The 55,792-nt window shown below is 66.7% G+C and carries 53 protein-coding genes (1 of these 53 cut by a window edge); 25 read left to right on the top strand and 28 right to left on the bottom strand.

Going from position 1 to position 55,792, the window contains the following annotated elements:
* The first annotated feature begins 699 nt into the window (after positions 1–699).
* The 5 genes from R5H29_RS18000 to lpdA all read left to right on the top strand — a co-directional run bounded on the left by R5H29_RS18000 (position 700) and on the right by lpdA (position 8,783).
* Positions 700–2,115 carry a cupin domain-containing protein gene (locus tag R5H29_RS18000; RefSeq protein ID WP_019660408.1) on the top strand — a complete coding sequence of 472 codons (1,416 nt, stop codon included), beginning with the start codon at positions 700–702 and terminating at the stop codon, positions 2,113–2,115.
* An 11-nt stretch (positions 2,116–2,126) separates the two neighbouring features.
* Positions 2,127–3,023: a GNAT family N-acetyltransferase gene (locus R5H29_RS18005; protein WP_111099283.1), complete on the top strand. Its 897-nt coding sequence runs from the start codon at positions 2,127–2,129 to the stop codon at positions 3,021–3,023.
* Positions 3,024–3,210: 187 nt separating this feature from the next.
* Positions 3,211–6,042, top strand: coding sequence for a 2-oxoglutarate dehydrogenase E1 component (locus R5H29_RS18010; RefSeq protein WP_332329567.1), 2,832 nt, complete (start codon positions 3,211–3,213; stop codon positions 6,040–6,042).
* Between the two features lie 41 nt (positions 6,043–6,083).
* Positions 6,084–7,283 (top strand): dihydrolipoyllysine-residue succinyltransferase, encoded by a 1,200-nt coding sequence (gene sucB / locus R5H29_RS18015; RefSeq protein ID WP_019660411.1) that lies wholly within the window; start codon positions 6,084–6,086, stop codon positions 7,281–7,283.
* A 63-nt stretch (positions 7,284–7,346) separates the two neighbouring features.
* On the top strand, positions 7,347–8,783 hold the full coding sequence (gene lpdA / locus R5H29_RS18020) for a dihydrolipoyl dehydrogenase (protein WP_019660412.1): 1,437 nt from the start codon (positions 7,347–7,349) through the stop codon (positions 8,781–8,783).
* Positions 8,784–8,928: 145 nt separating this feature from the next.
* Here the strand turns inward: lpdA and R5H29_RS18025 are convergent, their stop codons facing one another.
* The 9 genes from R5H29_RS18025 to R5H29_RS18065 form a co-directional block, all read right to left on the bottom strand.
* Positions 8,929–9,177: a hypothetical protein gene (locus tag R5H29_RS18025; protein ID WP_134735836.1), complete on the bottom strand. Its 249-nt coding sequence runs from the start codon at positions 9,175–9,177 to the stop codon at positions 8,929–8,931.
* Positions 9,174–9,386 (bottom strand): hypothetical protein, encoded by a 213-nt coding sequence (locus tag R5H29_RS18030; protein ID WP_021203037.1) that lies wholly within the window; start codon positions 9,384–9,386, stop codon positions 9,174–9,176. The genes R5H29_RS18025 and R5H29_RS18030 overlap by 4 nt, the downstream gene beginning before the upstream one ends.
* A gap of 263 nt (positions 9,387–9,649) precedes the next feature.
* Positions 9,650–11,080 carry a replicative DNA helicase gene (locus tag R5H29_RS18035; protein WP_021203036.1) on the bottom strand — a complete coding sequence of 477 codons (1,431 nt, stop codon included), beginning with the start codon at positions 11,078–11,080 and terminating at the stop codon, positions 9,650–9,652.
* Positions 11,081–11,292: 212 nt separating this feature from the next.
* The gene (locus R5H29_RS18040) at positions 11,293–11,853 is read right to left on the bottom strand and encodes an NADPH-dependent FMN reductase (protein WP_021203035.1); all 561 of its coding nucleotides are present in this window, start codon (positions 11,851–11,853) and stop codon (positions 11,293–11,295) included.
* Positions 11,854–11,919: 66 nt separating this feature from the next.
* On the bottom strand, positions 11,920–13,863 hold the full coding sequence (asnB, locus tag R5H29_RS18045) for an asparagine synthase (glutamine-hydrolyzing) (RefSeq protein ID WP_332329568.1): 1,944 nt from the start codon (positions 13,861–13,863) through the stop codon (positions 11,920–11,922).
* Between the two features lie 3 nt (positions 13,864–13,866).
* Complete coding sequence (locus tag R5H29_RS18050) at positions 13,867–16,146, bottom strand: thiamine pyrophosphate-dependent enzyme (RefSeq protein ID WP_155029826.1); 2,280 nt, start codon at positions 16,144–16,146, stop codon at positions 13,867–13,869.
* A 62-nt stretch (positions 16,147–16,208) separates the two neighbouring features.
* Positions 16,209–16,865: a glutathione S-transferase family protein gene (locus tag R5H29_RS18055; protein ID WP_332329569.1), complete on the bottom strand. Its 657-nt coding sequence runs from the start codon at positions 16,863–16,865 to the stop codon at positions 16,209–16,211.
* A 176-nt stretch (positions 16,866–17,041) separates the two neighbouring features.
* Positions 17,042–17,584 carry a GNAT family N-acetyltransferase gene (locus R5H29_RS18060; RefSeq protein WP_019660420.1) on the bottom strand — a complete coding sequence of 181 codons (543 nt, stop codon included), beginning with the start codon at positions 17,582–17,584 and terminating at the stop codon, positions 17,042–17,044.
* 122 nt (positions 17,585–17,706) lie between these two features.
* Positions 17,707–18,549, bottom strand: coding sequence for a glycine zipper 2TM domain-containing protein (locus tag R5H29_RS18065; protein WP_026347069.1), 843 nt, complete (start codon positions 18,547–18,549; stop codon positions 17,707–17,709).
* A gap of 169 nt (positions 18,550–18,718) precedes the next feature.
* Here R5H29_RS18065 and R5H29_RS18070 point away from each other — a divergent pair, with 169 nt between their 5' ends.
* The gene (locus R5H29_RS18070; RefSeq protein ID WP_019660422.1) at positions 18,719–18,937 is read left to right on the top strand and encodes a DUF6116 family protein; all 219 of its coding nucleotides are present in this window, start codon (positions 18,719–18,721) and stop codon (positions 18,935–18,937) included.
* Complete coding sequence (locus tag R5H29_RS18075) at positions 18,934–19,707, top strand: TatD family hydrolase (protein ID WP_019660423.1); 774 nt, start codon at positions 18,934–18,936, stop codon at positions 19,705–19,707. The genes R5H29_RS18070 and R5H29_RS18075 overlap by 4 nt, the downstream gene beginning before the upstream one ends.
* 110 nt (positions 19,708–19,817) lie before the next feature.
* Here R5H29_RS18075 and R5H29_RS18080 read toward each other — a convergent pair whose 3' ends face one another.
* Positions 19,818–20,645: a ThiF family adenylyltransferase gene (locus tag R5H29_RS18080; RefSeq protein WP_019660424.1), complete on the bottom strand. Its 828-nt coding sequence runs from the start codon at positions 20,643–20,645 to the stop codon at positions 19,818–19,820.
* Positions 20,646–20,724: 79 nt separating this feature from the next.
* On the opposite strand from R5H29_RS18080, the gene R5H29_RS18085 reads away from it, so the two are divergent.
* Both R5H29_RS18085 and R5H29_RS18090 read left to right on the top strand, forming a co-directional pair.
* Complete coding sequence (locus R5H29_RS18085; RefSeq protein WP_332329570.1) at positions 20,725–21,159, top strand: hypothetical protein; 435 nt, start codon at positions 20,725–20,727, stop codon at positions 21,157–21,159.
* Between the two features lie 136 nt (positions 21,160–21,295).
* Positions 21,296–21,778, top strand: coding sequence for a glycine zipper 2TM domain-containing protein (locus tag R5H29_RS18090; protein WP_332329571.1), 483 nt, complete (start codon positions 21,296–21,298; stop codon positions 21,776–21,778).
* A gap of 73 nt (positions 21,779–21,851) precedes the next feature.
* On the opposite strand, the gene R5H29_RS18095 is transcribed toward R5H29_RS18090, so the two are convergent.
* Complete coding sequence (locus R5H29_RS18095) at positions 21,852–22,061, bottom strand: cold-shock protein (protein ID WP_005410290.1); 210 nt, start codon at positions 22,059–22,061, stop codon at positions 21,852–21,854.
* Between the two features lie 236 nt (positions 22,062–22,297).
* Here R5H29_RS18095 and R5H29_RS18100 point away from each other — a divergent pair, with 236 nt between their 5' ends.
* The 3 genes from R5H29_RS18100 to arsC all read left to right on the top strand — a co-directional run bounded on the left by R5H29_RS18100 (position 22,298) and on the right by arsC (position 24,398).
* A complete protein-coding gene (locus R5H29_RS18100) occupies positions 22,298–22,783 on the top strand; it encodes a DUF456 domain-containing protein (RefSeq protein WP_019660426.1) in 486 nt (161 codons plus the stop codon).
* Positions 22,784–22,902: 119 nt separating this feature from the next.
* Positions 22,903–24,057 carry a phospholipase A gene (locus tag R5H29_RS18105; protein WP_019660427.1) on the top strand — a complete coding sequence of 385 codons (1,155 nt, stop codon included), beginning with the start codon at positions 22,903–22,905 and terminating at the stop codon, positions 24,055–24,057.
* Entirely contained in the window at positions 24,057–24,398 is a 342-nt protein-coding gene (arsC, locus tag R5H29_RS18110) for an arsenate reductase (glutaredoxin) (RefSeq protein WP_019660428.1), read from the top strand. Before R5H29_RS18105 ends, arsC begins: the two co-directional genes overlap by 1 nt.
* Positions 24,399–24,498: 100 nt before the next feature.
* Here the strand turns inward: arsC and R5H29_RS18115 are convergent, their stop codons facing one another.
* The 4 genes from R5H29_RS18115 to R5H29_RS18130 all read right to left on the bottom strand — a co-directional run bounded on the left by R5H29_RS18115 (position 24,499) and on the right by R5H29_RS18130 (position 27,631).
* Complete coding sequence (locus tag R5H29_RS18115; RefSeq protein ID WP_019660429.1) at positions 24,499–25,134, bottom strand: glutathione S-transferase family protein; 636 nt, start codon at positions 25,132–25,134, stop codon at positions 24,499–24,501.
* A 56-nt stretch (positions 25,135–25,190) separates the two neighbouring features.
* Entirely contained in the window at positions 25,191–25,526 is a 336-nt protein-coding gene (locus R5H29_RS18120; RefSeq protein WP_019660430.1) for a hypothetical protein, read from the bottom strand.
* Positions 25,527–25,600: 74 nt separating this feature from the next.
* Positions 25,601–25,996: a hypothetical protein gene (locus tag R5H29_RS18125; protein ID WP_021203025.1), complete on the bottom strand. Its 396-nt coding sequence runs from the start codon at positions 25,994–25,996 to the stop codon at positions 25,601–25,603.
* Between the two features lie 117 nt (positions 25,997–26,113).
* Positions 26,114–27,631: a fumarate hydratase gene (locus R5H29_RS18130; RefSeq protein WP_019660432.1), complete on the bottom strand. Its 1,518-nt coding sequence runs from the start codon at positions 27,629–27,631 to the stop codon at positions 26,114–26,116.
* Between the two features lie 148 nt (positions 27,632–27,779).
* On the opposite strand from R5H29_RS18130, the gene R5H29_RS18135 reads away from it, so the two are divergent.
* The 4 genes from R5H29_RS18135 (at position 27,780) to R5H29_RS18150 (ending at position 32,168) form a co-directional block, all read left to right on the top strand.
* Entirely contained in the window at positions 27,780–28,676 is an 897-nt protein-coding gene (locus tag R5H29_RS18135) for an RNA polymerase sigma-70 factor (RefSeq protein WP_134735842.1), read from the top strand.
* A 36-nt stretch (positions 28,677–28,712) separates the two neighbouring features.
* Positions 28,713–29,162: a carboxymuconolactone decarboxylase family protein gene (locus R5H29_RS18140; RefSeq protein ID WP_171952827.1), complete on the top strand. Its 450-nt coding sequence runs from the start codon at positions 28,713–28,715 to the stop codon at positions 29,160–29,162.
* A gap of 274 nt (positions 29,163–29,436) precedes the next feature.
* Positions 29,437–31,308, top strand: coding sequence for an ABC transporter ATP-binding protein (locus R5H29_RS18145; RefSeq protein ID WP_021203023.1), 1,872 nt, complete (start codon positions 29,437–29,439; stop codon positions 31,306–31,308).
* Positions 31,309–31,388: 80 nt separating this feature from the next.
* Positions 31,389–32,168 carry a ferredoxin--NADP reductase gene (locus tag R5H29_RS18150; protein WP_019660436.1) on the top strand — a complete coding sequence of 260 codons (780 nt, stop codon included), beginning with the start codon at positions 31,389–31,391 and terminating at the stop codon, positions 32,166–32,168.
* Between the two features lie 94 nt (positions 32,169–32,262).
* Here the strand turns inward: R5H29_RS18150 and R5H29_RS18155 are convergent, their stop codons facing one another.
* Positions 32,263–32,742 (bottom strand): glutathione peroxidase, encoded by a 480-nt coding sequence (locus R5H29_RS18155; RefSeq protein ID WP_332329572.1) that lies wholly within the window; start codon positions 32,740–32,742, stop codon positions 32,263–32,265.
* A 130-nt stretch (positions 32,743–32,872) separates the two neighbouring features.
* On the opposite strand from R5H29_RS18155, the gene R5H29_RS18160 reads away from it, so the two are divergent.
* Positions 32,873–35,038, top strand: a complete 2,166-nt coding sequence (locus R5H29_RS18160) for a M3 family metallopeptidase (protein WP_155029833.1) — start codon at positions 32,873–32,875, stop codon at positions 35,036–35,038.
* A 63-nt stretch (positions 35,039–35,101) separates the two neighbouring features.
* Here R5H29_RS18160 and R5H29_RS18165 read toward each other — a convergent pair whose 3' ends face one another.
* The 4 genes from R5H29_RS18165 to R5H29_RS18180 form a co-directional block, all read right to left on the bottom strand.
* Complete coding sequence (locus R5H29_RS18165; protein WP_332329573.1) at positions 35,102–35,728, bottom strand: hypothetical protein; 627 nt, start codon at positions 35,726–35,728, stop codon at positions 35,102–35,104.
* A 276-nt stretch (positions 35,729–36,004) separates the two neighbouring features.
* Positions 36,005–37,120 carry a cyclopropane fatty acyl phospholipid synthase gene (gene cfa, locus R5H29_RS18170; protein WP_332329574.1) on the bottom strand — a complete coding sequence of 372 codons (1,116 nt, stop codon included), beginning with the start codon at positions 37,118–37,120 and terminating at the stop codon, positions 36,005–36,007.
* 19 nt (positions 37,121–37,139) lie between these two features.
* Positions 37,140–38,021 (bottom strand): DUF3298 and DUF4163 domain-containing protein, encoded by an 882-nt coding sequence (locus tag R5H29_RS18175; protein ID WP_134732265.1) that lies wholly within the window; start codon positions 38,019–38,021, stop codon positions 37,140–37,142.
* A gap of 37 nt (positions 38,022–38,058) precedes the next feature.
* Complete coding sequence (locus tag R5H29_RS18180; RefSeq protein WP_019660442.1) at positions 38,059–38,361, bottom strand: GNAT family N-acetyltransferase; 303 nt, start codon at positions 38,359–38,361, stop codon at positions 38,059–38,061.
* Between the two features lie 209 nt (positions 38,362–38,570).
* Between R5H29_RS18180 and R5H29_RS18185 the strand changes: the two genes are divergently transcribed.
* Positions 38,571–38,732, top strand: coding sequence for a hypothetical protein (locus R5H29_RS18185; protein WP_167692790.1), 162 nt, complete (start codon positions 38,571–38,573; stop codon positions 38,730–38,732).
* Between the two features lie 41 nt (positions 38,733–38,773).
* Here the strand turns inward: R5H29_RS18185 and R5H29_RS18190 are convergent, their stop codons facing one another.
* Together R5H29_RS18190 and R5H29_RS18195 are read right to left on the bottom strand one after the other, a co-directional pair.
* The gene (locus R5H29_RS18190) at positions 38,774–39,400 is read right to left on the bottom strand and encodes a rhomboid family intramembrane serine protease (RefSeq protein ID WP_332329575.1); all 627 of its coding nucleotides are present in this window, start codon (positions 39,398–39,400) and stop codon (positions 38,774–38,776) included.
* Between the two features lie 7 nt (positions 39,401–39,407).
* The gene (locus R5H29_RS18195) at positions 39,408–40,973 is read right to left on the bottom strand and encodes an oligopeptide:H+ symporter (RefSeq protein ID WP_019660445.1); all 1,566 of its coding nucleotides are present in this window, start codon (positions 40,971–40,973) and stop codon (positions 39,408–39,410) included.
* A gap of 163 nt (positions 40,974–41,136) precedes the next feature.
* Between R5H29_RS18195 and R5H29_RS18200 the strand changes: the two genes are divergently transcribed.
* The gene (locus R5H29_RS18200) at positions 41,137–41,985 is read left to right on the top strand and encodes an endonuclease/exonuclease/phosphatase family protein (protein WP_021203014.1); all 849 of its coding nucleotides are present in this window, start codon (positions 41,137–41,139) and stop codon (positions 41,983–41,985) included.
* A 131-nt stretch (positions 41,986–42,116) separates the two neighbouring features.
* On the opposite strand, the gene R5H29_RS18205 is transcribed toward R5H29_RS18200, so the two are convergent.
* Positions 42,117–42,728, bottom strand: coding sequence for a superoxide dismutase (locus tag R5H29_RS18205; protein ID WP_005410310.1), 612 nt, complete (start codon positions 42,726–42,728; stop codon positions 42,117–42,119).
* Between the two features lie 221 nt (positions 42,729–42,949).
* Between R5H29_RS18205 and R5H29_RS18210 the strand changes: the two genes are divergently transcribed.
* Together R5H29_RS18210 and R5H29_RS18215 are read left to right on the top strand one after the other, a co-directional pair.
* On the top strand, positions 42,950–43,402 hold the full coding sequence (locus R5H29_RS18210) for a ribonuclease domain-containing protein (RefSeq protein WP_111101752.1): 453 nt from the start codon (positions 42,950–42,952) through the stop codon (positions 43,400–43,402).
* The gene (locus tag R5H29_RS18215; RefSeq protein WP_332329576.1) at positions 43,402–43,815 is read left to right on the top strand and encodes a barstar family protein; all 414 of its coding nucleotides are present in this window, start codon (positions 43,402–43,404) and stop codon (positions 43,813–43,815) included. Before R5H29_RS18210 ends, R5H29_RS18215 begins: the two co-directional genes overlap by 1 nt.
* A gap of 102 nt (positions 43,816–43,917) precedes the next feature.
* On the opposite strand, the gene R5H29_RS18220 is transcribed toward R5H29_RS18215, so the two are convergent.
* On the bottom strand, positions 43,918–45,684 hold the full coding sequence (locus R5H29_RS18220; protein WP_332329577.1) for a hypothetical protein: 1,767 nt from the start codon (positions 45,682–45,684) through the stop codon (positions 43,918–43,920).
* Between the two features lie 10 nt (positions 45,685–45,694).
* Positions 45,695–46,294 (bottom strand): NfuA family Fe-S biogenesis protein, encoded by a 600-nt coding sequence (locus R5H29_RS18225; RefSeq protein ID WP_021203010.1) that lies wholly within the window; start codon positions 46,292–46,294, stop codon positions 45,695–45,697.
* Between the two features lie 90 nt (positions 46,295–46,384).
* Here R5H29_RS18225 and R5H29_RS18230 point away from each other — a divergent pair, with 90 nt between their 5' ends.
* The 3 genes from R5H29_RS18230 (at position 46,385) to zupT (ending at position 48,044) form a co-directional block, all read left to right on the top strand.
* On the top strand, positions 46,385–46,735 hold the full coding sequence (locus tag R5H29_RS18230; RefSeq protein ID WP_279937567.1) for a 4a-hydroxytetrahydrobiopterin dehydratase: 351 nt from the start codon (positions 46,385–46,387) through the stop codon (positions 46,733–46,735).
* The gene (locus tag R5H29_RS18235; protein WP_058981208.1) at positions 46,732–47,148 is read left to right on the top strand and encodes an energy transducer TonB; all 417 of its coding nucleotides are present in this window, start codon (positions 46,732–46,734) and stop codon (positions 47,146–47,148) included. Before R5H29_RS18230 ends, R5H29_RS18235 begins: the two co-directional genes overlap by 4 nt.
* Before the next feature lie 86 nt (positions 47,149–47,234).
* On the top strand, positions 47,235–48,044 hold the full coding sequence (gene zupT / locus R5H29_RS18240; RefSeq protein ID WP_019660453.1) for a zinc transporter ZupT: 810 nt from the start codon (positions 47,235–47,237) through the stop codon (positions 48,042–48,044).
* Positions 48,045–48,590: 546 nt separating this feature from the next.
* Here the strand turns inward: zupT and R5H29_RS18245 are convergent.
* Positions 48,591–49,565, bottom strand: a complete 975-nt coding sequence (locus R5H29_RS18245; RefSeq protein ID WP_049433696.1) for an RluA family pseudouridine synthase — start codon at positions 49,563–49,565, stop codon at positions 48,591–48,593.
* Positions 49,566–49,972: 407 nt separating this feature from the next.
* Between R5H29_RS18245 and R5H29_RS18250 the strand changes: the two genes are divergently transcribed.
* On the top strand, positions 49,973–53,260 hold the full coding sequence (locus R5H29_RS18250) for an Rne/Rng family ribonuclease (protein ID WP_332329578.1): 3,288 nt from the start codon (positions 49,973–49,975) through the stop codon (positions 53,258–53,260).
* Positions 53,261–53,377: 117 nt separating this feature from the next.
* On the opposite strand, the gene R5H29_RS18255 is transcribed toward R5H29_RS18250, so the two are convergent.
* Both R5H29_RS18255 and R5H29_RS18260 read right to left on the bottom strand, forming a co-directional pair.
* Entirely contained in the window at positions 53,378–54,265 is an 888-nt protein-coding gene (locus R5H29_RS18255; RefSeq protein WP_332329579.1) for an endonuclease/exonuclease/phosphatase family protein, read from the bottom strand.
* 2 nt (positions 54,266–54,267) lie between these two features.
* A protein-coding gene (locus R5H29_RS18260; RefSeq protein WP_332329580.1) for a discoidin domain-containing protein crosses the window boundary here: on the bottom strand, positions 54,268–55,792 show its end. It continues 1,643 nt past the right edge of the window; 1,525 of the gene's 3,168 nt are visible here — the last part of the coding sequence; the start codon falls outside the window, past its right edge; it ends in the stop codon at positions 54,268–54,270.

Raw genomic sequence — 55,792 nt, forward strand, 5'->3', positions numbered from 1 at the left:
CAGGCCTCTTTGGCAACCTGCAGTTTGAAACGAGCGTCATATCTGTTCATGTATCCCTCGGGGTTGGATCTGGCGTCCAACTCCCGGGGGTCACTTCACCATGGGGGCTCGATGGCGCCATCCATGGCGCCAACGGTCCCGCTGACCCCTCCCGCCCCACCTCTGACAGATTTCCGGTGACGGATCGAAGAGCGTGGGGTTGTCGGGGCAGAATTTGAAAGAGGGACGCGGCTTCGCCGCGTCCGTCTTTGTTTGAGGGTCTTTTGTAGAGCCGAGCCCGTGCTCGGCTGCTTTTGGGCGTGGGCAACAGCAAGCCGAGCGTGGGCTCGGCTCTACACAAGCAAGCGCAGCGCGCGACCCGCCGTTGCCTTTCATCTTCTTCTTCCATTCCGTGGCGGGCCGCACAGGAAATTGTCAGGGGCCGGGCGAGTGGGCTGCGCGGGGGTGTCCGCCGCATGGATGCGGCGGCCAAGCTTACAGGGACGTACTTGCAGCGTCCCCCGCGCAGCCCACCCGCCCGGCCAAACCCGGCTTTTGCTTTCAGCGACCAACCCAGACCCCGCCACGAGGGGCTCCGCCGTTGGCCGGACACCCCGCGACAAACCCGCGCACGTGCGCAATCCCCACGAACGTCGGACAATGGAGACCTTGGCGGCCCGCCGCGCCGCCCCTCCCGCTTTCCGCTGCAAGGATTCCCCCATGGCCGCCCGCAAGTCCTCCGCCCCCCTGATCGAAGTCACCGCCCGCCCCGGCCAGCCGCTGGGCATGGCGCCGGCCACCTTCCTGCGCGACTTCTGGCAGAAACGCCCGCTGCTGATCCGCAACGCCTTCCCCAATTTCCAGACCCCGGTGCAGCCGGAAGACCTGGCCGGGCTGGCCTGCGAGGAAGGCGTGCTGGCGCGCCTGATCGAGCACGACAAGACCCAGGACGGCTGGCGCGTGCGCACCGGCCCGTTCCAGGAAGACGTGTTCCCCGCCCTGCCCGACCATGACTGGACCCTGCTGGTGCAGGACGTGGACAAGTGGGACCCGGACGTGCGCGCCCTGATCGAGCACTTCAGCTTCCTGCCGCGCTGGCGCATGGATGACGTGATGATCAGCTTCGCCGCCACCGGCGGCTCGGTCGGCGCCCATGTCGACCAGTACGACGTGTTCCTGCTGCAGGCCCACGGCCATCGCCGCTGGCAGATCGATGCCAGCGAATCGATCAAGGGCAGGCAGCCGCCGCTGGGCTTCCGCCCGGACGTGGAGCTGAAGCTGCTGAAGGTGTTCAAGCCCACCCACGACTGGGTGCTGGCGCCGGGCGACATGCTCTACCTGCCGCCGAACGTGCCGCACCACGGCGTCGCCGAAGACCCCTGCCTGACCTTCTCCTTCGGCATGCGTGCGCCCTCTTCGGCCGAGCTGATCAGCGACTACCTGGACACCCTGATTGCCGATGCCGACGAGAACATCCGCTATCAGGATGCCGACCTCAAGGTGCCGGCCGACCCGAACGAGATCGACACGGTGGCGATGGCGCGGGTGATCACCGCGCTCAACGCCATCCGCATGAACGACCCGGACAAGCTGGGTGACTGGTTCGGCCGTTTCATCACCACCTACCGCGCCGCCGGCGAAGTGATGGCTCACCAGGCCGCTCCCGCACCGGAGGAAGTGGTCCAGGCCCTGGCCTCGGGCCTGCTGCTGCAGCGTCACCCCTGGGCGCGCCTGGCCTGGCGCCGGGCCAAGCGTGGCGCCAGCCTGTACGTCAGCGGCCAGGACTTCGCGCTGCCGGTGAAGGACGCGCAGCGCCTGGCCGGCGCCGAGCAGCTCGATGCCGCCGCCTATCGCGGCCTGTCCGACAAGGGCCGCGCGGTGGTCCAGCAGCTGTTGGCCGGTGGCGTGTTCCAGCTGATCGATCCGAACGAGGTGTATGACGCTGAAGATGAGGATGACGGCGAAGACGCCGTGGTGCTCGGCGAAGTGGTTGAAGGCCGTGACCGTGTCGACGCGATCGACGCCGACGCGGTGTCCGACGATGTCCACACCGTGACCGTGCACGACGACGGCATCGAGGTCATCGTCAACTTCGAGGATCACGACGAAGACGACAGCGACGACGGTCGCGCCTGAGCCCTGCCGCCATGGTCCGGGTCCAGCAGGTCAGCCACGCCGACGCCCATGTTGCCATCCACGACGTGCGCCAACGCGTGTTCGTGCAGGAACAGGGCATCGCCGCCGAACTGGAACGCGACGCGCTGGACCCGGTCAGCGCCCATGTGCTGGCGCTGGACGCCGAAGGCCTGCCGGTCGGCACCGGCCGCCTGGCCCCCGATGGCCGCATCGGTCGCATGGCGGTGCTGGCCGACCATCGCAGCCAGGGCGTCGGTGAGGCCCTGCTGGAGGCACTGGTGGAGGCCGGGCGCCGGCTCGGCCTGGCCGAACTGCACCTGCACGCCCAGCTGCCCGCCCGCGACTTCTATGCCCGCCAGGGCTTCCTGCCCGAGGGCGAGGTGTTCGAGGAGGCCGGCATCGGCCACCAGCAGATGCGGCGGCGGCTGGGCGCGGCCAGCGCCATCGACAGCCGCGCCGAGGCCGTGGCGGCCACTACCGCCGTCATTCACCGCGCCCGTCGCCAGCTGTGGCTGCACAGCCGCCAGCTCGACCCGGGGCTGCTCGACACGCCTACGGTGCAGGCCGCGCTGCGCCGCTTCGTCACTGCCCGCCACGACAAGCAGCTGCGGGTGATCGTGCACGATGCCGCTGCGATCGCCGCTGCCGGCGCCCCACTGCTGGCGCTGGCCCAGCGCCTGCCCAGCGTGGTCCGGTTCCGCGAGGTCAGCGATCCGGTCGACCGTGCGTTGGCCTCGGCCTGCCTGCTCAACGATGCGGGCGACTTCTACTTTCGTCTGATCGGCCATCGCCTCGACGGCGAGGCCGGCATCGCACTGCCTGCACGTTCGCAGCCGTTCGAGCAGCAATTGCTGCGTGTCTGGGACCGTTCGCGCGATTGCAGCGAACTGCGCGCGCTCGGCATCTGAGCCGGCGCCGCCGACCCAACCTGTCTGGAACCGGCACCCGAGGACGCGGGTTGCCTGCGGCAATGCCCCTTCGTGGCCCGTTGGGGGTACAATTTGGCTGTTTGAACGCGCCCGCGCAGGGCTATTCATCATTCCTGCCGGGTCCTTCTGAAGCCATACCCCACAAAGCGAATCAACACCCTCCATCGTGGACAATCAACTGAAGCAGTTTGCGCAATCTTCGCAACTCGCCGGCGGCAACGCCTCCTATGTCGAGGACCTGTACGAGCAGTACCTGGTCTCCCCGGATAGTGTCGATCCCAAATGGAAAACCTACTTCGATGGCTTCAAGGGCCGTGAAGCAGGTGACATTCCGCACTCGGCCGTCATCTCCCACATCGCGGACGCGGCCAAGGATGCGCTGAAAGCTGGCACCGGCAGCGGTGCGGGCGACGAGCGCGAGCGCAATGTCGGTCGTCTGATCACCGCCTACCGCTCCCGCGGCCACCTCGACGCCCGCCTGGACCCGCTGGGCCTGGCCGCACCGGTCAACACCCCGGACCTGGGCCTGCCGTTCCACAGCCTGTCCGATGCCGACCTCAACAGCGAGTTCAGCACCGGCGGCGTCGGCGGCCAGCCGCGCATGAAGCTGCGCGACCTGCTGGCACGCCTGAAGGCGACCTACACCGGCTCGATCGGTGCGGAGTTCATGCACATCTCCGAGGTCGAGCAGCGCCAGTGGATCTACAAGAAGCTGGAAGCGGCCGGTGGCAACTACCAGCTGGACGCTGACACCCAGCGCCGCACCCTGGAGCGCCTGACCGCGGCCGAAGGCCTGGAGCGCTACCTGCACACCAAGTACGTCGGCCAGAAGCGCTTCTCGCTGGAAGGCGGCGACTCGCTGATCCCGATGATGGACACCATCATCCGCAGCGCCGGCAAGGATGGCGTCAAGGACGTGGTGATCGGCATGGCCCACCGCGGCCGCCTGAACGTGCTGGTCAACACCCTGGGCAAGAACCCGCGCAAGCTGTTCGACGAGTTCGAGGGCAAGTTCGAGCACGACGAGCACGCTTCGGCCGGCGACGTGAAGTACCACATGGGCTTCTCCGCCGACGTCGCCACTGAAGGCGGCCCGGTGCACCTGGCGCTGGCGTTCAACCCGTCGCACCTGGAAATCGCCGACCCGGTCGTGGCCGGTTCCGTGCGTTCGCGCCAGGAGCGCCGCAAGGACACCGCCCGCAAGCAGGTGATGCCGATCCTGATCCACGGCGACGCGGCCTTCTCCGGCCAGGGCGTGGTCATGGAGCTGTTCCAGATGTCGCAGGCCCGCGGCTTCGCCGTCGGTGGCACCGTGCACATCGTGGTCAACAACCAGGTGGGCTTCACCACCTCCAACCCGCTGGATACGCGCTCCACGCGCTATGCCACCGACGTGGCGAAGATGATCGCCGCGCCGGTACTGCACGTGAACGGCGATGATCCGGAAGCGGTGGTGTTCGCCGCGCAGCTGGCCTTCGAGTTCCGCCAGAAGTTCGCCAAGGACGTGGTCATCGACCTGATGTGCTACCGCCGTTGGGGCCACAACGAGGCCGACGAACCGGCAATCACCCAGCCGCTGATGTACCAGGTGATCCGCAAGCACCCGACCACCCGCGAGATGTACGCCGAGCAGCTGGAGAAGGCAGGCGTGATCGCCGCCGGTGCCGGCAAGGCGATGGTCGATGCCTACCGCGAGAAGCTGGACGCCGGTGAAGTGACCACCGAACTGGCCAAGGTCGAGAAGACCCCGCCGAGCAGCCCGCTGTTCGTCGATTGGCCGAAGCTGCTGGAAGGCAAGCTGTCCGACCCGGTCTCGACCAAGGTCGAGAAGAACAAGCTGGTCGAACTGGCCAGGCTGATCAACATCATCCCGGACGAAGTGCAGCTGCACTCGCGCGTGGCCAAGGTCTACGACGACCGCCGCAAGATGGCCGCCGGCGAGATTCCGGGCGACTGGGGCTTTGCCGAGAACCTGGCCTACGCCACCCTGCTCGACGAAGGCCATGCACTGCGCCTGGTCGGCCAGGACGTCGGCCGCGGTACGTTCACGCACCGCCACGCGATCCTGCACGACCAGAAGACCGACAACTACTACATGCCGCTGCGGCAGCTGGTGGATTCGCCGGAGAAGGCCACCGTCATCGACTCGCTGCTGAGCGAAGAAGCGGTGATGGCCTACGAATACGGCTTCTCCACCACCGATCCGAACACGCTGTGCATCTGGGAAGGCCAGTTCGGCGACTTCGCCAACGGCGCCCAGGTGGTGATCGACCAGTTCATCGCCGCCGGTGAAGCCAAGTGGGGCCGCATTTCCGGCCTGACCCTGCTGCTGCCGCACGGCTATGAAGGGCAAGGCCCCGAACACAGCTCGGCGCGCCTGGAGCGCTTCCTGCAGCTGTGCGCGCTGGAGAACATGCTGGTGGTCGTGCCGTCGACTCCGGCCCAGGCCTTCCACATGCTGCGTCGCCAGCTGCACATGACCACCCGCAAGCCGCTGGTGGTGATGTCGCCGAAGTCCCTGCTGCGCCACAAGCTGGCGGTGTCGACCCTCGACGAGCTGGCCAACGGCGAGTTCCAGCACCTGATCGGCGACGCCAATGCCGACGCCAAGAAGGTCAAGCGCGTGGTGCTGTGCTCGGGCAAGGTCTACTACGACCTGCTGGAGGACCAGACCAAGCGTGGCCAGGACGACGTGGCGATCATCCGCGTGGAGCAACTGTATCCGTTCCCGCGTGCGCTGCTGGCTGCCGAGCTGAAGAAGTACGGCAAGGCCACCGACGTGGTGTGGACGCAGGAAGAACCGCAGAATCAGGGCGCGTGGTACCAGATCCGCCACCACCTGCAGTTCTGCCTGGCCGATGGCCAGAACCTGCACTACGCCGGTCGCGCACGTTCGGCCTCGCCGGCTGCCGGTCACATGGCTGACCATGTCCGCGAGCAGCAGCAGCTGATCGCCGACGCACTGGTCAACCCGTTCAACGACCAGGTCGCTGAATAACTCTCCCCCCTATTTAGAAGACAAACCAGGAAGCTCCCGCAATGGCCACCGAAGTCAAAGCCCCGGTACTGCCCGAATCCGTCGCCGACGGCACCATCGCCACCTGGCACAAGAAGGTGGGCGACGCCGTCAAGCGCGACGAAAACCTGCTTGACCTGGAAACCGACAAGGTCGTCCTGGAAGTGCCGTCGCCGGTTGACGGCGTGCTCAAGGAAATCAAGTTCAAGGAAGGCGATACCGTGACCTCCAGTCAGGTCGTGGCGATCATCGAAGAAGGCGCCGTAGCTGCGGCTCCGGCCCCGGCCGCTGAAGAGAAGAAGGCTGAAGCCGCACCGGCCGCCGCTGCTCCGGCCGCTGCCGCTGCGCCGGCCCCGGCTGCCAAGTCGGCCGCCGACGCGCTGCCGCCGGGCGCCCGCTTCACCGCCATCACCGAAGGCGTGAACCCGGCCGACGTCGACGGCACCGGCCGTCGTGGCGCGGTGACCAAGGAAGACATCGTCAACTTCGCCCGCAACGGCGGCGCCGGCAAGGCCGGTGGCGCACGTCCGGAAGAGCGCGTGCCGATGACCCGCATCCGCAAGCGCATTGCCGAGCGCCTGATGGAGTCGAAGAACTCCACCGCCATGCTGACCACCTTCAACGAAGTCGACCTGTCCAAGGTTTCGGCCGCGCGCAAGGAGCTGCAGGACGAGTTCGTCAAGGCCCACGGCATCAAGCTGGGCTTCATGAGCTTCTTCGTGAAGGCCGCTGCCAACGCGCTGCAGCGCTTCCCGCTGGTCAACGCCTCGATCGACGGCGACGACATCATCTACCACGGCTACTCGGACATCTCGATCGCCGTGTCGACCGAGAAGGGCCTGGTCACGCCGGTCCTGCGCAACGTCGAGCGCATGTCGTTCGCCGACATCGAGAAGACCATCGCCGACTACGCCAAGAAGGCACGTGACGGCAAGCTGGGCCTGGAAGAACTGCAGGGCGGCACCTTCACCGTGACCAACGGCGGCACCTTCGGTTCGCTGCTGTCGACCCCGATCATCAACCCGCCGCAGAGCGCCATCCTGGGCATGCACGCCATCAAGGAGCGTCCGATCGCCCAAAACGGCCAGGTCGTGATCGCGCCGATGATGTACCTGGCGCTGTCCTACGACCACCGCATCATCGACGGCAAGGACTCGGTGCAGTTCCTGGTGGACATCAAGAACCAGCTGGAAAACCCGGGCCGCATGCTGTTCGGCCTGTAAGAAACCTCCCGCCCCTCCGCGCCTGCGCGGAGGGGTTCTGGTAATGCATCAAGGAATAATTCAATGGCTGAACAATTCGACGTCGTCGTCATCGGTGCCGGCCCGGCCGGTTACCACGCTGCCATCCGCGCGGCCCAGCTGGGCCTGAAGACCGCCTGCATCGACGCAGCGCTGGGCAAGGACGGCAAGCCGGCCCTCGGCGGCACCTGCCTGCGCGTGGGCTGCATCCCGTCCAAGGCGCTGCTGGATTCCTCGCGCCAGTTCTGGAACATGGGCCACATCTTTGGCGACCACGGCATCAGCTTCAAGGATGCCAAGATCGACGTCGAGGCGATGATTGGCCGCAAGGACAAGATCGTCAAGCAGTTCACCGGCGGCATCGGCATGCTGTTCAAGGCCAACAAGGTCGCCGCCTATTACGGCTTCGGCCAGCTGCAGCCAGGCAACGTGGTCAAGGTGAAGCAGCACGACGGTTCGGAAGTCGAGCTGAAGGGCACCAACGTCATCATCGCGGCCGGTTCGGATTCGATCGAGCTGCCGTTCGCCAAGTTCGACGGCGAGACCATCGTCGACAACGTCGGCGGCCTGGACTTCACCGAAGTGCCGAACCGCCTGGCGGTGATCGGCGCCGGCGTGATCGGCCTGGAACTGGGCAGCGTGTGGAAGCGCCTGGGCGCTGAAGTGACCATCCTGGAAGCCATGCCGGAGTTCCTGGCCGCTGCTGACGCCGAAGTGGCCAAGACCGCTGCCAAGGAGTTCAAGAAGCAGGGCCTGGACATCAAGCTCAATGCCAAGGTTTCCAAGACCGAGATCACCGGCAAGGGCAAGAAGAAGGAAGTCATCGTCACCTACACCGACGCCGAAGGCGAAAAGACCCTGACCGTGGACAAGCTGCTGGTGGCCGTGGGCCGTCGCGCCGCCACCAAGGGCCTGCTGGCCGAAGGCACCGGCGTCAAGGTCAACGAGCGCGGCCAGATTGAAGTCGATGCGCACTGCCACACCGGCGTCGACGGCGTGTGGGCGGTCGGCGACTGCGTGCGCGGCCCGATGCTGGCGCACAAGGGCTTCGAGGAAGGCATCGCGGTGGCTGAGCTGATCGCCGGCCTGCCGGGCCACGTCAACTTCGACACCATCCCGTGGGTCATCTACACCGAGCCGGAACTGGCCTGGGTCGGCAAGACCGAAGCCCAGCTGAAGGCCGAGGGCATTCCGTACAAGGCCGGCAGCTTCCCGTTCGCCGCCAACGGCCGTGCCGTGGCGATGATCGAGCCGGCGGGCTTCGTGAAGATCCTGGCCCATGCCGAAACCGATCGCATCCTCGGCATGCACCTGGTCGGCGCCAACGTCTCCGAGCTGGTGCACGAAGGCGTGCTGACCATGGAATTCAGCGGCTCGGCCGACGACCTGGCCCGCATCTGCCACGCCCACCCGTCGCTGTCGGAAGTGATCCACGACGCGGCGATGGCGGTCAGCAAGCGCGCCATCCACAAGGCGAACTGATCGTTCGCGGGTTGTGCCGGCCGCTGGCCGGCATGGCCGGATGCAAGGAACCCCGCTTCGGCGGGGTTTTTTGTTGCTCATTTCCCTGTAGTGCCGAGTCCACGCTCGGCTGCCCTGCACAGGCCGCCGAGCATTGGGCTCGGCGCTACACCTTTCCGGCCGGCTTCTTCGGCGGATCGTCACAGATGCGGTGCTGGACCACGGTTCCACCCGCCTTCCACTCCTTCACCACCCGGCAGCGCTCCCTGGGCTTGACCGCCCTGGCCGCTGCAGCATCCGCCTCATCGGCAGCGGCGGCCTGCTGTCGTTCCAGCCATGCGGACGACGGTGACACCGGTGTGGCCGGTGCCGGCCCCGCAAGCAATGCCAGCGCGACCAGCATCACCGCCCTCATGCCGCCACCGGGCCGCCGCCGAGCAGGCGCGCGGGCAGCATGAACAGCGCGCGCAGGAACGCAAACAGCGCCGAGAACGTGATGCCGACCAAGCGGAACGGCAGGCTCAGCAACCAGACAAACGGCCACGCGATCAGGGCGAGGACCGCCAGCGGCCAGCACAGCACGAACAGCACGCACCACACACCGAGCGCGAACAGGGTCTTCATCACGGTCTCCTTGTGGCGGCACCTTGCCGCCTGCCGACACGTTGGCGCCCTGCCCTTGCCGCGCGCAAACGGTTTGCGACGAAACCGGGCTGGGGGCGATGAAACCGACCCAGCGCCGGTGCAACGCCGAGCCCATGCCCGGCTGCGCTTCGTGGCGACCGCATGGAACCGGCGCTGCACGGGGGCGCCGACAGCGGCTCCTGCCGCTGCCTTGGGCTCTACAGCGCCCGATGGCGGTTGCCGGCCAACGGCCGGCACGACCGTTACTCGAACGAACCGACCGAATCGTGGGCCAGGTTGTCGAATCGGGTGTATTCGCCAAAGAACTTCAGCTTGCACGAACCGGTCGGGCCACCACGGTGCTTGCCGATGATGATCTCGGCCAAGCCCTTGTCTGGCGAATTTTCCTTGTTGTAGTAATCGTCGCGGTAGATGAAGACGATCATGTCCGCGTCCTGCTCGATTGCGCCCGATTCGCGAAGGTCGGCCATCACCGGGCGCTTGTCGGTACGCGTTTCCAGCGAGCGGTTGAGCTGCGACAACGCGATCACTGGAACGTTCAGTTCCTTGGCCAGGCCCTTCAGCGAACGCGAGATTTCCGAGATTTCAGTCGCGCGGTTCTCGCTGTTGCCCGGCACGCTCATCAGCTGCAGGTAGTCGATCACCACCAGGCCCAGGTCATGCTCGCGCTTGAGGCGGCGGCACTTGGAACGCAGCACTTCAGGCGACACGCCGGGCGTGTCGTCGATGAAGATCTTGGTTTCCTTCAGCATCTTGATTGCGCTGGTGACACGGCTCCAGTCCTCGTCTTCCAGCTGGCCGGTACGCAGGCGCTGCGCGTTGATGCGGCCATTGGAGGAAATCAGGCGCATCGCCAACTGCGCGGCCGACATTTCCATCGAGAACACGGCCACGCCTTTCTTCGATTTGATCGCTGCGTACTCGGCGATGTTCAGTGCGAAGGTGGTCTTGCCCATGGCCGGGCGCGCGGCAAGGATGATCAGGTCGGTCGGCTGCAGGCCGGAGGTCATTGCGTCGAAATCGGTATAACCGGTCGGCAGGCCGGTAATGTTGCCGCCATTCTCGAAACGACTGCGCAGCTCTTCGAAGGCATCCTTCAGTGCACCGGGCATCGCCACGAAATCGGTACGGCCGCGTGCGCCCTGTTCGGCGATGGCGAACACGCTCTTTTCTGCCGAGGCCAGCAGCTCGCTGCTGTCACGCCCTTCGGGCTGGAAGCCGTCGTTGACGATATCCGTGCCGACCTGGATCAGCTGCCGCAGCACCGCCTTGTCACGCACGATCTCGGCATAGGCCACGATGTTGGCGGCTGACGGCGTGGTACTGGCCAGCTCGACCAGGTAGGCGCCATCACCCACCAGTTCCATCTTGCCCTGCGATTCGAACCACTCGCCCAAGGTCACCGCATCGAACGGCCGCTCGCGCTCGGACAGCTCACGGATTGCGCGATAGATCATCTGGTGGTCGCGCCGGTAGAAGTCGCCTTCGGTCAGCTGGTCATTGACCCGGTCGTAGGCCTCCGGGGCCAGCATCAGGCCACCCAGCACCGCCTGCTCGGCTTCCACCGAATGCGGCGGTACCCGCAGCTGGTCGATGCGCGACTCGTCGCGTTCGCGATCGAAGCCATCACCGCGCTCTCTGCGGTTGGAACGGAAGCCGGGGCGAGCGGACATGCTGCGATGTTTCCTGCAAAAGTGGGCGAGACGAGTGTAGGCATGTGCTGCCCCCGGCGGCGATGGACAAGCCTGTGGATAAACCGTGGGAAAACGGGGGATATCCGCCGGTACCTGGCCAGACTGGCGTGGGAGCGTCGCACTGCCTGCGACGGGCGCCGTTGCGGCGCCCGAGCACGCATTATCGCAGATGGGGGTGTCGACCGCTGGCGTCAATCGCCCTTGACGTGCACCGCGATCAGCGCCAGGAACCGGTCCATATAGCCCTGCAGGAATTTCTGCGTGCCCTCGTTGTGGACCGTGCCGTCGGCATCGATCAGGCCGTCCTTGAAATGAATGAATGCCTCTGGCTGGCCGAGCACGTGCATGTCCAGGAAGGCCAGGCTGTTGCGCAGATGCTGCTGGGCCACGGCGGTGCCGATCTGGCCGATGGAGGCGCCGATCACCGCCGCCGGCTTGCCGGCAAACGCACTGTCACCATACGGGCGCGATCCGATATCGATGGCGTTCTTGAGCACGCCGGGCACCGACCGGTTGTACTCGGGTGTCACGAACAGCACCGCGTCGGCGGCGCGCACCTGGTCCTTCAGCCGGGTGCCCTGCGGCGGATAATCGGCGTCGAAATCCTGGTCGTACAACGGCAGATCGCCGATCTGCACATACTGGAAGCGCGCGCGATCACCGGCGAGCTTCTCCAGCGCATGGGCCAGCTTGCGGTTGCAGGAATCCTTGCGCAGGCTGCCAACGAACACGGCGATGGTGGGGACGGACATCGGGACATACTCCTCACGGTGCGGGAGCACCAGCCTAGTCGCCGGGCCCTTGCAGGCCGGTGAAGATCAGCCGCCCGTCACGCCCGCACGCACCTGCCGCCAATGCGCCTGCCAGGCCTGGAACATCAGCACGTTCCACAGATGGGTATGCCACTTGCGCTGGCCGCCGAGGAACTGCTGCCACAGCGGCTGTATGGCGGCCGCCGACAGCACGCCCTCCCGCTCCAGCCGTGCCGGCTGCAACAGGTCTTCGGCCCACGGCCGCAGGTCGCCCTTCAGCCAGTCACTGACCGGTGCGCCGAAACCGCGCTTGGGACGGTGCACCATCGACTGCGGCACATAACGGCCCAGCACGCGCTTGAGCAGCACCTTGCTGGTGGTCTCACTGCGCTTGAAGCCCAGCGGCAGCGACCAGGCGAACTCGGCCACGCGTGAATCCAGCAACGGTGCGCGCGCTTCCAGGCTGACCGCCATCGAGGTCCGGTCGACCTTGCACAGCAGATCATCCGGCAGGTAGGTCAGGTAATCGGCCAGCATCATCGCGTCGGCCGGTGTGCCGGCGCCGTGCAACGGATCGGCCAGATCATAGAAGCTGCCGGCAGCCTGCGCGCCCGGCACTGCCGCTGTCGGGTCGCGCCAGCGCGAGATGCGGTTGCGGTACACATCACCGATGCCACGCGCGCCGGACTCGGCCAACAGCGCGGCCAGGCCGCCGGTACGCGAGGCCTCGCCCTGCTGCTGGGAGCGCGCGCCCATCCAGCGCCGCAGCGGCCCAGGCAAGCGCCCCAGCATCTGCCAGTTGCGCAGCGCGCGCACATAGCGGGTGTAGCCGAAGAACAGTTCGTCGCCACCATCGCCGGAAAGCGCCACGGTCACGCCCTGCCGCGCCAGCCGGGCGACCAGCGCGGTCGGTACCTGCGAGGCATCGGCGAAGGGTTCGTCAAACATCGCCGGCAACTGCGGCACCACCGCCAGTGCATCGGCGCCATTCACGTAGAGTTCGGTGTGGTCACAGCCCAGGTGCGCGGCCAGTTCCTTGGCCAGCGGCGCCTCGTCGTGGCTCGAATCGGTAAATCCGATGCTGAAACTGTGCACCGGCTGCCCGCTCTGCGCCTGCATCAGCGCCGCCACCAGCGACGAATCGGTACCCCCGGACAGGAACACGCCCACCGGCACGTCGGCCACCATGCGCAGCGCCACTGCGTCGCGCAGCAGCCCGTCCAGCTGCTCCTCGGCCTCCTCGATGCGGCCCTGGAACGGCGCAGCCAGCGCCGCCTGCATGCGTGCACGTGCATCCCAGTAGGGGCGCTGCGCCTGTTCCGGGCGATGCGCCGAAGCGCCCGCCGCCACGGCTTCGGCATCCAGGCGCAGCACGCGGCCCGGCATCAGCTTGTAGCAGCGCTGGTGGATGCTGTGCGGGGCTGGAATGTAGTCCAGCCGCAGCAGCAGGGTCAGTGCGTCACGGTCGATGTCGTTGTCGAAGGCCGGGTGCTGCCACAGCGCCTTCAGTTCGGAGCCGAACACCAGGGTGTCCCCGGCCCAGCCGTAGTACAACGGCTTCTTGCCAACGCGGTCGCGGGCCAGCCACAGGCATTGCTGCTGGCGGTCCCACAGCGCGATGGCGAACATGCCGTTGCAGCGCTGCAGGGTGTCTTCCATGCCCCATTGCAGGATCGCTGCCAGCAGCACCTCGGTGTCGGAGTGACCACGGAAGACATGCCCCAATGGCTCCAGTTCTGCACGCAGGGCAGCGAAGTTGTAGACCTCACCGTTGTACGCCATCACATAGCGGCCGTCGGCCGAAGCCATCGGCTGGTGGCCCAGCGGCGACAGGTCGAGAATGCTCAGGCGACGGTGTGCCAGCGCGATGCCTGCACCGGCATCGACCCAGTTGCCGCCATCATCCGGCCCGCGATGGTGCAGCGCTTCGCCCATGGCCAGCACCTGCGCCTGCAGTAGCTCGGCCGACGCCACAGGCGCCGGCAACAACATTCCCGCCAATCCACACATGCATCAAGGTTCCTGCGCCAGTTCAAGGGCGGCGCCAATCACCGCATTGTCGCTTGGAAGCCCGAACATTGCTGCCCCCGCCAACGGGGTGTAGGTATCGGCACCGCAGACCCGGCGCAGTGGCAGATGGCCGAAACCGGCCTCGACCAGTGCGGTCACCACGCCCTCGCCCACCCCGCCACTGTGCCGGCCCTCGTCCAGCACCAGCACCCGCCGTGCGCTGGCGGCCTGGGCGGCGATGAAGCCGGCATCCAGCGGCACCAGCCAGCGCAGGTCGACCACCCGCACCTGCCAGCCCAGCTGCTGCCCGATGGCTCGCGCTGCGCGCAACGCCATCGGCACGCCGTTGCCATACGTGTAGACCACCAGATCGCCCGCCTCCGGCCCGTAAACACGGCCTTCGCCCGGCACCAGTGCCCGGCCCTGGGCCGGATAGTCGAACAGCCACTGGCCATCGCCCGGCTCATGCAGGTCCTTGCTCATGTACAGCGCGATCGGCTCCAGGAACACGGCCACGCGCCCATCCACCCGGGCCAGCGCCGCCAGCGTGCGCAACATCATCACCGCATCGTCGCCGCGCGACGGGCAGCCGACCACCAGCCCGGGGATGTCGCGCAGGGCGGTGATCGAGTTGTCGTTGTGGAAGTGGCCGCCGAAGCCCTTCTGGTAGCCCAGCCCGGCCACCCGCAGCAGCATCGGGTTGCGGTACTGGTCGTTGGAGAAGAACTGCAGCGAACAGGCCTCGCCACGCAACTGGTCGATGGCATTGTGCAGGTAGGCCAGGTACTGGATTTCCGGAATCGGCAGCATGCCCATGTTGGCCAGGCCTTGCGCCATGCCCAGGATCATGGTTTCGTCCAGCAGGGTGTTGAACACCCGGCGTGGCCCGAAGCGGCGCAGCAGATCCTTTGTGACAGTGTACACACCGCCCTTCTGGGCCACGTCCTCGCCGAACAGCAGGCTCTGCGGATACTTCGCCAGCAATTCCTGCAGGCCGTGGTTGATCTGGATCGCCAGATGCCGCGGCGCCTGTCGTTCGGGCAATGCCTCGATACCACCATAGAGTGCCTCGCGCGCTTCGGCAGCGACCTCGCGCTGCGCTTCGGCCTGCACCGCTGCCGGCGTGTACGGTGCGAGCGGCGCCATCACCTCCCGCAGCGACCCCAGCTTCGCCCCGCCTTCAGCCTCGGTGGCAGCGGCCATGCAGCGCGCACGCATCGTCTCGTAGGCCGTCTCGATCGCCGCCGCATCCATCCAGCCCGACTCCAGTGCGATCTGCGCCGAGCGCAGCAGCGGATCCTGCGCCTCGGCCGCGCACAGCTCCGGCAACGCCCGCCATTCCACTTCGAAGTCGGTGCCGGCGTGGCCCATCAGGCGCGTGGTGCGCAGATGCAGGAAAGTCGGTCGCCGCGTTCGCCGGCAGTGTTCCACCGCGGCCTGCACCTGGGCGTGCCCGGTGGCCAGGTCCAGCCCATCGGCGAAGAAATAGTCCAGCCCCGGCTGGTGGCTGAAGCGCTCGGCGATCCAGCCATCGGGGGTCTTCACCGAGATGCCCAGGCCGTTGTCCTCGCAGACGAACAGGATTGGCGCCGGCAGTTTCTGGTAGGCCGCCCACATCGCGGTGTTGAACGCCGTCTGCGCGGTAGCGTGATTGGCCGAGGCGTCGCCGAACGAGCAGAGCACGATACTGTCGGCGGGAACCGGCAGCGCCTGCGCCAGCCGCTTGCCACTCTCGATGGCCAGCGCGGTGCCCAGCGCTTTCGGCAGGTGCGAGGCGATGGTCGAAGTCTGCGGCAGCACCCACAGCGGCTTGCTGCCCCACACTTTGTGGCGGCCACCACTGGCCGGATCATCGGCGCAGGCAGCGAAGGAAAGCGCAGCATCGCGCAACGGGTCGATGCCCGGCACCTGGCGCGAACGCTCGGCCATGAAGGCGCCGGAGCGATAGTGCAGGAATGCGGGGTCGGTATGCCGGCAGGCCCGCGCCAGCAGCGCGTTGCCTTCATGGCCGGACGACCCGATGGTGTAGAAGACCTTGTTCTGCACGCGCAGCACGCGCGCCATCAGGTCCAGCTGGCGGCTGGCCAGCTGCGAGTCGAACAGTTCATCGAAGGCGGCGGCGGTGAGCGTACTGCCGGGCAGGATCGGAGCATCTGCCGCGGGTCGCGGGCGCGGCGTCCCGCGCCACCCGCGCACCGCCTCAAGGAAATTGACGTCGCACACCTCGGCGCGGTTGAGCCCCCGCATGCGTGCGGGAATCGGATCCGGAACCACAGCGAACATCGAACACCCTCCGTGTCGTTGTTGCGTTCCGCCCGGCAATACCGGGCGCTACCCTGTGGGCATCAAGCCGCCTCGAAACGCGAGCGCACCTCGGCGGTCACCGCCGGCATCGGCAGGAAGCGCGGCTGCGCACGCACGCGCTGCAGCCAGGCGCGCACCTCGGGGAATGGCTCCAGGCTGATGCCGCCCTCGCCTGCCACGTCGGTGTAGGCAAACAGGGCGATATCGGCGATGCCGTAGCTGCTGCCGGTGAACCACTGCGACTGGCGAAGGTGCTGCTCCATCACCGCCAGCGCGGTGGCGGCGCGCTCGTGCAACCGTGGCAGCTCGGCGCGGCGTGGCGAGTCGGGCGCCGTCCAGCCCCGGATGAAGCGCGCTACCGCCACGCACGGCTCGTGCGTGTACTGCTCGAAGAACATCCAGCTCAACGCCTGCGCACGCTCCCAGCCATCGCTGGGCAGGTAGGGCGTGCCTTCGGCCAGCCAGAACAGGATCGCGTTGGATTCGGTCAGCACGCGGCCGTCGTCGCGGACGATCAGCGGCACCTTGGCATTCGGGTTGAGCGCAAGGAATTCGGGCGTGTGGGTCTGGCCATGGGCACTGTCCACTTCCACCCAGCGGTAACGGCTCCCGAGCTGCTCAAGCAGCAGCCGGACCTTGTGGCAATTGCCCGAGACCGACATGCCATGCACCGTCAGCGGGACGCGCTCTTCCACCATTGCCTGCTCCATCGGATCCGGCCGGCGGCCGGCTGCGTGCAGTCTGGCAAGTGCGCCAGGGAATGCCAAGCGCGGATGCAGCATGGCACCCCGGTAGTGCCGGCCGCTGGCCGGCAATCGCACGAATGCTGCCGCAACATGGTTGCCGGCCAGCGGCCGGCACTACCAGGCAACGCTCAGCGCGCGCGTTGCCGCCACTGCTCGCGCGACTGGCCCCAGATCTGCATCGGCTTGTCGTTGTAAGGCGGCGGCAATTCGCCCATGCGCAGCAACCTGCTGCCGAGCTTGCGCGCGACCGCCCGCGAGTTGTCGTTGTTCTCGGCGATGGTATGGATCACCTCGTGCCAACCCAGCGTGTCGAAGGCCCAGTCGATCGCCGCGACCGCCGCTTCCGGCGCATAGCCCCGGCCCCAGCTGGCGCGGCGGATGCCCCAGCCGACCTCGGTACCCGGCCAGTCCTGCGGTTGCCAGGGGCCCATCCGCCCGATCCAGTCCCCGCTGGATTTTTCGATCACGCTGAACATCGAGAAGCCGAACAGCTGCCAGGCGCCAGCCAGGCTGCAGAAGCCGCGCCAGGCTACCGAAGGCGGCTGCACGCCACCGAGGGTGCGCATCGTTTCCTCGTCGGCGCAGAACGCCAGATAGGGTTCGTAGTCCTCGCGCCGCAGCGGGCGCAGGATCAGGCGCTCGGTTTCCAGGCGCAGGTCGAAGATGCTCATGCCGACTCCATGTCGAAGGGGCCACCATGATGGTGGATTCGGCCTCCACACGGATGAATGCCGCGCTCACAACGAAACGGGCCGGCATGCGCCGGCCCGTCGGGTACAGCACGTATTCTGGATTACTGGCGCGTGGCCGCAGTGGCGCCGGCAGCAGCGGTCTGCGTGACCAGCTGGCCATCGACCACCGGCAGGCGATCGCTGGCCGGCTTGTTGTCCATGCGCACGGTCTTCTCGGCGCCGTCGTAGCGGTAGGTCACGTTGTAGCCCTTCACCACGTCATTGGTGCCCATGGCGATGCGGTTGCCCGGCTTGCTGGCCATGCGCATGGTACCGGTGGTGCCGTCTTCGTTGCGGTAGGTCACGTTGTAGCCGGTAACACGGCTCGACTCGGAGGTGGCGGTCTCGGTGTGGCACTGGCGCTCGGTGCGGTTGACCACGCGGCCACCCACGTGGCGCTTGTCGATCTGGTTGCCGATGAAGCCACCGGCCACCGCGCCTGCGGCGGTCGCGGCCTTCTTGCCGTTGCCGCCGCCAACCTGGTTGCCGAGCAGGCCGCCGACCACGGCGCCGACCACGGTGCCACCGACGTTGCCATCACGCTCCGGCAGGCGTTCCTGCACGGTCACGTCCTGGCACACCTCGTGCGGGGTCTGGGTGGTGGAAGTCTCGCGCACCGGATCGGTGCCGATCACAGTGGCGTAGGCCTTCTGCTTCTCGGTGATCGGGTCGACCTTCAGCACGTCGGCGTATTCCAGCCCACGCGGCGCAGACGGGTCGAGCCTGTCACCACGTGCGCCATCGTCGGTGGCACTGCCGTCGACCAGGCGCGACTCGCCATTGGGGGTGGTGGCGCTGATGGAATCGGGCGATTTGTCGCCACTCTTCATGAAGGCGGCGGTGGCGATGCCACCGACCAGCAGCGCGCCCGCTGCGACCAGGACAGTTGTAGTTGTGCTTTTCATGACCTGCTCCTTGCGGACCATCCGCAACGTTCTCGAACTCGAACCAGATTGCAGCATGCGCTGCCTGAACGGAATCTCCACATTTCCTGCTCATTCCTGTAACCCATTCAGCATCGGGAAATGCTGGGCCCGTGGTAGCGTTTGCATATTCCCCACGAGGATTTCCGCCATGGCCAACCCGATGCTGCTGCCGGTACTGCAATGGGCCCGCCGGCTGCGCTACCCCACCCTGTTCAAGCTTACAGCGGGCCTGTTCGTGCTGACGCTGTTCATCCCGGACCCGATCCCGTTCGTCGATGAGCTGGTGCTCGGCTTCGGCACCCTGCTGCTGGCCAACTGGAAAAGCCGCCACGCTGCCACGGTTGCGCCGTCGCTGGAACAGCGTTGAGCCCGCTGGTCGACAGCCACTGCCACCTCGATGCCGGCGAGTTCGACAGTGACCGCAGCGCCGTGATCGCGCGCGCGCAGGCCGCTGGCGTGCGCCTGCAGGTGGTGCCGGCGGTGACCGCGGCCAGCTGGCCGAAGCTGCGCGTGGTCTGCCAGCAGGCGCCGGGGCTGCATCCGGCCTACGGGCTGCACCCGATGTTCCTGGCCGAGCACCGGCCCGACCATCTGCCGCTGCTGCGCGAATGGATCGAGCGCGAACGCCCGTGTGCGATCGGCGAATGCGGGCTGGATTTCTTCGTCGAGGGACTGGATGAGGAGGCGCAACAGGCGTATTTCATCGGTCAGCTGCAACTGGCCCGTGAGTTCGAGCTGCCGGTAATCGTGCACGCGCGACGCGCGGTGGACGCGGTGATCGCCGCGATCCGCCGTATCGGCGGCCTGCGCGGCGTGGTGCACAGCTTTTCCGGCAGCCCCGAACAGGCTGCGCAGCTGCACCGGCAGGGCTTCCTGCTCGGTCTCGGTGGTCCGCTGACCTACGAACGCGCGCAACGGCTGCAGCGCCTGGTGCGCGGGATGCCGCTGGAACAGCTGCTGCTGGAGACCGACGCGCCCGACCAGCCTGACGCCGGCATCCGCGGCCAGCGCAACGAACCGGCACGGCTGGCGGTCATCGCCCGCCATGTCGCGGCACTGCGCGGAATGGACGTTGAAGCCGTTGCACATGCCACGACGGAGAACGCGCGACGGCTGTTCGCTCTGCCAGCGTTGTAACGGGCGGCGGACCCGCCACCGGGCAGGGCCCGGCGCTACCGGCTGCACTTGCGTGTTGATCGAATCGGCGACGATCAACGGCAATGCCGGCCAGCGGCCGGCGTCTGCCGTCATGCGTCGGCGTGGGCTTCAGCCACGTCGGCCTTCACCTTCTTCGGCTCCAGCAGCATTTCCAGCGCCTTGCCCACTGCGGCGAAGGCGAACGCACCGGTGATGTGGGTCGCTGCCCCCAGGCCTGCACCACAATCGAGCTTCAATGCCGCATCGGCGCCCAGGTTCGGCCGGATGCCGCAGACACTGCCATCGGCCTGCGGGTACTTCACGTTCTCCAGCGAATACACCGCCGGCACGCCAAAGTAGCGCTTGGCATTCCTAGGGAAGTTGAACTCGCTGCGCAGCTTCTTGCGGATCAGTGCCAGCATGGCATCGTGCTCGGTGCGCGAGACATCGCGGATGCGCACCAGGGTCGGATCGGTGCGACCACCGGCAGCCCCCACGGTCAGCAGCGGCAGCTTGCGGCGACGGCACCAGGCGATCGTCTCGACCTTGACCCGGAAGCTGTCGCAGGCATCGATCACCAAGTCGAAGCCACGGTCCAGCAACTCGGCCATGTTCGACACGGTCAGGAATGCCTGCACGGCATCGACCTCGATGTCCGGGTTGATTGCGCGGCAACGCTCGGCCATCGCCTCGGCCTTGTTGCGGCCGTAGTTGCCTTCCATCGCCGGCAGCTGCCGGTTGGTGTTGGACACGCAGATGTCATCGGCATCGATCAGGGTCAGGTGGCCGACCGCAGAGCGGGCCAATGCCTCCACCACCCACGAGCCGACGCCGCCCATGCCCACCACCGCCACGCGGCTGCCCTGCAGGCGCTCGAGTGCGCCCACGCCATACAGCCGTTCGATGCCGGCGAAGCGTTGTTTGACCAGTTCGTTCATGCCGCTATTTTAACGTGCACCTGCCGGCACCTGCTGCGCGCCGGCATCGAACCCACCGTTGCACGCCGGAGAGCCTGCCATGAACGCCAACCCGCCCCGCCGCCCGTCCCCTGCCTACCGTTACCTGTTCGTGCTCGGCCTGGGCCTGCTGATCGGGCTGGTCGCCACGGTGATGGTCGGCCGTGCCCTGCAGTCCCGCCGCGACCCGTTCCCCGACAGCCTGATGCAGGTGATGCAACGGCAGTCGCAGCTGCTGCTGCAGGCCCAGCAGCAGAACCGCTGCAGCCTGGCCGACAGCGTGCCGCGGTTGCAGGCAATGCGCTTGCTGTCCAACGACCTGGATCTTGCCTTCCCCGGGCTGAAGGACAGCGCGCAGTTCCAGCAGCATGCCAGCCAGCTGCGCGGCAGCCTCAATGCCGCCTTGGCCGCGCCGCCCAGGGACTGCACGGCCCTGGCGCAGGTGGTGGAAACGGTGCAGGCCGATTGCCGCGCCTGCCACCAGGACTTCCGATGAGCCGCATTCATCGTGCAGCCGGGCAAGGGCTGCGCGGTTGGCGCCTTGTTCACGTTCAAAAGGGGACGATTCGTCCACCCTGCTGCACGACGCAGTACCACCCAACGCACCCGCCTTCACGGCCAGGAGACGCCCCATGAAGATCCAGCTCATCGCCGCCAGCGCCATCGCTACCCTCGCCCTGGCTGGCTGTGCCACCTCCCCCGGCTATGGCGGTGGCGGCTACAACAACGGCGGCTACGGCAACAACGGCGGCTACAACCAGGGCCGTTGTGCCGACTGCGGCATCGTCACCCGCATCAACACCGTGCCCTCGGGCCGCACTGCGCCCAGCGCGACCGGCGCGATCCTCGGCGGCATCGTCGGCGCGGTGGCTGGCCACGAGATCTCCGACCACACCGGCGGCAGCCGTGGCAACAAGAACATCGCCGCCGCTGCGGGCGCGGTCGGCGGCGCGCTGGCGGGCAACCAGATCCAGAAGAACGTCACCAGCGATACTTACGACATCAGCGTGCGCATGGACGATGGCCGCACCATCGTGGTCAACCAGCGCGACCTCGGCGGCATCCGCGAAAACACCTACGTGCGCGTAGTCAACGGCAAGGTCATCCTGCGCTGATCTGCACCGGGCCGATCGCAAAGAAAAAGGCCCGCTTGCGCGGGCCTTTTTCATGCGACGGCTTGCAGCGCGATCAGGTCGGCTGCACGGCGTCGGCCTGCAGGCCTTTCTGGCCCTGCACGACGGTGAAGGTGACCTTCTGGCCTTCCTTCAGGCTCTTGAAGCCCTGGGTCTGGATGGCGCGGAAGTGCACGAACACGTCTTCGCCGTTTTCACGGCTGATGAAGCCGAAGCCCTTCGCATCGTTGAACCACTTGACGGTACCGGTCTCGCGATCAGACATCTCACTAACTCCCTGGTGACTCTCTCTTGTTGTTGGAAACGCCTGGTGGGCGGCTGACAAGCAAGGGGGAAGCGAGGTGCATCGATGCAGCGGATCGGGAAGATCTTGCTTCATCAGGCCACGATCCACGGTGACCTTGCCAAGCTCAGCGACTGCAACTTAACCCGCCCAAAACGAAAAAGCAACTGGCAAAATCTTTCACTGTCAACCCCAAAACGGCCACCATACGGGACAGCATGGGACTCTCATTCATCTTGTATCTGCTAGCGGTCATTTTTGTCCTCGCCGGCATCGCGGGCATCATCCTCCCGGCCCTGCCCGGCATCCCGCTGGTGTTCATCGGACTGCTGCTGGCGGCCTGGGCGGACGGCTTCGTCCACGTCGGCTGGCCGACCCTGGTTGCGCTGGGCGTACTGACCGTGCTCTCGCTCCTGGCGGACGTGCTGGCCACCGTAGTGGGTGCACAGCGGGTGGGTGCCAGCCGCAAGGCGCTGTGGGGCACCTTCGCCGGCAGCATCGTGGGGCTGTTCTTCATGCCCATCGGCCTGTTTGCGGGCCCACTGCTCGGCGCCCTGCTCGGCGAGTACTGGCACACCCGCGAGCTGGGCCGCTCGACCAGGGTGGGACTGGCCACCTGGCTCGGCATCCTGCTCGGCCTGGCGCTGAAACTGGCCGTAGTGATCGCGATGCTTGGCCTGTTCGCCTTCGCGTGGTTCCTGTAATCGGCACCGCCTTCACGCCGCACGCACGCGGTGGGCGTGCATAAACCGTGGGGGCTGGCCGCGACCCGGTACAGCCGCCACACTGTGCGACTCCCGTATTCACCGAAGGGCCTGCTGGAATGACCCTCCCCCCGCTGCTTCCCCGCCTCGCACCGCTGGCGCTGGCCTTGGCCAGTGCTCCGCTCGCTGCGCAGGAGTTCGCGCCCAGCGCCGAAGCCTCGCCGGCCGCATGTGCGGCGATTACCACAGACGCTGCCCGCCTGGCCTGTTATGACCGGCAGTTCGGGCGCTCCGCGCAGTCCACCGCCGAGGCCGACGCTGCCGCCGAGGCAGCAGCACAGGCCCGTCGCGAAGAACGACAGACTGCACGCGTAAGCCAGGGCGAAGAGAAACTGCGCGAGCGGGTCAGTGATCTGCTCCGCCCAGCAGAGCCCGACAGCGCGCTGGCAAACGCTGGCCGGGGCTCACTGCTGGACAGCCGCTGGGAACTGGCCGAGGACTCCAAGCTCGGCCCGTTCCAGCTGCGCGCCTATAAGCCGGTGTACCTGCTGCCTGCGTTCTGGACCAGCGACCGCAACACCACACCGCATTCGCCGAATCCGGCCAACACGGTCACCACGCCGCAGGTGCTGGACAGTGCCGAGCTGAAGTTCCAGATCAGTTTCAAGACCAAGATCGCCGAAAACCTGTTCGGCGACAACGGCGACATCTGGGCCGGCTACACCCAGAGCTCGCGCTGGCAGGCCTACAACAGCGAGGATTCGCGCCCCTTCCGCGAAACCAATTACGAACCGGAAGTGATGATGGTCTTCCGCAACGGCTACTCGATCGGTGGCTGGCGCGGGCGCATGACCGGCATCGCGCTGAACCACCAGTCCAATGGCCGGGCCGACCCACTGTCGCGCAGCTGGAACCGGGTCATGCTCAACATCGGCCTGGACCGCGAGAACTGGGCGCTGGTGCTGCGCCCCTGGTACCGCATCCCGGAAACCCGCAGCGATGACAACAACCCGGACATCGAGGATTACATGGGCCGCGGTGACGCGACCCTGACCTGGAACCGCAACGGCCACGAAGTCTCGTTGATGGCACGTCATTCGCTGCGCACCGGCAGCCGCTCGCACGGCGCCCTGCAGCTGGATTACGGCTTCCCGATCAGCAACCTGCTGCGCGGCCATGTGCAGGTCTTCGACGGCTACGGCGAAAGCCTGATCGATTACAACCACAAGGCCACCTACGTGGGCGTGGGTGTGTCCCTGCTGGAGTGGTTCTGATGGACGTGACGATCTGGCACAACCCGGCCTGCAGCAACTCGCGCGGCGCACTGAAGCTGATCCGCGATGCAGGCTTCGATCCGGAGGTGATCGAATACCTGGGCAACCCACCCGATGCGGCCACGCTGCGCCAGGTGCTGGCCGAATCCGGACTGGACGCGCGGGCGCTGGTGCGCAACAAGGAGGCGCAGTTCACCGAACTTGGCCTGGAGGATGCGGACGAGGCCACGCTGCTGGCCGCGATGGCCGAACACCCGCGGCTGATCAACCGCCCCGTGGTGCGCACGCCCAAGGGTACACGGCTGTGCCGGCCGCCGGAAACGGTGCTGGAGATCCTGTAACCCGCACTGCCAGAGCCGAGCCCTGGCCGGCTGCTGCCCGGCTGCTGCTCGCGTGCCACCCGTGAATGCAGCCGAGCGTGGCTCGGCGCTGCAGAACGGGCTACTGCCAGTCGGTGATGCCCTCGCGGCGATACACCTCGGCGAACGCCGGGCGCGCCTTCATCGACGTGGCATGCGCCTTCAGCGCCGGCCAGGTGTCGCTGGGCCTCGGCATGTTGCGCGACCAGCGCATCAGCATCACCAGCATGTAGTCGGCCACGCAGGGCGTGGCGCCCAGCAGGTAGGGGCCATGTGCATGCAGGTGCGCGGCCACATGCTGCCAGGCCGCTTCCAGGCGCTGCCGTGCCATCCCGCGGCTGGCCTCGATATTCGCCTCGCCCGCCATTTCGTGTGGATAGAACCAGGCTCGATAGGCCGGCTGCAGCGTATTGGCACACCAGAACATCCAACGGTAGGCATCGGCGCGCTGCGGTGTGCCCAGCGCGGGCAGCAGGTTGGCGTCCGGATGGCGATCAGCCAGGTACAGTGCAATGGCCGCCGCTTCGGTCAGTACCAGGCCATCAATCAGCAGCGTCGGCACCACGCCAGCAGGGTTCAGTGCCAGGTACTCAGCCGACTTGTGCTCGCGTGCGTCGAAATCCAGCAGCACCAGTTCGTGCTCGATGCCGAGTTCGATCAGCAGCCAGTGCACCACCAGGGCGGCGGTGCTGGTCGAACCATACAGCGTGGTGCTCATGCGCAAGTCCCGGGTGGATGAATCGGCCGATTATGCCCTGCACGGGCAATCGTTGCTCAGCCGCAGCGGCTCATGCAGGTATCGCGGCCTTCGCTACAGGACATGATCGGCGTGCGTATCGCGCAGTCGTGTGTCTTCAGTTCACAGGAACGGCGCAGTTCGGGATTGGCAACGTCCTTGCAGCGTTTGTCCGGCGCCGGCACCATCTGTTGTTCGCAGCTGAAGTCGTTGCTGCCGATACTCCCCCGCGCCATGCAGCTCCGATAATCGGCCTGGCATTGCACGCGGCACTGCGAGGAGGCGGAGAAATCCGCACCTTCATAGGAGGACGTTGTGCTGCAGCCGGCCAGGACCAGCAGGAACACAGTCGCGACGGATCGATGCAGGCGCATGGGCACATCCAGTGCAGGGATGTGCCGACCCTAGCAGACTACGGTTACTCGTGCAGGCCCGACGCGCGCCCCGATCAGTACACGGGAACACCGGTGTCGGTGCGAACGTCATTCACGGTGCCGCCGCAGGAGAGCAGGCATTGGGCGTACGGAGCGCCGCATGAAGGAAGCACCGGGGGACCGCAGTAGTTGCCGGCACCGTTGCCCCCTTCGCAGTTGTGCCGCTGCTTGTCATCGGCGATATCACTGCAACGGCTGATGACCCGGCTCTTCTCGCTTTCGCAGCTGCGCTGATCCGACTCGGCAAGGGCGCGGTTGTGGAAGTCGCACGTTGCCTTCCGGTTCTCGCAGACCGACGCGCAGATCTTCCCCGCTTCGTGGGTGGGAGGCTCGACGAAGTAACGTGGCCCGCAGGCGCTGCACGCCAGCGCAGCGACCAGCAACACGAAAACACGCGGCCACTGCAGCACGATGGACTCCCTTCCAGAACGCCAGCCAGTACGTTAGCAGAGCAGGCCACGCGCAGGCAGGCTGCACACAACAACGGCGCCACACGGGCGCCGTTGTCTGAACACTGGGTGGAAGGATTACTCCACCACCACCGGAATCTTGCCAATACGGGCCTGCCATTCGCGCGGGCCGGTCTTGTGCACCGATTCGCCGGTGGAATCGACGGCCACGGTCACGGGCATGTCCTGCACGGTGAACTCGTAGATCGCTTCCATGCCCAGGTCGGCGAAACCGACCACCTTGGCCGCCTTGATCGCCTTGGACACCAGGTAGGCCGAACCACCAACGGCCATCAGGTAGGCCGACTTGTGCTTCTTGATCGCTTCGATGGCGGCCGGGCCGCGCTCGGCCTTGCCGACCATGCCCAGCAGGCCGGTCTGCGCCAGCACCTGCTCGGTGAACTTGTCCATGCGGGTCGCCGTGGTCGGGCCGGCCGGGCCCACCACTTCGTCGCGCACAGGATCTACCGGGCCGACGTAGTAGATGAAGCGGCCCTTCAGATCCACCGGCAGTTCCTCGCCCTTGTTGAGCATGTCGACCATGCGCTTGTGCGCGGCGTCGCGGCCGGTCAGCAGCTTGCCGTTGAGCAGCAGGGTCTGGCCCGGCTTCCAGCTGGCCACGTCTTCCGGGGTGATCGTGTCCAGGTCCACGCGGGTGCCCTTGGACGCGTCATAGGTCAGTTTCGGCCAGTCTTCCAGCGACGGCGGGTCCAGCATCACCGGGCCGCTGCCATCCAGGGTGAAGTGCGCATGGCGGGTGGCCGCGCAGTTCGGGATCATCGCCACCGGCAGGTTGGCCGCGTGGGTCGGGTAATCCTTGATCTTGATGTCGAGCACGGTGGTCAGGCCCCCCAGGCCCTGCGCACCAATGCCAAGCGCGTTGACCTTCTCGTACAGCTCCAGGCGCAGCTCTTCAATGCGGTTGGACGCGCCCCGGGCCTGCAGTTCGGTGATGTCGATCGGCTCCATCAGCGCTTCCTTGGCCAGCAGCATCGCCTTCTCGGCGGTGCCACCGATGCCGATGCCGAGCATGCCCGGCGGGCACCAGCCGGCGCCCATGGTCGGCACGGTCTTCAGCACCCAGTCGACGATGGAGTCGGACGGGTTGAGCATGGCGAACTTGGTCTTCGCTTCCGAACCACCGCCCTTGGCGGCGACGATCACGTCGACGGTGTTGCCCGGCACCACCTTGACGTTGACCACGCCCGGAGTGTTGTCCTTGGTATTGATGCGCTTGCCGGCCGGATCAGCCAGCACAGAGGCGCGCAGCTTGTTGTCCGGGTGCATGTAGGCGCGGCGAACGCCCTCATTGGCCATCTCTTCCACGCCCATGGTGGCGTCGTCCCAGCGCACGTCCATGCCGATTTCCAGGAACACGGTGACGATGCCGGTGTCCTGGCAGATCGGGCGGTGGCCCTCGGCGCACATGCGCGAATTGATCAGGATCTGGGCCATCGCTTCCTTCGCGGCCGGCGACTCCTCGCGCTCGTAGGCAGCGGCGAGGTTCTTGATGTAGTCGACCGGGTGGTAGTACGAGATGTACTGCAGCGCGTCGGCGATGGACTGGATGAGGTCTTCCTGCTTGATCGATGTCACGGCTTGCTCGCTTGCTCGAGGCTGGCGGGGGTAATCCGCCCATTTTACCCCCTCCCCCGGCCCCGGGGTGGTCGTGCTGGGCGCTGGCCGGCAAGATCAGATCCAGAAGCCCTGTCACGCCCCGCCCCGTTGGCGCGTCCTTGCCCACATGAACGCCGAAACCGCTTTCCAGACCCACCGCCCGCGCCTGATGGCCCTGGCCTATCGCCTGCTCGGCAGCCGCGCCGACGCCGAAGACGTGGTCCAGGATGCCTGGCTGCGCTGGTCCGGCGCCGATCCGGCCGGCGTCCGCGACCCCGAGGCCTGGCTGGTCACCACCACCACCCGGCTCGGCCTGGACCGGCTGCGTGCGGCCAAGCGCGAGCGCGCGCACTACGTCGGGCCGTGGCTGGCCGAGCCGCTGGCCGTCACGCTGGAGCCTGACCCGGCGCCCGGCCCGGCCCAGCTGCATGCGCTGGCCGACGATGTCTCGGTGGCCTTCCTGACCTTGCTCGAACAACTCGGCCCCGAAGAACGCGCCGCCTTCCTGCTGAAAGAGGCCTTCGACCACGACTATCGCGAGATCGCCGAGCTGATCGGTCACAGCGAGGCCAACTGCCGGCAGATGGTGCACCGTGCCCGGCGACGCCTGCAGGCCCGGCGGCCGCGCTTCAACGCCGATGCCAGCCAGCACCGGCAGCTGCTGGCGCGCTTCATGGACGCCTCGCAGCGCGGCGACAGCGAGGCGATCCAAGCCCTGCTGCACGCCAACGCGCAACTGGTCTCCGACGGTGGCGGCGTGGTTACCGCAGCGATCCGCCCACTGCTGGGTGCCGAGCGCATCGGCCGCCTGTTCTGGGCCATCGCACGCCGTGGCGCGGTGCATCCGGCCCACCTGGGCTGCGTCAATGGCGAGCCGGCGATTCTGCGCTTCCAGGGCGACCGCCTGCACTCGATCACCACCATCGAAGTGGTCGATGGCCGCATCGCCAACGTGTACAGCGTGTTGAATCCGGAGAAGCTGCCGGACGTTGTCACGCGCGGCGACGGTACGGCGTCCTGGTAGTGAAAGGCGGCCACTGTGGCCGCCGTGGAGCCCACGATGTCGAACCATGCCTCTCCCCGCGTCGCCTACACCCGCCTGGCCGCCGAGGCCTTCAAGGGCCTGCTGGCCACCAGCCAGGCGGTGCATGACAGCTCGGTCGATCCGACCCTGATGGAACTGGTGTTCCTGCGCGTGTCGCAGCTCAACGGCTGCGGCTACTGCATGGACATGCACGGCACTGCGCTGCGCAAGGGCGGCATCGAGCCGCGCAAGCTCGATACGCTGCCCGCCTGGCACGAAAGCCGCTTCTTTGATGCCCGTGAACGTGCGGCGCTGGGCTGGGCCGAGGCGCTGACCCGGCTGACCGACGGTGCGCCGTCGCAGGCGGCGTTCGATGCACTGGCACCGCACTTCGATGAGAAGGGCATCAGTGACCTGAGCATGGGCATTGCGGTGATCAATGCGTGGAACCGGCTGGGTGCGGGGTTGCTGCCGCCGCTGCCGTAAAAGGGGCCTGTTGGCCGGGCTGCCGCCCGGCACCCGCAGAGGCCAGAGCAACAGCTGGAGCAACGGCAGAAGCTGGCTCTTCTGCGGGTTGGCAGGGTGGGTCCACGCCATGCGTGGATGCGGGAGGGTCGGATCCCTTCGCTTCGCGATGGGCTCTGACCCGATCCGGGCTGATGGGGTCAGAGCCCGTTGCGTGGCAGAGGGATCGGACCCCGGTGCCGGCCACACGGCTGCACTGACCCCCTCTGCACGTATCAGGCCGCACAATATGCGCATGCCTGCTACCCCCACCGCTGGCGCCGCCGCCGCGAACAGACCCAGCCTGCGCCAGCGCTTCAGGGCGATGCGCAACCTGCCGCCGTTCCTGCGCATGGTCTGGAAAACCAGCCCCGCGCTCACCCTGGCCAGCCTTGGCCTGCGGCTGATCCGGGCGCTGCTGCCGGTGGCGATGCTGTACGTGGGCAAGCTGATCATCGACAGCGCCCTGCACCTGAGCCAGCACGGTGCCGGCTTCCCGCCACTGGGCGAGGCGCTGTCCAGCGGGCTGCTCAATCCACTGCTGGGCCTGCTGGCGCTGGAATTCGGCCTGGCCATCGCCTCGGACCTGCTCGGCCGGCTGGTCAGCTACGCCGATGCGCTGCTCTCGGAACTGTTCGCCAATGCCACCAGCATCCGGCTGATGGAACACGCCGCAACGCTGGACCTGGAGGACTTCGAAGACCCGGACCTGCAGGACAAGCTGGACCGTGCGCGGCGCCAGACAATGGGCCGGATGAACCTGATGAGCCAGCTGTTCGGCCAGGTACAGGACGCGATCACCGTGGCCAGCCTCGCCGTCGGCCTGCTGGTCTACGCGCCGTGGCTGATCCTGCTGCTGGCGCTGGCACTGGTGCCGGCCTTCATCGGCGAATCGCACTTCAACGCGGCCGGCTACAGCCTCAACTTCCAGTGGACGCCCGAGCGCCGCCAGCTCGACTACCTGCGCCAGCTCGGTGCCAGCGTGGAAACGGCCAAGGAAGTGAAGATCTACAACCTGCACCGCTTCCTGGTGGAACGCTACCGGCGGCTGTCGGTGGCGCTGTTCCAGGCCAACCGTGCACTGGCCCGGCGCCGCGCGTTCTGGGGCACGCTGCTGGCTGCACTGGGCACGCTGGGGTACTACACCGCCTACGCCTACATCGCGTGGCGCACGGTGCGCGGCGACTTTTCGATCGGCGACCTTACCTTCCTCGCCGGCAGCTTCCTGCGCCTGCGCCAGCTGCTGGAAGGCCTGCTGATCGGCTTCTCGCAGGTCGCCAGCCAGGCGCTGTATCTGGATGACCTGTTCTCGTTCTTCCAGATCGAGCCGGAAATCCACTCGCGTGAAGGCGCCGTGCGCGTGCCGCAGCCAATCCGCCAGGGCTTCGTGTTCGAGAACGTCGGCTTCCGCTATCCCGATGCCGAACAGTGGGCGGTGCGCCATCTGGATTTCCAGCTGTACGCAGGTGAAGTGCTGGCCCTGGTCGGCGAGAACGGCGCCGGCAAGACCACGCTGGTGAAACTGCTGGCACGGCTGTACGAGCCGGACGAAGGCCGGATCCTGCTCGATGGCCGCGATCTGCGCGACTACGACCTGGACGACCTGCGCGCCAACCTCGGGGTGATCTTCCAGGACTTCGTGCGCTACAACCTCAGCGCGGGCGAGAACATCGGCGTTGGCCAGGTCGAGGCGATGGACGACCAGGCGCGCATTGCCGACGCCGCAAGGCGCGGCATGGCCGAGGAAGTGATCGAGGACCTGCCCGGTGGCTACGACCAGCAGATCGGCCGGCGCTTCAAGCAGGGCGTGGACCTGTCCGGCGGCCAATGGCAGAAGATCGCCATCGCGCGCGCATGGATGCGCGATGCGCAGGTCATGATCCTGGATGAGCCAACCGCAGCGCTGGATGCGCGCAGCGAGTTCGAGGTGTTCCAGCGGTTCAGGGAACTGGCGGATAATCGCACCGCAGTGCTGATTTCCCACCGCTTTTCCTCCGTACGCATGGCCGACCGCATCCTGGTCCTGGCCGACGGCCGGATCGAGGCCAGCGGCACCCACGCGCAGCTGATGGCACAGGGTGGCCGCTACGCCGAGCTGTTCGAGCTGCAGGCGGCGGGTTATCGCTGAGAACGCCTCTCGTTCCGCCCAATGAGAACCTGTCTCATTTGAGATAGAATCACCCCCGACGACTTTTGATAGATACGCCCATGTCCACCGCTTTTGGCGCCGAAACGGTGCTTGAGGTCCGCCACTGGACCGACGCCTACTTCAGTTTCACCACCACCCGCGACAGCGGCTTCCGCTTCGAGAACGGCCAGTTCGTGATGATCGGCCTGGAAACCGAGGCGCGCCCGTTGCTGCGTGCCTACTCCATCGCCAGTGCCAACTGGGAAGAGCAGCTGGAGTTCTTCAGCATCAAGGTGCAGGACGGCCCGCTGACCTCGCGCCTGCAGCACATCAAGCCGGGCGACAAGGTGCTGGTCGGCAAGAAGCCCACCGGCACCCTGCTGATCAGCGACCTGCACCCCGGCAGGAACCTGTACCTGCTGGGCACCGGCACCGGCCTGGCGCCGTGGCTGTCAGTGATCAAGGACCCGGAAACCTACGAGCGCTTCGAGAAGGTGATCCTGTGCCACGGCGTGCGCTACGAGAAGGACCTGGCCTATCGCGATTACTTCGAGAAGGAACTGCGTGAGCACGAGTTCCTCGGCGACATGATCGGCGACAAGCTGCTGTACTACCCGGCCGTCACCCGCGAGCCCTTCGCCAACCAGGGCCGCCTGACCTCGCTGATGGAAAGCGGCCAGATGCAGCGCACCCTCGGCCTGCCGGAACTGAGCCCGGAAAACGACCGTGCGATGATCTGCGGCAGCCCGCAGATGCTGGCCGACCTTCGCACCGTGCTCGATGCCCGGGGTTTCCAGGTTTCGCCGCGCATCGGCCAGCCGGGTCACTACGTGTTTGAGCGCGCGTTCGTCGAGAAATAATCCATCGTATCTGTAGAGCCGAGCCCGCGCTCGGCTTGCGCGCGGCGCGCGCTCTCGGAGTCAGCCGGAAAAGCAGCCGAGCGTGGGCTCGGCTCTACAGCAGCGCTTCAATCGCGCCGCGCAGCTGTTCCGGCCTGGTGGTGGGCGCATGCCGCGACACCACCCGCCCTTGGCGATCAACCAGGAACTTGCTGAAATTCCACTTGATACGGGCACTGCCAAGCAGGCCGCGCTTCTCGCGTGACAGCCAGGCCCACAACGGATCAGCCCCCTCGCCGTTGACCTCGATCTTCTCCGAAAGCGGAAAGCTGACCGGATAGTCCAGCGAACAGAACTGGCGGATCTGCGCCGCATCCCCAGGCTCCTGCGCACCGAACTGGTTGCAGGGAAAGCCGATCACCACCAGGCCGCGCTCGCGATAGTCCTGCCAGAGCTGTTCCAGCCCCCTGTACTGCGGGGTGAAGCCACAGCGGCTGGCGACGTTCACCAGCAGCAACGGGTGGCCCTGATAACGGGCCAACGCATGCGGCTGGCCGTCGATGTCACGGAAACTGAAATCGTAGGCGCTGGTCATGATGGCGGGCCGTGGGCGGTGAATGCATGGTACCCGCGCCCGGCCCCGGCAACATGCCTTTTGACACAAGTGCGGACGCCGCCGGCCGGGTTACCCTCGGGCCCTTGTTTGCCTTACCGGAGTTCCTGCCTTGACCACCCGCCTTGCCCTTGCCGTGGCCATGTCCCTCGGCCTTGCCCTGCCCGCCTTCTCGGCCGGCGCCGCCCCGGCCGCCAGCAGCACCGCTCAGCAGGCCAATCCGTTCTTCGCCGAAAGCCCGTTGCCGCTGCACTTCCCACAGTTCGACAGGATCAAGGACAGCGACTTCGCCCCGGCCTTCGACGCCGGCATGGCGCAGCAGCTGAAGGAAGTGGAAGCGATCGCCAACAACAAGGCCAAGCCGACCTTCGACAACACCATCATCGCCCTGGAGAAGAGCGGTGACATCCTCGACCGTGCGACCACCGTGTTCTTCAGCCTGGTCGGCGCCGACACCAATGACACCCGCAAGAAGCTGCAGGCCGACTACTCGGCGAAGTTCGCCGCGCACAGCGATGCGATCGCGCTGAACGGCAAGCTGTTCGCCCGCATCCAAGCGCTGTATGACACCCGCAGCCAGCTGGGCCTGGACGCCGAAGGCGTGCGCCTGGTCGAGAAGTACTACGACAACTACGTGCGCGCCGGCGCCAAGCTGTCCGAGGCCGACAAGGCCAAGCTGAAGGAGATGAACGCCGAACTTGCCAGCCTGGGCACCAGGTTCAGCCAGAACGTGCAGTCGGAAGTGAACGCCTCGGCGATCACCGTCGACGACGTCAAGGAACTGGACGGGCTGTCCAAGGAGCAGATCGCCGCCGCCGCCGAAGCCGCCAAGGCCCGGGGCCTGGAAGGCAAGTATGTAATCACCCTGCTCAACACCACCGGCCAGCCGCCGCTGACCAACCTGGCCAACCGCGCCCTGCGCCAGAAGATCTACGAAGCGTCGGTCAGCCGCGGCAGCCGCGGCGGTGAGTTCGACAACACCGCGCTGGTTTCGCGCATCATGCAGCTGCGTGCCGACAAGGCCAAGCTGATGGGCTTCCCGAACTTCGCCGCCTACAACCTGACCAACCAGACCGCCAAGACGCCGGAAGCGGTCAACGCGATGCTGGGCAAGCTGGCCCCGGCCGCGGTGGCCAACGCCAAGCGCGAAGCCGCCGACCTGCAGGCGATGATCGACCAGGAACAGAAGGCCGCAGGCAAGCCGACCTTCAAGCTGGAACCGTGGGACTGGGCCTTCTACAGCGAGAAGGTGCGCCAGGCCAAGTACAACTTCGACGAGTCGCAGCTGAAGCCGTACTTCGAAATGAAGAACGTGCTGGAGAACGGCGTGTTCCATGCCGCCAACCTGGAATTCGGCCTGACCTTCAAGCAGCGCACAGACCTGCCGGTCTACCACGACGACGTGACCGTCTACGACGTGTTCGACGCCGACGGCAGCCAGCTGGCAATCTTCATCTTCGACCCGTACGCACGCGCCTCCAAGCGCGGCGGCGCGTGGATGAACTCCTACGTCTCGCAGTCGAAGCTGACCGGCTTCAAGCCGGTGGTCGCCAATCACCTGAACATCCCGAAGCCGCCGGCCGGCCAGCCGACCCTGCTGACCTGGGACGAGGTGAACACCACCTTCCACGAGTTCGGCCACGCCCTGCACGGCATGTTCTCCAATGTGAAGTACCCGTACTTCTCGGGCACCTCGGTGCCGCGTGACTTCGTCGAGTTCCCCTCGCAGGTGAACGAGATGTGGGCCGACAACCCGGTCATCCTGAAGAACTACGCCAAGCACTACCAGAACGGTTCGGCGATGCCGCAGGCGCTGCTGGACAAGGTGCTGGCGGCGGCCAAGTTCAACCAGGGCTTCGCCACCACCGAGTACCTGGGTGCAGCGATGCTGGACCAGCGCTGGCACCAGATCGGTGCCGACCAGGTGCCGGCCGCCAAGGACGTGATGGCCTTCGAGCGCGCCGCGCTGGAGAAGGACGGCATCTACTACGCGCCGGTGCCGCCGCGCTACAAGACCCCGTACTTCAGCCACATCATGGGTGGCTACTCGGCCGGCTACTACGCCTACATCTGGTCGGAAGTGCTCGACGCCAACACCCAGAAGTGGTTCAAGGACAACGGCGGCCTGAGCCGCAAGAACGGCGACCACTTCCGCGCCACCCTGCTGTCCAAGGGTGGCAGCGTCGACGCGATGCAGCTGTTCCGCGATTTCGCCGGCCACGAGCCGCAGATCGAACCGCTGCTGGAAAAGCGTGGCCTGACCGGCGCCGGCAACTGATCGCCTGCGCGCTAGCGTGAAACGAAAACCGCCCGGGAGACCGGGCGGTTTTTTTCGTTGAGGTCATCGCCGGAACAATCGTTCCCACCATCGTTTCTGCGTGTTCGCCGCCGGAGCCGTATCCGTATCCAGGGTTTCCGGCACGAACTGCGCCAGCTGCGCCGCGACGGCCTCTGCGTACAGCAACGCGCCATCGGGGGCGCAGTTGAGCAGATTGCTCATGCTGGTCGATGCGTTGAGGTCCATCGGATTCGGCTCGACCACCTCGCTTGCTTCCAGCAATCCGCATCCCTTGCCGATGGCATCATCGACAACGCTCCAGAACACGGCCAGTCGACCATCGGAGAACAGCTCGTGCAGACGCGCGCGCAGGTCATTGTCCCCGGCGTAGTCCGCGCGCATCTGCTTCAGCCGGTCATGCGTGATGAACACACCACCACCGTAGTTTTCGCGCAGGTGGTTGCCTGCAGCGGCGTCCGCCCACTGTGGCGGCACCAGTTGCCGCCAGTCCGCGAAATAGCGGGCAACTACCGGATCGTCGATGAAGAACGAAAGGGCGCTCCCGCGAAGATAGTGATACCGGCGCAGGTGACCGGCCACGATCGCCAGGTACAAAGCATGCCCCTTCTCGAAGGGCACGTCTGCGCTGATCGAGCGAGCCTCGTCGATGCGTTCCTGGAGCTGCTCCATGTAGAACGGCTCGATCCGGAATTGCTGCTGCAGCGGCTCAACCAGCGTCGCGTCCTCCAGCGCACGGAAATAGAGGCCACGGATTTCCGAGTCCGCGACTGGATGGTAGGTGATGTCCCAACCCTTGCTGCAACGCCTTCAGGAATGCGGTAATGCCGCCGACCCGACAGCTTAGCGTCGTCGGCACCCTTGCGGAGAGCAGGCCGTGCAATACCCGTAGTCAACGTCAATGAGTGTCGTATCAGGCCTGATCTATCCCTCTCTCCCGACGCAACACTACCGTGGCACCACGTACCCGCCCGGCACGCCTTCCGGCGACAGCACCAGCTGCCACAGCTGCGCGTGCCGGCAGCGGAAGGTGGCCATCGACCCGGCCAGGTAGAAGCGCCACATGCGGCGGAAATGCTCGTCATAGCGCGCATCCAGCCGTGGCCACGCTGCTTCCACGTTGCGCCGCCATGCCTGCAGGGTCAGGTCGTAGTCGGTGCCGAAGTTGTGCCAGTCTTCCAGCACGAAACGGCCTTCGAACGCCCGGGTGATCTGCGCCGCCGACGGCAGCATCGAGTTGGGAAAGATGTAGCGCGCGATCCACGGGTCGGTGCGATGCCGGGAGACGTTGGTGCCGATGCTGTGCAACAGCAGCAGGCCACGCGGCGACAGGCAGCGTTTGGCCACCTCGAAGAAGCTGGCGTAGTTCTTGTCACCGACGTGCTCGAACATGCCGATCGAGAAGATCGCATCGAACGGTTCGTCCAGCTCGCGGTAGTCCTGCAATCGGATCTCGATCGGCAGGCCCGCGCACAGGTTCCGCGCGAACTCGGCCTGCTCCTGCGAAATCGTCACGCCGACGCCACTCACACCGTAGCGCTCAGCGGCGAACTTCAGCGCTTCGCCCCAACCACAGCCGATGTCCAGCACACGCTGGCCCGGGCGCAGGCCCAGCTTGCGGCAGACCAGGTCCAGCTTGGCTTCCTGCGCGGCATTGAGATCATCGGCATTGCGCCAGTAGCCGCAGCTGTAGACCAGACGCTGGCCCAGCATGGCCTGGTAGAGATCGTTGCCGAGGTCGTAGTGGCGGCGGCCGACCTCGTAGCTGCCCTGCCCGGCCTGCAGGTTGAACAGGCGCGCCTTCAGCGCATCGGCCACTTCGCGCCAGCCGTGCACCCGTTCATCCAGGTGCGCATGCATCAGATGGACAAGGAATTCATCCAGGACGTTGGCATCCCACCAGCCGTCCATGTAGCTCTCGCCCAGGCCGAGCGAGCCGTGGGCCATGACCCGCGCGAAAAAGCGCGGGTCATGCACCTGGATGTCCTGCGGCTGGGTACCGCCGATGCGGACCCCGGCTTCGTGAAGCAGGCCGGTGACCCGCTCCTGCAACCCTGTATCCACGCCACCTCCTCCACTGCGGTCAACCGCGTGCGAACAGCTCCACGTAGTCCCTGGCCACGTGCGGCAACAGCACCGCCGCCGGTACATCGGCGGTCTGGGTGCCGTCCGAGTATGGACCCACCTGGTACGGAGGGAAAACAAAGCGCAGCGCGGTGATCTGCCCCTTGTCGTCGGTCAGTGGCTGGAACTGGCTGAAATTGTCGGCCTGCGGGCCAGTCCCGTCGGCGATCATGCGCGATGCGTTGCGCAGCGATTCCTGCAGTTGGGCCGGGTCCATGTCCTCGCCGCTGAGCCGCGTGGCCACGCGTTCGCGCAGCTGGTCGGCGACGAACTCACTGATCACCTTCCAGCCCTTGGCATCGGTCACCAGCTTGTCGGCACTGAGCATCTGCTGCTGCTGCGGCAGCCATACGAAGCGCGCCACCAGCGGTTCGCCGTGGGCGCCACCGGTGTAGCGGCTGCCATCAGCACTGACCACCACCAGCTGCGGGGTTTCCAGCAGTTTCTCGAAACTCAGCGACAGCTCGTAGGGCATGGTCGGCTTGTCGTTGCCGAGCCCGTCCAACGCCTGTTGCAGGTCACTGCGCGCACTCGTCGCATAGTTCTGCAGCGCACGGGCCAACCCCGGATAACGGTCGATGCCGGCCGGGTAGCTGATGCCCACCACTTCGCGCTCGTTGTTCTCGATCACGTCGCGCAGGTCCAGCGGCGCTTCCGTGGCCGGCGTTTCGGCTGCGGCGGTGGCCTCGACGGCGGGAGCCGCCTCAGCCGCCGGTGCCGGCTCGCTTTCACGCTGGCAACCGGCCAGCAACAGCACGCCCACCACGCCGGCCAACGCACTGCCGCGCAGTGGCCGGTTGTTTCCAATCTTCATCGGGATCCCCTGTTCATGTTTGTACATCATTGCCTGCCATGGCTGAAGCGTGGCCCGCCGGCGTTCAGCCAGCGAGCAGATCGTGATACTCCTCATGCCGCTGCAGGAACGCCTCGGCGTAGGAACAGGCCGGCACCACCTTGTACTTCTGCTCGCGGGCGAAACGCAGTGCCACGCGGGTCAGCTCACCGGCGATGCCACGGCCGGCGATCGGCTCAGGCACCTCGGTGTGGGTGATGACCATGCGTTTGCGCTTGATCTGGTAGTCCAGCACCGCCAGCTGTCCACGCACACGGGCGGTGAAGCGATGGTTGGCCAGGTCGTGTTCGACCTCATAGGCCAGACCGGGGGGCGTGACCGAAGCCATGGAACTGTCTCCTGCGGCGACTGCGTGGATGGTGCGCAGCCGGGCGCCATGATCGCGTGAAGCCTGAACAGGGGCAAGTCTGATCCATTCACGTCAGTTTGCGACCCTCAAGCTGGAGCGCCGACGGCCGCTATCGCCTGTGGAGGGGTACGGCCAGCTTGGCACGCCCCTTGCGACCGTTGACCATGCGCACCCCCGCGGAGGCTCCGATGCACCCCAGCGATTCCCATTCAGATACTGACCGCGCCCTGCTGGAGGGCCTGCTGCAACTTGCGGTGGAAGGGCAGACCGAAGACCAGGATTTCCAGCGCATCGGCGAGGAAGTGTTCGCCCGCCTGCTGGATACCTACGGCCAGCAGCACACGCTCTGAAAACCGGGGCGAATCGTCACCGATTCGCCCCGCTACCCGCTTCAACCGCCGCCGAGGCGGAAGGTCGGGTTGGACAGCTCGCGCAGGAAGTGGGTGAAGATGCTCGGCTGCATGGCCAGCATGAAAATCACACCGAACGCCGCGCCCGCCAGGTGGGCGCTGTGGTTGATGCGGTCGCCGCCGCGCTTGTCCATCCAGATGCTGTAGCCGACATAGAACGCGGCATAGATGATCGCCGGTGCCGGGATGAAGAACACCAGGATGATCGACCACGGCTTGATCAGGATGAAGGCGAACAGCACCGCCGATACCGCCCCGGACGCGCCAAGGCTGAGGTAGTTCGGGTTCTTCTGGTTCTTCAGGTAGCTGGGCAGGATCGAGACCAGCAGCGCGCCGATGTAGAACGCCGGGTAGGTCAGGTAGCTGCCGGTCAGCTGCACCATCACGCTCTCGATGAATCCCCCGAAGAAGAACAGGGTGATCATGTTGAAGATCAGGTGCGACCAGTCGGCGTGGATGAAGCCATAGGTCACCAGCCGGTCGTACTGGCGGTGACGGTCGATGGCCGGCGGCCACAGGATCAGGCGGTCGGCCAGCTTGCGATTGTTGAACGCCATCCACGACACGATGGCGGTAATGGCGATCAACAGCAGATTGACGGGGGTCATGTCAGGCTCAGGCGCTACGGTAGTTGTCGACCATACGATAGCGTTTCGCGTACCAACCGAAGGCCAACGCCGCGACGAAGGCGAAACCGGCAAAGAAGAACATCAGGAATGCCGCCTCGCTGAGGCCTGTACTGGCGATCTTGTGGGTCACCGCGTCGTTGCGCACGGCAGCGTTCGACAGCAGCACCCACAGGTTGCCGATGGTGGTGGTCAGGTTCCAGAAGCTCATCACCACGCCCTTCATCGCCTGCGGCGCCTGGCTGTAGGCGAACTCCAGGCCGGTGGCCGAGACCAGCACCTCACCGAAGGTCAGCAATGCATACGGCAGGATCTGCCAGAAGATCGACAAAGCGTTGCCGCCGTCCATCACCACCTGGATGCCGCCGACCACGATCCAGGCCAGGCCACTGAAGGCGATGCCGGCGGTCATGCGGCGCAGCGCGGTCGGCTCCAAGCCGAAGCGGCGCAGGGCCGGGTACAGCACCAGGTTGTTGAACGGAATCAGGATCATCACCAGCAGGGGGTTCAGCGCCTGCATCTGCGAGGCGCTGAACCAGCTCGGCATCTGCATCTGCTGGCCCTGCAGGACCCAGGTCGAGGCCTTCTGGTCGAACAGCGAGAAGAACGGCGTGGTCAGCGCGAAGATCACCAGCACGCGCAGCACCGAGCGCACGCCTTCCACGGCTTCGGCTGGATGCTGGCCACGGGCCCGGTCCAGCTGCAACCAGGTGCCGCCACCGATGCCGGCGAGAATGGCCACCAGCGCCAGGCACAGGCAGATCACGATGCCCAGCGAACCGACCAGGCCGAACGACGCCGCTGCCAGCACCAGGCCGAGCACGGCGATCACCAGGCCCGGGCGGCCCTGGCCGGCCGCGCGTGCGGTCAGCGCAGTGCGCACCACGTTGGCGAACGAGTGCGGGTCCTTCGGTGGCAGTGGCACCAGCACGTAACGCTTGCGGCCCAGCCAGAACACGAAGGTGGCGATGAACATCAGGATGCCCGGGATGCCGAACGCCCACTGCGGGCCCCAGTTCTTCAGCGCCAGCGGGATCAGCAGCGAGGCGAACAGCGAGCCGAAGTTGATGATCCAGTAGAAGGCGTCGAAGACGATCTTGGCCAGGTGCTTGTTGCTCTGGTCGAACTGGTCGCCCATGAAGGAGGCCACCAGCGGCTTGATGCCACCGGCACCCAGGGCGATCAGGCCCAGGCCGAGGAAGAAGCCCTCGCGGCTGTTCTCGAACAGGGCAAGGCACAGATGACCGGCGCAGTAGACCAGGCTGAACCAGAGGATGGTGTGGTACTTGCCGAAGAACCTGTCGGCCAGCCAACCTCCGAGCAGCGGGAAGAAATACACGCCGATCATGAAGCTGTGCATGATGTCCTTGGCTTCACCGGCACGGCCTTCGGCTGTGATTTCCTGCAACAGCAGCGAGGTGATCAGGAACTGCACCAGGATGTTGCGCATCCCGTAGAAACTGAACCGCTCGCAGGCCTCATTGCCGATGATGTACGGGATCTGGCGCGGCATCTTTCCCTGGCCGGCGATGGGGGCAACTGCGTCGTGGCTCATCCTGTAAGGCATTCCTGCAAAGCGAAAGGCGCAAGGTTACCGGAACCGGGCCTTGCGAAGCACGCTGCAGGGCTGCATGACAACGGTGCCCATCCATGGCAGGCAACCGCGCTCCGTGCCGGAAGTCACGGCACCTGCACGACAAAAGCGTAAACTTATCGTTATGCGCCCCCTCCCCCCCGCCCGTCTCCTGCTCAGTTGCCTGATGCTGCTGATGGCGTTGCAGGCACAGGCGCGGCCGCAGGCACCGGCCACGGCGGCCAGCGAAAGCGGCTCTCGCCAGCTGACGGTGGCCGCGCTGGAGCTGCCCAGCCACGATGATGCGCAATGGAAGTTGCGCCGCGAGCAGGTCGCGCAGTTGCTGACCGACCTGCAGCCGGACGTGATCTCGGTGCAGCAGGTGCTGCAGCAGCAGGGCCGCAACCCGGCCTGCTGGCTGGCCAGCCGGCTGCGTTACAGCTGCGACTTCGTTACCGCCGATCCACCCAGCCAGACATTGCGGCATGGCAACGCGATGCTGACCCGGCTGCCGGTCAGCGAGGACGGCGTAACCCTGCTGCATCCTCCCGGCACCTTCAGCGCGGCCGGCATGATGCGGCTGAAGCTGGGCGAGGCGCTGGTCAACATCTATGTGGCACGGCTCCGCCCCGACCCGGACGAGGCCGCCGCACGCCAGCACCAGACCAGCGACCTGATGACCTGGATTGGTGCCACCGCCGAGGGCATGCCCAGCCTGATCGCCGGCGACTTCTCGGCCAACACGATGGAACTGGTGCGCAGCACGCCGGGCTTCCAGCCGGCGCGGCGCAATCCCGGCGGCCGAGCCGAGGCGCCTGCGGCCAGTGGCGGGGGCAGCACTGGCCATGGTCTGGATGTGCTCTTCCAGGTCAAGCATTTCGACGGCATCCGCCAGCAGCCGATCCTGCTGCCGGCCGACGGCGACCTGCCCGGCCTGCGCCTGGGCGTGATGGCCACGTTGCGCCTGCAAGGCAATACGGCCACCGCCGAATAGGGAGTACCGGCCGCTGGCCGGCTCCCCGGGGATCACACGATTGCCGACCAGCGGCCGGCACTACCGAATGATTGCTGCAACAGAAAAGGCCGGGTTTTCCCCGGCCTTCTCCGTTCATCCCATCACCGCGATCAGGCGATCGCTTCCTGGTAACGGCGCTCGACTTCGTTCCAGTCGATGACGTTGAAGAACGCGCCGATGTATTCCGGGCGACGGTTCTGGTACTTCAGGTAGTACGCGTGCTCCCACACGTCCAGGCCGAGGATGGGGGTGTTGCCTTCCATCAGCGGGCTGTCCTGGTTGCCGGTGCTTTCGACCACCACCTTCTTGTCCGGGGTCACGCTCAGCCACGCCCAGCCGCTGCCGAAACGGGTCAGCGCCGCCTTGGTGAAGGCGTCCTTGAACTTGTCAAAGCCGCCCAGGTCCTTGTCGATGGCCTTGGCCACGTCGCCCACCGGGTTGCCGCCAGCATTGGGAGCCATCACGGTCCAGAACAGCGAGTGGTTGGCATGGCCACCACCGTTGTTGCGCACCGGACCCTGCAGGTTCTCCGGCAGCGACTTGAGCTTCTTCACCAGTTCTTCGACCGGCAGGTCAGCGTACTCGGTGCCTTCCAGCGCCGCGTTGACGTTGTTGATGTAGGTCTGGTGATGCTTGGTGTGATGGATTTCCATCGTCGCCGCATCGATATGCGGTTCCAGCGCGTCGTAGGCGTAGGACAGCTTGGGCAGGGTATAGGCCATGGTGCATCTCCTGATTGCGAGGGCACCCGACGTTGTCGGGCGGTGCGCGGTGAATGATGGGGACAGAACGGCAGATTACCAAGGGGGATGTAAAGGAAATTGCGTCCCGCCGGTGAGCACGACGGCAATTGTTACGCGGCGGTGACGCAGCCCCCTCCTCATGCGCCGTGCAGCGCGCAGGCGCTACAGTGCGAGCACCACCCTCGCCCGCTCCCTTGCCCATGCGCAACCCCCGGCTGCTGATCACCGCCATCGCCCTGCTGCTGCTCGGCCTGGTAGTCAACCATTTCATGCAGCGCCCGCCGGCGCCGCAGTTCGCGCCGGACCTGCAGGGTGCGCCTGCCGCGCGCGCACCGGCCACGGCCACGCCCGGCAAGGGCAACGGTCTGCCCGCCTTCCTGCCCGCCGAAGCCCTGCAGACGATCGCGCTGATCCAGCGCGGCGGGCCGTTCCCGCACCGCCAGGATGGCAGCACGTTCGGCAACCGCGAACAGCAGTTACCGCAGCGTCCGCGCGGCTACTACCGCGAATACACCGTGGACACCCCCGGCGCGCGCACCCGTGGCACGCGCCGCATCGTCACCGGCGGCGATCCGCCGGAGGCGTGGTACTACACCGACGACCACTACGAATCATTCCGCAGCTTCACGGTACCGGCCCAGGGAGCGCAGTGATGAGCCATGACGATTTCGGCCTCGGCCTGCACGACATCAACAATGCCGGTGTCTACGCCATCGACAGCGACGACATCGGCGCCCTGGCCGCCGCAATGCGCGATGCCGGGCTGAAGGTGATCCGCATCGACCTGGAAGGGGTGGCCGACAAGCGCACCCTGCTCGCACGGCTGGCCGCGCAGCTGGATTTTCCGGCCGGTTTCGGCGGCAACTGGGATGCGCTGTCGGACAATCTACGCGACCTGCAATGGCTGCCAGCCAACGGCTATGCACTGTTCCTGTGCGACGTGGACGCGCTGCGCGCCACCGCGCAGAAGGACTTCGACACCCTGCTGGACGTGGTGGACGAGACCAGCCGCGACTGGCTTGGCCGCGACGTCCCGTTCTGGGTGTTCCTGTCGCAGAGCGCGTAAGGTCACTGCCGTGGTGGATGCCGACCTTGGTCGGCGCTTCTGCGCCAACCAAGATTGACACCTACCCAAGCGAGCCTGCCAGGGCGTGGCGCGCTCCCTAGCCTACCGGCTCCCGTTATCTTCCTGCAGTTCTTTCTTGAACGGAATGTCCGGCGGTGGCCGCGCCACGGCCGGCTGGTCCTGCATGTTCGGATTGGTAAGGCCACAGCCACCACCGGCCTGCAGGATCGAGATCACGCAGGAAATCTTCGTATTGGTACCCGGCAACGGAATCTCCATTGCCTTTATTCCCTTGCGCACCCACTCGGCCAGCAGCGATTCCTGCGGGACCCAGTATTTGTCGAATGACGTGGGCGTGTAGTCGTAAGGCGGTCGCTTCAACCAGGTGCCCGATTGCGCGATGCGTTCCTTGCTCCAGCCATCGTTGGCACCACCGGGCGCACCGCGCTCGGCACGTCCATCGCCTTCCTGGCCCGGCACGCGGACGCTGCCATCGGCGTTGAACAGGCCACTGCCCTTGCCGGTGGCGCTGGCCTGGCGGGCGCCCTTGTCGGCGCCGTCCTGTTTGCGGCTCGACGCCCCCCAGTCATCGCCCTTGGCGGGCGTGGCCCAGTTGCCCGGATCGGGGGCCGGGCGCGCTCCAGCCTGGGCCGGTGCCGTGCTGGAGGCGGACGGCCGTGGCGTGCTGCTTTCGGCCTGGCGCGCACTGCCACTGGCCGCAGGCGCGGCCGTTGTCGCTGGCGCGCTGCCGCTGGACGTTGAAGGCGCCGCCGCGGGTGCCGACGCGACTTCGCGCTCGCGCACCTGCAGGTCACGGCCTGCCGGCGCTCGCACGGTCGGCTCGCGCCCGGCCACAGCAGCCATCCGTACCTGCGGATCGACCACGGCCTGCACTTCGCGCTCGCGCACCTGCACATCGCGCTGCGGCACACGGACCTGTACATCGGCCGTGCGCAGCGGCTGCGATATCGCCGGTGCATCGACCGTAATGATTTCACGCTCCTGCACCGGGATGTCACGCAGCTGCGGCGTCCGCACCGCGATCTCCGGCGCACGCAGTGCGGCCGGGGCCGGCGGCACCTGCACCGGCTGCACACTGCGCTCGCGCACCGTCGGTACCGTGTCGCGCGGCACGATGCTGATCTCCGTGCGCGGCACGCTGACAGGTGGCACCACGAAATCCGTACTGGCCTGCGCCACTTCGGTGGCCTGCACCGGAGACGGCGGCGGTGCCGCGACCGGCGCCAGCTCGGATTCGGCGGCCGGCGGCGGCACGCTGGCCACTGCAGCCGGAGCGGGTGCGGACGCAGCTGCCGACGCGGACGCCGGACGCGGCTCAGGCGCCGTTGCGGCCCCTGCGTTCTGGCCAGCTGCAACCTGGCCCGGCGGTGCAGCGGCCGCCGCTTCCGCACCTGGCTGATCGCCGCCGCCTTCCTGGGTAGCGCGACCGACGAACTCCACCTGCACGCGCTCGCCCTCGGCGCCTTGTTCTTCCGGTGCCGAGGTGCGGATCACTGCCACCCATAGCAGCAGCATGAAGAACAGCAGATGCAGCAGCGCACTGGCCAAGGCCGAGACGCAACGCATCCAGCGCTGGTCGCGCGGCGCAGCATCCCAGTCCTGCCAGAACAAGCGGCGCAGCGCCTGCCACGGCGACAGCTGCGGCGATTGACCGGGTGGCCCCGGCAACGGTCGGGGCAGCAATACCGCGATCACGTCGCGCGCGTGGTACGGCCGCGGCAGCGGCCCCAGCGAGCGCAGCCACAGCGCCCAGCCATAAGGCAGGCGCGTGGTCTTCTCGAGGACGGCGCGGGGCTGCTGGCGCGCCAGCAGTAGATCGATGAGTTGCTCGGCCCGGGTCAGAGGCACGCGTCAGCGATCAGGCGACGTTGTCGCGCGGGATGTACGGCGCGTGGCCGCTGTCGTGGTCGGTCGCGTCGCGCACGGCGGTCACGCCCGGCACGCGGCCCATCAGGGTCTTTTCGATGCCCTGCTTCAGTGTCACGTCGGCCATGCCACAGCCCTGGCAGCCACCGCCGAAGCGCAGCAGTACCACGCCGTCGGCCGAGACTTCCTGCACGGCCACCTTGCCGCCATGCGAGGCCAGCTGCGGATTGACTTCGTTCTCCACCACCCAGTGCACGCGCTCGACCAGCGAGGCCGCATCACCGGGCGCTTCACCCTTGATGCGCGGCGCCTTGATGGTCAGCTGCTGGGTGCCGGCGGTACCGGCGACGATGTCGATCTCGGCGCCATCGAGCCAGCCGACGCTGCCGGCATCGACGTACAGGGTGAATCCTTCGCAGTCCACCGCCCACTCATCGCCGAGCAGGTCGGTCGGTTCGGCGAACTCCAGCCGGGCGTCGGCGCGCGGGGTGCCGGGGTCGACCGCGCTCAGGCGCACGCCCATGCCGGGCACGCCCTCGCGTTCGATCAGCTTGCGGAAGTGGGTCTGGGCAGTGTCGGAGATCTGGATCATCAGGCTATTCTAGCCAAGTACGCGTCAGCCGCTCATTCCGTTTATACACCGTCCGGCGCATTGTTCAGTCAACACGAGGTGGAGATTCCCATGGCCGACCTGATTCCACTGGCCCAGGCCCGTTGCGTGCCACGCAAAGGCAGTGACCACAAGCTCGGCGAGGCCCGCCTGGCCGAACTGCTGCCGCAGGTTCCCGGCTGGGAGCTGAGCGAGGGCAGCCAGGCCCTGACACGCACCTTCCGCTTCAAGGATTACTACGCCACCATGGCCTTCGTGAACGCGCTGGCCTGGATTGCTCACCGCGAGGACCACCATCCGGACCTGGGCGTGCACTACGACCGCGCTGTGGTGCGCTTCTCCACCCACGATGTGGGCGGCCTGAGCGAGAACGACTTCATCTGCGCGGCAAAGACTTCGGCCCTGACGGAGCAACTGCCATGAACATTCGTTTGCTGAGCCTGTCCCTGATCGCTGCGACCGGCCTGGCCGGCTGTGGTGCCTCCGAGCCGCCGGCGCCGCCAGCGACCGCGCCGACCGAGGTGGCCGCGGTGAAGACGCCGCCGCCGCAGTACCCGCTTGAACTGGCCTGCATGGGCGTGGGTGGCACCAGCACGTTCAAGGTGACCATCGGCACCGACGGCAAGCCGAGCGAGGTCGCCCTGCTCACCGGCGCCGGCAATCCGCAGCTGGACGAGCTGGCCAGGACCGCCGTGCAGGGCTGGCAGTTCAAGGCCGCCACCCGCAACGGCCAGCCGGTGCCGGCCACCATCCAGGTGCCGGTCAGCTTCAACCCGCCGCAGCCGAAGCCGGACCAGTGTTTCGCGATCGAAGAGCGCCTGCGCCGCGGCGGCTGATCGCGCGCCCCGACAAGGCCCGCCTCGCCCTCCCCGCCCCGGGTTCCTCCGGGGCGGTTGTCTGTTGACCAGGACCGCGTCGGCAAATGCTGCAGATTCCCCCAGAAAACGTCTGGATCGCGCTGGCGGTCACCCTCGCGGCCGGCCTGGCCACCGCCATCGGCAGCCTGCTGGTGCTGTTCTCGCGCCGCCCCAACCCGCGCCTGCTGGCCTTTGGCCTGGCCTTCGCCGGCGGCGCGATGGTCTACGTGTCGCTATCGGAAATCCTCAACAAGTCCATCGCATCGTTCGCCCTGGCCTATGGCGAGCGCAGCGGCTTCACCTACGGCACCCTGGCGTTCCTGCTGGGCGTGATCGTCATCGTGCTGATCGATCACTTCATTCCGAATCCGCATGACAGCCTGGACAAGCAGGACCCCGCGTTCCGCGAAAACAGCCGCGAGTACCTGAAGCGGGTCGCGCTGCTGACCTCGGTCGCGATCACAGCGCACAATTTCCCGGAAGGGCTGGCGACCTTCTTCGCCACGCTGGAAAGCCCGTCGGTGGGCATGCCGCTGGCCTTTGCCATTGCCATCCACAACATCCCCGAGGGCATCGCGATCGCGGTGCCTGTGTACTTCGCCACCCAGAACAAGGCCTATGCATTCAGTGCCAGCCTGCTGTCCGGCCTGGCCGAGCCGGTGGGCGCGGCGCTGGGCTACTGGCTGCTGTCAGGATCGCTGTCGCACGCCACGTTTGGCTGGGTGTTCGGACTGATCGCCGGCGTGATGGTGTTCCTTGCGCTGGATGAGCTGCTGCCGGCGGCCAAGCGTTATGCCAAGGGCCACGAAACCGTGTATGGCCTGGTGGCCGGCATGGGCACCCTGGCGATCAGCCTGGTGTTGTTCAAGTGGTGAGGGGTTCCCGGCCAACGGGCTGAGCCCCCTCGCGGCTGGCGGAGCGACATTCCGGGTTGGGCCGGCCGAGGTGGGTTTGCGGGGGACGCCGTAAACCCATCCTTGGGGGCTTGGGCGCGCCATCCATGGCGCTTACACCCCCGCAAACCCACCTCGCCCGGCCTCTGACAGGCTATAGGCGTGCCAGCCGCGCGATGAAAGAATGAAAAAGCGAAGCCCGCGCTGCGCGCGTGAGTCGAGCGTGGCTCGACTCTACAAGGGCTGCGTGCGGGTATGGGTCTACGCTGCGGCTGTCAGGTCCGCCTTGTAGCGAGCCGAGCACCGCAGGTCCGGCGAGGGCGAAGAGGCGCGGGTGTCTGAGCGCAGCGAGTTCCGCGCCGCCCCTCGGCGGACCGAGGAGCGCAGGGTACCGGCGCGCAGCGCCGGCTCGCGGATGGCGGCATGTTTCTTTGGTTACTTTCTTTGCACGAGCAAAGAAAGTGACGAGCCCACTCATCGCAGGAAAGCGACGGCGCCGACCAAGCACCCGGCGCCGCCGAACCGCCGTCAGCGCAGGCGGTCCAGCGCCTCAACCAGCTCATCGGCCAGCGGCGCGTTCAGCACGTATGGGCTCTTGCCGTCATCCAGCGCGAACTCCAGCGAAGCCGCGTGCAGAAACAGGCGCTTCAGCCCGATCTGCTCACGAAGCCGCTTGTTCACCGCCGGATCGCCGTACTTGTCGTCACCGGCCACCGGGTGGCCCAGATGCTGGGCGTGCACGCGGATCTGATGGGTGCGGCCAGTCTCGATGCGCACCTCGCAGTACGAATGGCCGCCGCGGCGCTCCAGCACCCGGAAGTGGCTGATCGATTCCTTGCCGATCGCGTTGACCTGCACATGGCGCTCGCCGCCCTGGCGCAGGCCCACGTGCAGCGGCGCGTCCACCGTCATCACGCCATCGGGCATGCGCCCGGCCAGCAGGGTCAGGTAGCGCTTGCGGATGCCAGCGCCATGGTCTTCACGCAGCAGGGCCTGCAGTTCACTCAGCGCCGAGCGCTTCTTGGCCACGATCAGCAGGCCGGAGGTGTCGCGGTCCAGCCGATGGACCAGCTCCAGGGTCTGCCCCGGGCGCAGCGCGCGCAGGGTCTCGATAGCGCCGAAGCTGATGCCGCTGCCGCCGTGGCTGGCCACGCCCGTGGGCTTGTTCAGGGCCAGCAGGCGGGCATCCTCGAACACGATGGCCTGCTCCAGGCGGCGCATGAACGCCTCAGGTGGACCGGCCTTGTCTCCCTCCTCGCTGAGACGCACGGGTGGTACACGCACCTCATCGCCCGCCTCCAGCTTGCGCTCGGCCTTGGCGCGACCGCCGTTGACCCGCACCTGGCCACTGCGCACCAGCTTGTAGACCAGGCTGCGCGGGGCCCCCTTCAGCTGGCCGAGCAGGAAGTTGTCCAGGCGCTGGCCGGCGCGGTCGGCGGGAACGGTGATCATGCGCACGGAAGGCTTGTCGCCTGCGGGCTTGGTGGGGTCTTGGGCGGTCATCAGGCTGTTTATTCTGTTACACTCGGGGGGCGAGATAAGGGATTGATTTCGTTGGAAGTTACTCAGGGCCAGAAGCCCAGCTTCCGACGAATCCGGCACAGTGCGCGACCACCGCCCGCGGGGCGGCCATGTTAGCGGCTCACCGGCCTTCCCGGCCATCGCCGGATGCCTGACACGCAACCGTGCTGAACATGTCCCGCGTGGCGCTCCAGCCTGGCTGACAGCTGCCTGCGGCCCTGCAACACCCAAAACCCATAAGAGTGAAGCGCTCCCGCGGCCTGCCGTGGTGTCGTAGCGCTGGAAACCCAAGCCGCCCTCCCCGCGCTTGCGCGAATGGGCGGCGAGCCGTGTCCAGAGGCGAAACCCCATGGCGTTCCGCGCGGTAGCCGCTTGCGAGGAACGCAACAATGAAGCGAATGCTGATCAACGCAACGCAGGCTGAAGAGCTGCGTGTTGCCATCGTGGATGGCCAGTCGTTGTATGACATCGACATCGAGCAGCCGTCGAAGGAACAGAAGAAGTCCAACATCTACAAGGGCCGGATCTTCCGCATCGAGCCCTCGCTGGAAGCGGCCTTCGTCGAATACGGCGGTGGCCGCCATGGCTTCCTGCCGTTGAAGGAAATCTCCCGCGACTACTTCCAGGCCGGCGTCGACCACAACAAGGCCGGCATCCGCGAACTGCTGAAGGAAGGCCAGGAGATCGTCGTCCAGGTCGACAAGGAAGAGCGTGGCAACAAGGGCGCCGCCCTGACCACGTTCATCTCGCTGGCCGGCCGCTACATGGTGCTGATGCCGAACTCGCCCAGCGCCGGTGGTGTGTCCCGCCGCATCGAGGGCGAAGACCGGGCCGCGCTGAAGGACGCGCTGGACAAGCTGAACATTCCCGACGACATGGGCGTGATCATCCGTACCGCCGGCGTCGGCCGCGATGCGGAAGAACTGCAGTGGGACCTGGACTACCTGCTCAACGTCTGGCGCGCCATTGCCGAAGCCGCGCTGAGCAAGCCCGCTCCGTTCCTGATCTACCAGGAGTCGCGCCTGATCGTGCGCGCCCTGCGTGACTACCTGCGCGCCGACATCGGCGAGATCCTGGTGGACACCGAGGAGATGTACGAGCACGCCCGCGAGTTCATGCAGCAGGTGATGCCGCAGACCCTGCGCAAGCTCAAGCACTACAAGGACGACATCCCGCTGTTCAACCGCTTCCAGATCGAGTCGCAGATCGAAGGTGCCTACGAGCGCAACGTGCGCCTGCCGTCGGGTGGCTCGATCGTGGTCGACCAGACCGAAGCACTGACCGCAGTCGACGTGAACTCCTCGCGCGCCACCAAGGGCAGCGACATCGAGGACACCGCGTTCCAGACGAACCTGGAAGCGGCCGAGGAAGTGGCTCGCCAACTGCGCCTGCGCGACCTGGGCGGCCTGGTGGTGATCGACTTCATCGACATGGCCTCCAACAAGCACCAGCGCGAGGTCGAGAACCGCCTGGCCAACGCGCTGAAGTACGACCGTGCCCGCGTGCAGGTCGGCCGCATCTCGCGCTTCGGCCTGCTGGAAATGAGCCGCCAGCGCCTGCGCCCGAGCCTGGGCGAATCCAGCCAGATCGTCTGCCCGCGTTGCGACGGCCACGGCCGCATGCGCAGCGTCGAGTCCCTGTCGCTGTCGATCATCCGCGTCGCCGAAGAGCATGCGATGAAGGAGAACACCGGGCAGGTGCTGGTGCAGGCCCCCGTGGAGATCGCCAATTACCTGCTGAACGAGAAGCGCAGCGCCCTGCGCGAGATCGAGCAGCGCCACGAGGCGCCGATCGTGATCGTGGCCGACGAGCAGCTGCATACCCCGCACTACACCGTCACCCGCCTGCGCGAGAACGAGTTGGGTGAAGAAAGCAGCAAGCCCAGCTACCAGCGGGGCACCCCGCGCAAGCTGCCGGTGCACGCGCTGACCAAGGGCCAGCTGAACATCCCGCCGCCGGCGGTGACCCAGGTCAAGCACACCTCGCCCGCCCCGGTTCGCGAGGAAGTTGAGCCGGCCAAGGCAGCCCCGGCCCCGGTCGCGGTCGCACCGACGGCCCCGGCCCCCAGCGGCGGCGTGATCGGCTGGCTCAAGCGCGTGTTCGGTGGCGAACCGGCCCCGGCGCCGGCGCCGGCCGCTCCGGCGGCGCGTCAGTCGCAGGACGGTGGCCGCAAGGACCGCAACAAGGATCGCAACAAGGACCGCAAGGACCGTCGCGACGACAGTCGTGGCAATGGCAACGCGCAGCAGCAGAAGGATGGCGGCAACCGCAAGGACCGCGGCGAGCAGCGCAAGGACGGCCGCAACGGCAACAACGGCAATGCGCAGCAGCAGCCGCAGCAGGGCAAGCAGAAGGAGCCGCAGCACAAGGATGGCCAGCAGCAGCCGCAGCAGCAGAACAAGCCGCGCAACGAGCAGCAGGGCCAGAACCAGAACCAGCAGCCGAAGCTGAAGCAGCCCAAGCAGCCGCGCCCGCAGCAGCAGGACGGTGACAAGCCGGCCGAGAAGCCGCAGCGCAATGCCGCCGAAGCAGCTGCCGAAGCCGTGACCGCAGCGGCAGCCGTAGCCGCTACGGCCGTCGCCGCCAACGGGGTGAACGCGCTGGAAACCACCGCGCCGGTGACGCCGGTTGCTCCGGCACCCGCCGCTCCGGTGGAAGCCGCTGCGTCGGCCGACACCGCTGCCAACGCTGGCAGCGCGGCCGAGGTGACTGCGGTTGCCGGCGAGGAGGCTGCAACCGACACCAATGGCGAGCAGGCAGGCGAAGGCGCAACCCGCCGTCGTCGTGGCCGTCGTGGTGGCCGTCGCCGTCGTCGCGGTGGCACCGAGAATGCCGTCGGCAGCGACGCCCTGGGCGATGACCAGGACGATGGTGATGACGGTGAAGACACCGACGGCGCCGAGCCGAGCGTCAACAACACCGCCGGAACCGCTCCGGTTGCTGCGGTGCAGCCGGTCCGTTCGCAGCCGGAGTTCGACTTCGATGACGAAGTCGAGCCGATCGCCATCGAAGCCGGGAAGCCGGCCCGCGCTGCCGCCGCTGCGGTTTCCGCACCGGTTGCGGTGGTGAGCAGCGCCGTGGTCGAAGTCGCCGCCCCCGTCGCGGCTGAAGTGCAGGCACCGGCCGAGGCTGCTGCGAAAACTGAAACGGTGTCCTCGCCGGTGCAGACCAGCATGCTCGATGCCATCGACGCTGCGACCCCGGTTCAGCCGGTCGCCGACGCCACTCCGGTGGTGGACGCTGCCGCGCCGGTGATCGAAGCAAAGCCGGTTGTGGCTGAAACGACCGCAGTGGCTGAAGCCGCTCCGGTGATCGAAACGAAGCCGGTCGCGGTCGAGGCCGCGCCGGTCGTGGAATCGAAGCCGCAGGTGGTTGAAGCAACCCCGGTGGTTGAAACCAAGCCGGTGGCCAGTGAGAGTGGCCCGGTGGTGGAGGCCGCCCCGGCCGTTGAAGCCACGCCGGTCGTCGAGACTGCGCCGATCGTGGAACAGCCGGTCGCGCCGGTGGCGGTGGAAGCCGCGCCGATCGAGGCCGCTGCCCCGGTCGCCGAAGCCGTGGTGACGCCGTCGATCGATCCGGTCGCCGATGGCCATGCCGACGCCGCAGCGCAGGCTGCAGAAGCCAGGGCCGATGAAGAAGACGAAGAGGCCGCCAAGCGCACGCCTCCGTCGAACTGATCGCGCCTTGATAGCGTGAAAACGAAACGGCGGGGATCAATGATCCCCGCCGTTTTTGTTTGTGCGTCGGGCCGAACCGTGCCCACCAAGGTTGGCACCTACCCAAGCGTGCCTGCGTCAGGGTTTCGGCGCGAACTGCAGGCGGGTCCACACGCCGTAGTGGTCCGAGGCCCAGCGACCGCTGTCATCGGGCTGGTCGAACAGGATCTTCGCCTCGCGTGCGACCATCTCGTTCTGCTGGAAGAAGATGTGGTCGATCCGCGACGGCGCCTGGTAATAGTGACGGTTGAGCGTACTGACCGCGGACAGATCGGTGTTGACATGCACGCTGCCGTAGCTGTCGCCGTAGTGGCTGCGCAGCTCGCTCAGGTCGCCGGCATCCACCAGTGCATTGAAGTCGCCGGCGATCACCACCGGTGCACCGGCCGAGGTTGCAGTGATGAAGCGCAGCAGGTCTTCGACCTGGGTGCGACGGATGCGCTGCCCGTTCTCGTCGCTGCGCTCGTTCAGATGCGTGGCGTAGATGTTTACCGGCGTGCCGTCGACGTCGATGCGCAGGTGGGCCACGGTGCGGTAGTCGTCCAGCGGCTGCAGCAGATGATCGCCCTGAGCGAGGATCGGCCGCCGGGTCAGCAGCGCATTGCCGTAGCGCTTGGGTGCCGCGACCGGATCGGTGGACACGAACACATACCTGTAGCCGAGTTGGCCGGCCAGCCATTGCGCCTGGTTTCGCACGTTGCGGCGCTGGATCACTTCCTGCAGGGCAACCGCATCCGGCTGCAGGCGCTTGAGCTCGGCCAGGATGGTGCGGCGCCGGCTCGGCCAGTCTTCGCGGTCGTGGTGCAGGTTGAAGGTGACCATGCTCATGCCCGGCGCGCTGGCAACGTCGGGCGCCACAGTCGTGCCAGCCGGTTCAGCCGCCATCATCACGCCCGGCAATGCCATTGCAATGGCCAGCCCCAGGGCGCGCACCGACGTGCGCACCTTCGCCCGCTGCTGCTTCATCGTTACTGCCCCTTGCGTTCGGCGCGGCGCACTGCGCTCGGCACGTCGATCTCGATCCGCGCCGGCAGCTGGTGCACGTGCAGTTCTCTGTTGACCCACTGGGCCGCTTCACCGTTGATGCTCGCCTCGCCCGGGTCGCCAGCATACGGCCACGGCAGCACCACACCACCGACCGGCGGCACCAGGCCCGGTTGCACCTCCAGCACCAGCTGCTTGTCGCTGCGCTGCAGGCGGTAGTTCAACTGCCCCTGCGGCGTGCGCAGGCCCTGCACGGCAATGCCCTCGCCCTGCAGCCACGCGGTCGGCACGCCGGCGGCCAGTACCAGCGCATCGTCCAGATCACGGTTGTAAGCGAACATGTCCAGCGCAGAGCGCACGAAGTCCGAAGCCACCCAGGCGTGCGGCAGGTCACCGACGAAGAACGGCTTGCGCGGCGTGCGCGAGACCACTTCGGCCCACTGGTTCCAGGCCTGTGGCGCGCGGTCCCTGAAGAAGAACTCGGTGGCCTGCCAGGCGCGGTCGCGCCAGCCCAGGCGCACGAACGCTGCCACGTTGCGCCATTCGTACGGGGTGTAATCCTTCCACTCGCGCTTGCCATCGCGACGGGCAACGAACTCGTTCCAGTAGCGCTCGAAGGTCGCCTCCAGCGCCTGCTGCGGCAGCCGGCCCTGCTCGCCGCCGGGGGCAAGCGCGATCGTGGTGGAGGTCGCGTCGAAGTCGCCCAGCTCGGCCGAGCCCGGCAGGTAATCGATGTTGTGCTGCTGCATCGCCGACAGCAGCGAGGCCTGCAGGTCAGCACGGAACTGGTCGCGCGATTCGGCGATCTGCATCGCCTCGACCTTGCCCAGCTGGGTCGCCAGCAGCGCCGCGTCCTTGTAGCCGCGCAGTGCCCAGAAGTTGTCCCAGTAGGAATGCATCGGCTTGGCCGAATAGCCTTCATGGCTGATCGAGGCCGGCATCATCCCGTAGAACGCCGGGTTGCGCGCGCGGTTTTCCTCGGTGCGCTCGCTGGCGCGCAGCTGCTCCATGTAGTTGTAGGCGCCCTGCACGTGCGGCCACATCAGCTCGGTGAACGTGCTGTCGCCGGTGTAGCGCCCATACTCGGCGATGCTGTAGATCAACTCGCCATGGCTGTCGTTCTCCGGCACCGGGTCGCTGCCGCGCGCGTCGACGCAGCACGGCACCTTGCCGTTTTCGAACTGGTACGGCGCATACCAGTTGATGTAATCGCGCACCGCATCACTGCGCCCCATGCGCAGCAGGCCCTCGGAGATCATCGCGCCGTCGCGGATCCAGCTGCGCGCATACGACCGCGTGCCCGGCTGCAGGCGCGGTCCGACACGCGAGATCAGCATGTGCGCCACCGCCGTGCGCAGGGTGTCGACCAGTGGCTGGCCTGCAGCAGGCACCTGCAGCGAAACCACGCCCAGCTTCTTCCGCCATTGCTCGGCCACCTGCGCCTGCGCCTTGGCCACATCCAGCGCCTGCGGCGCCCAGCCACCGGTCTGTGGCAGCACCACCGCCACC

This window comes from Stenotrophomonas sp. A3_2, assembly GCF_036624925.1.
Classification (GTDB): domain Bacteria; phylum Pseudomonadota; class Gammaproteobacteria; order Xanthomonadales; family Xanthomonadaceae; genus Stenotrophomonas; species Stenotrophomonas hibiscicola.

Excerpts from the sequence above, each read along its gene's own strand:
- R5H29_RS18000 (WP_019660408.1), top strand. The coding sequence starts at position 700 with ATGGCCGCCCGCAAGTCCTCCGCCCCCCTGATCGAAGTCACCGCCCGC.
- R5H29_RS18005 (WP_111099283.1), top strand. The coding sequence starts at position 2,127 with ATGGTCCGGGTCCAGCAGGTCAGCCACGCCGACGCCCATGTTGCCATC.
- sucB (WP_019660411.1), top strand. The coding sequence starts at position 6,084 with ATGGCCACCGAAGTCAAAGCCCCGGTACTGCCCGAATCCGTCGCCGAC.
- lpdA (WP_019660412.1), top strand. The coding sequence starts at position 7,347 with ATGGCTGAACAATTCGACGTCGTCGTCATCGGTGCCGGCCCGGCCGGT.
- R5H29_RS18025 (WP_134735836.1), bottom strand. The coding sequence starts at position 9,177 with ATGAGGGCGGTGATGCTGGTCGCGCTGGCATTGCTTGCGGGGCCGGCA.
- R5H29_RS18030 (WP_021203037.1), bottom strand. The coding sequence starts at position 9,386 with ATGAAGACCCTGTTCGCGCTCGGTGTGTGGTGCGTGCTGTTCGTGCTG.
- R5H29_RS18035 (WP_021203036.1), bottom strand. The coding sequence starts at position 11,080 with ATGTCCGCTCGCCCCGGCTTCCGTTCCAACCGCAGAGAGCGCGGTGAT.
- R5H29_RS18040 (WP_021203035.1), bottom strand. The coding sequence starts at position 11,853 with ATGTCCGTCCCCACCATCGCCGTGTTCGTTGGCAGCCTGCGCAAGGAT.
- asnB (WP_332329568.1), bottom strand. The coding sequence starts at position 13,863 with ATGTGTGGATTGGCGGGAATGTTGTTGCCGGCGCCTGTGGCGTCGGCC.
- R5H29_RS18050 (WP_155029826.1), bottom strand. The coding sequence starts at position 16,146 with ATGTTCGCTGTGGTTCCGGATCCGATTCCCGCACGCATGCGGGGGCTC.
- R5H29_RS18055 (WP_332329569.1), bottom strand. The coding sequence starts at position 16,865 with ATGGTGGAAGAGCGCGTCCCGCTGACGGTGCATGGCATGTCGGTCTCG.
- R5H29_RS18060 (WP_019660420.1), bottom strand. The coding sequence starts at position 17,584 with ATGAGCATCTTCGACCTGCGCCTGGAAACCGAGCGCCTGATCCTGCGC.
- R5H29_RS18065 (WP_026347069.1), bottom strand. The coding sequence starts at position 18,549 with ATGAAAAGCACAACTACAACTGTCCTGGTCGCAGCGGGCGCGCTGCTG.
- R5H29_RS18070 (WP_019660422.1), top strand. The coding sequence starts at position 18,719 with ATGGCCAACCCGATGCTGCTGCCGGTACTGCAATGGGCCCGCCGGCTG.
- R5H29_RS18080 (WP_019660424.1), bottom strand. The coding sequence starts at position 20,645 with ATGAACGAACTGGTCAAACAACGCTTCGCCGGCATCGAACGGCTGTAT.
- R5H29_RS18085 (WP_332329570.1), top strand. The coding sequence starts at position 20,725 with ATGAACGCCAACCCGCCCCGCCGCCCGTCCCCTGCCTACCGTTACCTG.
- R5H29_RS18090 (WP_332329571.1), top strand. The coding sequence starts at position 21,296 with ATGAAGATCCAGCTCATCGCCGCCAGCGCCATCGCTACCCTCGCCCTG.
- R5H29_RS18095 (WP_005410290.1), bottom strand. The coding sequence starts at position 22,061 with ATGTCTGATCGCGAGACCGGTACCGTCAAGTGGTTCAACGATGCGAAG.
- R5H29_RS18100 (WP_019660426.1), top strand. The coding sequence starts at position 22,298 with ATGGGACTCTCATTCATCTTGTATCTGCTAGCGGTCATTTTTGTCCTC.
- R5H29_RS18105 (WP_019660427.1), top strand. The coding sequence starts at position 22,903 with ATGACCCTCCCCCCGCTGCTTCCCCGCCTCGCACCGCTGGCGCTGGCC.
- arsC (WP_019660428.1), top strand. The coding sequence starts at position 24,057 with ATGGACGTGACGATCTGGCACAACCCGGCCTGCAGCAACTCGCGCGGC.
- R5H29_RS18115 (WP_019660429.1), bottom strand. The coding sequence starts at position 25,134 with ATGAGCACCACGCTGTATGGTTCGACCAGCACCGCCGCCCTGGTGGTG.
- R5H29_RS18120 (WP_019660430.1), bottom strand. The coding sequence starts at position 25,526 with ATGCGCCTGCATCGATCCGTCGCGACTGTGTTCCTGCTGGTCCTGGCC.
- R5H29_RS18135 (WP_134735842.1), top strand. The coding sequence starts at position 27,780 with ATGAACGCCGAAACCGCTTTCCAGACCCACCGCCCGCGCCTGATGGCC.
- R5H29_RS18140 (WP_171952827.1), top strand. The coding sequence starts at position 28,713 with ATGTCGAACCATGCCTCTCCCCGCGTCGCCTACACCCGCCTGGCCGCC.
- R5H29_RS18145 (WP_021203023.1), top strand. The coding sequence starts at position 29,437 with ATGCCTGCTACCCCCACCGCTGGCGCCGCCGCCGCGAACAGACCCAGC.
- R5H29_RS18150 (WP_019660436.1), top strand. The coding sequence starts at position 31,389 with ATGTCCACCGCTTTTGGCGCCGAAACGGTGCTTGAGGTCCGCCACTGG.
- R5H29_RS18155 (WP_332329572.1), bottom strand. The coding sequence starts at position 32,742 with ATGACCAGCGCCTACGATTTCAGTTTCCGTGACATCGACGGCCAGCCG.
- R5H29_RS18165 (WP_332329573.1), bottom strand. The coding sequence starts at position 35,728 with ATGGAGCAGCTCCAGGAACGCATCGACGAGGCTCGCTCGATCAGCGCA.
- R5H29_RS18175 (WP_134732265.1), bottom strand. The coding sequence starts at position 38,021 with ATGTACAAACATGAACAGGGGATCCCGATGAAGATTGGAAACAACCGG.
- R5H29_RS18180 (WP_019660442.1), bottom strand. The coding sequence starts at position 38,361 with ATGGCTTCGGTCACGCCCCCCGGTCTGGCCTATGAGGTCGAACACGAC.
- R5H29_RS18185 (WP_167692790.1), top strand. The coding sequence starts at position 38,571 with ATGCACCCCAGCGATTCCCATTCAGATACTGACCGCGCCCTGCTGGAG.
- R5H29_RS18190 (WP_332329575.1), bottom strand. The coding sequence starts at position 39,400 with ATGACCCCCGTCAATCTGCTGTTGATCGCCATTACCGCCATCGTGTCG.
- R5H29_RS18195 (WP_019660445.1), bottom strand. The coding sequence starts at position 40,973 with ATGAGCCACGACGCAGTTGCCCCCATCGCCGGCCAGGGAAAGATGCCG.
- R5H29_RS18200 (WP_021203014.1), top strand. The coding sequence starts at position 41,137 with ATGCGCCCCCTCCCCCCCGCCCGTCTCCTGCTCAGTTGCCTGATGCTG.
- R5H29_RS18205 (WP_005410310.1), bottom strand. The coding sequence starts at position 42,728 with ATGGCCTATACCCTGCCCAAGCTGTCCTACGCCTACGACGCGCTGGAA.
- R5H29_RS18210 (WP_111101752.1), top strand. The coding sequence starts at position 42,950 with ATGCGCAACCCCCGGCTGCTGATCACCGCCATCGCCCTGCTGCTGCTC.
- R5H29_RS18215 (WP_332329576.1), top strand. The coding sequence starts at position 43,402 with ATGAGCCATGACGATTTCGGCCTCGGCCTGCACGACATCAACAATGCC.
- R5H29_RS18225 (WP_021203010.1), bottom strand. The coding sequence starts at position 46,294 with ATGATCCAGATCTCCGACACTGCCCAGACCCACTTCCGCAAGCTGATC.
- R5H29_RS18230 (WP_279937567.1), top strand. The coding sequence starts at position 46,385 with ATGGCCGACCTGATTCCACTGGCCCAGGCCCGTTGCGTGCCACGCAAA.
- R5H29_RS18235 (WP_058981208.1), top strand. The coding sequence starts at position 46,732 with ATGAACATTCGTTTGCTGAGCCTGTCCCTGATCGCTGCGACCGGCCTG.
- zupT (WP_019660453.1), top strand. The coding sequence starts at position 47,235 with ATGCTGCAGATTCCCCCAGAAAACGTCTGGATCGCGCTGGCGGTCACC.
- R5H29_RS18245 (WP_049433696.1), bottom strand. The coding sequence starts at position 49,565 with ATGACCGCCCAAGACCCCACCAAGCCCGCAGGCGACAAGCCTTCCGTG.
- R5H29_RS18250 (WP_332329578.1), top strand. The coding sequence starts at position 49,973 with ATGAAGCGAATGCTGATCAACGCAACGCAGGCTGAAGAGCTGCGTGTT.
- R5H29_RS18255 (WP_332329579.1), bottom strand. The coding sequence starts at position 54,265 with ATGAAGCAGCAGCGGGCGAAGGTGCGCACGTCGGTGCGCGCCCTGGGG.